At 69.0% G+C, this 54,357-nt stretch carries 54 protein-coding genes and 1 pseudogene (1 of these 55 only partly in view); 32 read left to right on the top strand and 23 right to left on the bottom strand.

Translation table 11 applies throughout. The features are described from left to right. On the bottom strand, positions 1–282 hold the 5' end (the start) of the coding sequence (locus QZH52_RS20375; RefSeq protein ID WP_301812428.1) for a tyrosine-type recombinase/integrase. Its footprint begins 867 nt before the window's first position; 282 of the gene's 1,149 nt are visible here — the first part of the coding sequence; it begins with the start codon at positions 280–282; the stop codon falls past the left edge of the window. Between the two features lie 547 nt (positions 283–829). Between QZH52_RS20375 and QZH52_RS20370 the strand changes: the two genes are divergently transcribed. From QZH52_RS20370 to QZH52_RS20360, 3 genes are all read left to right on the top strand, one after another. After that, on the top strand, positions 830–1,849 hold the full coding sequence (locus QZH52_RS20370) for a Rieske 2Fe-2S domain-containing protein (protein WP_301812427.1): 1,020 nt from the start codon (positions 830–832) through the stop codon (positions 1,847–1,849). Positions 1,850–1,910: 61 nt separating this feature from the next. Then, the gene (locus QZH52_RS20365) at positions 1,911–3,116 is read left to right on the top strand and encodes an ABC transporter substrate-binding protein (protein ID WP_436411611.1); all 1,206 of its coding nucleotides are present in this window, start codon (positions 1,911–1,913) and stop codon (positions 3,114–3,116) included. Continuing rightward, positions 3,113–4,183: a xylose isomerase gene (locus tag QZH52_RS20360; protein WP_301812426.1), complete on the top strand. Its 1,071-nt coding sequence runs from the start codon at positions 3,113–3,115 to the stop codon at positions 4,181–4,183. The genes QZH52_RS20365 and QZH52_RS20360 overlap by 4 nt, the downstream gene beginning before the upstream one ends. Here the strand turns inward: QZH52_RS20360 and QZH52_RS20355 are convergent, their stop codons facing one another. Genes QZH52_RS20355 through QZH52_RS20345 form a run of 3 tightly spaced genes read right to left on the bottom strand, consistent with a single transcriptional unit; the run spans position 4,184 to position 6,823 of the window. After that, a complete protein-coding gene (locus tag QZH52_RS20355) occupies positions 4,184–4,966 on the bottom strand; it encodes a TetR/AcrR family transcriptional regulator (protein WP_301812425.1) in 783 nt (260 codons plus the stop codon). Between the two features lie 16 nt (positions 4,967–4,982). Then, positions 4,983–5,465 carry a RidA family protein gene (locus QZH52_RS20350; protein WP_301812424.1) on the bottom strand — a complete coding sequence of 161 codons (483 nt, stop codon included), beginning with the start codon at positions 5,463–5,465 and terminating at the stop codon, positions 4,983–4,985. After that, the gene (locus tag QZH52_RS20345; RefSeq protein WP_301812423.1) at positions 5,465–6,823 is read right to left on the bottom strand and encodes an NAD(P)/FAD-dependent oxidoreductase; all 1,359 of its coding nucleotides are present in this window, start codon (positions 6,821–6,823) and stop codon (positions 5,465–5,467) included. Before QZH52_RS20345 ends, QZH52_RS20350 begins: the two co-directional genes overlap by 1 nt. Positions 6,824–6,983: 160 nt before the next feature. Between QZH52_RS20345 and egtB the strand changes: the two genes are divergently transcribed. The 5 genes from egtB (at position 6,984) to QZH52_RS20320 (ending at position 10,835) form a co-directional block, all read left to right on the top strand. Next, positions 6,984–8,231, top strand: coding sequence for an ergothioneine biosynthesis protein EgtB (gene egtB / locus QZH52_RS20340; protein ID WP_301812422.1), 1,248 nt, complete (start codon positions 6,984–6,986; stop codon positions 8,229–8,231). Continuing rightward, positions 8,231–9,220: an L-histidine N(alpha)-methyltransferase gene (egtD, locus tag QZH52_RS20335; protein ID WP_301812421.1), complete on the top strand. Its 990-nt coding sequence runs from the start codon at positions 8,231–8,233 to the stop codon at positions 9,218–9,220. Before egtB ends, egtD begins: the two co-directional genes overlap by 1 nt. 38 nt (positions 9,221–9,258) lie before the next feature. Beyond that, entirely contained in the window at positions 9,259–9,540 is a 282-nt protein-coding gene (locus tag QZH52_RS20330) for a DUF427 domain-containing protein (protein WP_286522852.1), read from the top strand. Further along, positions 9,537–10,277: a 2OG-Fe dioxygenase family protein gene (locus tag QZH52_RS20325; RefSeq protein WP_286536557.1), complete on the top strand. Its 741-nt coding sequence runs from the start codon at positions 9,537–9,539 to the stop codon at positions 10,275–10,277. The genes QZH52_RS20330 and QZH52_RS20325 overlap by 4 nt, the downstream gene beginning before the upstream one ends. Before the next feature lie 111 nt (positions 10,278–10,388). Then, entirely contained in the window at positions 10,389–10,835 is a 447-nt protein-coding gene (locus QZH52_RS20320) for a universal stress protein (RefSeq protein WP_286503925.1), read from the top strand. Positions 10,836–10,841: 6 nt separating this feature from the next. On the opposite strand, the gene QZH52_RS20315 is transcribed toward QZH52_RS20320, so the two are convergent. Then, positions 10,842–11,480 carry an RluA family pseudouridine synthase gene (locus QZH52_RS20315; protein WP_301812420.1) on the bottom strand — a complete coding sequence of 213 codons (639 nt, stop codon included), beginning with the start codon at positions 11,478–11,480 and terminating at the stop codon, positions 10,842–10,844. 131 nt (positions 11,481–11,611) lie between these two features. Between QZH52_RS20315 and QZH52_RS20310 the strand changes: the two genes are divergently transcribed. Next, positions 11,612–12,799 carry an MFS transporter gene (locus QZH52_RS20310; RefSeq protein ID WP_301812546.1) on the top strand — a complete coding sequence of 396 codons (1,188 nt, stop codon included), beginning with the start codon at positions 11,612–11,614 and terminating at the stop codon, positions 12,797–12,799. 3 nt (positions 12,800–12,802) lie between these two features. On the opposite strand, the gene QZH52_RS20305 is transcribed toward QZH52_RS20310, so the two are convergent. Genes QZH52_RS20305 through QZH52_RS20295 form a run of 3 tightly spaced genes read right to left on the bottom strand, consistent with a single transcriptional unit; the run spans position 12,803 to position 13,508 of the window. Continuing rightward, a complete protein-coding gene (locus tag QZH52_RS20305) occupies positions 12,803–13,084 on the bottom strand; it encodes a 2Fe-2S iron-sulfur cluster-binding protein (RefSeq protein WP_286536559.1) in 282 nt (93 codons plus the stop codon). Then, entirely contained in the window at positions 13,081–13,365 is a 285-nt protein-coding gene (locus QZH52_RS20300) for a VF530 family protein (protein ID WP_301812419.1), read from the bottom strand. Before QZH52_RS20300 ends, QZH52_RS20305 begins: the two co-directional genes overlap by 4 nt. Beyond that, positions 13,362–13,508, bottom strand: coding sequence for a hypothetical protein (locus QZH52_RS20295; RefSeq protein ID WP_286522844.1), 147 nt, complete (start codon positions 13,506–13,508; stop codon positions 13,362–13,364). The genes QZH52_RS20300 and QZH52_RS20295 overlap by 4 nt, the downstream gene beginning before the upstream one ends. 90 nt (positions 13,509–13,598) lie before the next feature. Here QZH52_RS20295 and QZH52_RS20290 point away from each other — a divergent pair, with 90 nt between their 5' ends. Both QZH52_RS20290 and QZH52_RS20285 read left to right on the top strand, forming a co-directional pair. After that, entirely contained in the window at positions 13,599–14,114 is a 516-nt protein-coding gene (locus QZH52_RS20290; protein ID WP_301812418.1) for a GNAT family N-acetyltransferase, read from the top strand. A 10-nt stretch (positions 14,115–14,124) separates the two neighbouring features. After that, positions 14,125–15,030, top strand: a complete 906-nt coding sequence (locus tag QZH52_RS20285) for a DUF808 domain-containing protein (RefSeq protein ID WP_301812417.1) — start codon at positions 14,125–14,127, stop codon at positions 15,028–15,030. Between the two features lie 24 nt (positions 15,031–15,054). On the opposite strand, the gene QZH52_RS20280 is transcribed toward QZH52_RS20285, so the two are convergent. Then, positions 15,055–15,276 (bottom strand): hypothetical protein, encoded by a 222-nt coding sequence (locus QZH52_RS20280; RefSeq protein ID WP_301812416.1) that lies wholly within the window; start codon positions 15,274–15,276, stop codon positions 15,055–15,057. Positions 15,277–15,542: 266 nt separating this feature from the next. Here QZH52_RS20280 and QZH52_RS20275 point away from each other — a divergent pair, with 266 nt between their 5' ends. From QZH52_RS20275 to QZH52_RS20265, 3 genes are all read left to right on the top strand, one after another. Then, a complete protein-coding gene (locus tag QZH52_RS20275; RefSeq protein WP_301812415.1) occupies positions 15,543–18,923 on the top strand; it encodes an autotransporter outer membrane beta-barrel domain-containing protein in 3,381 nt (1,126 codons plus the stop codon). A gap of 97 nt (positions 18,924–19,020) precedes the next feature. Beyond that, positions 19,021–19,437: a hypothetical protein gene (locus QZH52_RS20270; RefSeq protein ID WP_301812414.1), complete on the top strand. Its 417-nt coding sequence runs from the start codon at positions 19,021–19,023 to the stop codon at positions 19,435–19,437. Between the two features lie 19 nt (positions 19,438–19,456). Beyond that, positions 19,457–20,254 carry an enoyl-CoA hydratase/isomerase family protein gene (locus QZH52_RS20265; RefSeq protein ID WP_301812413.1) on the top strand — a complete coding sequence of 266 codons (798 nt, stop codon included), beginning with the start codon at positions 19,457–19,459 and terminating at the stop codon, positions 20,252–20,254. 12 nt (positions 20,255–20,266) lie between these two features. On the opposite strand, the gene QZH52_RS20260 is transcribed toward QZH52_RS20265, so the two are convergent. Both QZH52_RS20260 and QZH52_RS20255 read right to left on the bottom strand, forming a co-directional pair. Further along, positions 20,267–21,364 carry a M14 family metallopeptidase gene (locus QZH52_RS20260; protein WP_301812412.1) on the bottom strand — a complete coding sequence of 366 codons (1,098 nt, stop codon included), beginning with the start codon at positions 21,362–21,364 and terminating at the stop codon, positions 20,267–20,269. Between the two features lie 27 nt (positions 21,365–21,391). Beyond that, the gene (locus QZH52_RS20255; protein WP_301812411.1) at positions 21,392–22,705 is read right to left on the bottom strand and encodes an MFS transporter; all 1,314 of its coding nucleotides are present in this window, start codon (positions 22,703–22,705) and stop codon (positions 21,392–21,394) included. A gap of 98 nt (positions 22,706–22,803) precedes the next feature. On the opposite strand from QZH52_RS20255, the gene QZH52_RS20250 reads away from it, so the two are divergent. Then, complete coding sequence (locus QZH52_RS20250; protein ID WP_301812410.1) at positions 22,804–23,712, top strand: LysR substrate-binding domain-containing protein; 909 nt, start codon at positions 22,804–22,806, stop codon at positions 23,710–23,712. Here the strand turns inward: QZH52_RS20250 and QZH52_RS20245 are convergent. Further along, complete coding sequence (locus QZH52_RS20245) at positions 23,703–24,353, bottom strand: glutathione S-transferase (protein ID WP_301812409.1); 651 nt, start codon at positions 24,351–24,353, stop codon at positions 23,703–23,705. The genes QZH52_RS20250 and QZH52_RS20245 overlap by 10 nt on opposite strands. An 82-nt stretch (positions 24,354–24,435) precedes the next feature. On the opposite strand from QZH52_RS20245, the gene QZH52_RS20240 reads away from it, so the two are divergent. The 4 genes from QZH52_RS20240 (at position 24,436) to QZH52_RS20225 (ending at position 28,272) form a co-directional block, all read left to right on the top strand. Continuing rightward, complete coding sequence (locus QZH52_RS20240; RefSeq protein WP_301812408.1) at positions 24,436–25,098, top strand: alpha/beta hydrolase; 663 nt, start codon at positions 24,436–24,438, stop codon at positions 25,096–25,098. Between the two features lie 96 nt (positions 25,099–25,194). Further along, a complete protein-coding gene (gene gshA, locus QZH52_RS20235) occupies positions 25,195–26,772 on the top strand; it encodes a glutamate--cysteine ligase (RefSeq protein ID WP_301812406.1) in 1,578 nt (525 codons plus the stop codon). A 119-nt stretch (positions 26,773–26,891) separates the two neighbouring features. Then, positions 26,892–27,272, top strand: a complete 381-nt coding sequence (locus QZH52_RS20230; RefSeq protein ID WP_286522820.1) for a response regulator — start codon at positions 26,892–26,894, stop codon at positions 27,270–27,272. Between the two features lie 82 nt (positions 27,273–27,354). Beyond that, complete coding sequence (locus QZH52_RS20225; protein ID WP_301812400.1) at positions 27,355–28,272, top strand: SDR family NAD(P)-dependent oxidoreductase; 918 nt, start codon at positions 27,355–27,357, stop codon at positions 28,270–28,272. Positions 28,273–28,302: 30 nt separating this feature from the next. Here the strand turns inward: QZH52_RS20225 and QZH52_RS20220 are convergent, their stop codons facing one another. Further along, complete coding sequence (locus QZH52_RS20220) at positions 28,303–28,662, bottom strand: HPF/RaiA family ribosome-associated protein (protein ID WP_301812397.1); 360 nt, start codon at positions 28,660–28,662, stop codon at positions 28,303–28,305. 156 nt (positions 28,663–28,818) lie between these two features. Between QZH52_RS20220 and ylqF the strand changes: the two genes are divergently transcribed. Next, entirely contained in the window at positions 28,819–29,781 is a 963-nt protein-coding gene (ylqF, locus tag QZH52_RS20215; RefSeq protein ID WP_301812395.1) for a ribosome biogenesis GTPase YlqF, read from the top strand. Between the two features lie 12 nt (positions 29,782–29,793). Here the strand turns inward: ylqF and QZH52_RS20210 are convergent, their stop codons facing one another. Beyond that, complete coding sequence (locus QZH52_RS20210) at positions 29,794–30,642, bottom strand: RNA polymerase sigma factor (protein WP_301812545.1); 849 nt, start codon at positions 30,640–30,642, stop codon at positions 29,794–29,796. A 60-nt stretch (positions 30,643–30,702) separates the two neighbouring features. After that, complete coding sequence (locus QZH52_RS20205) at positions 30,703–31,008, bottom strand: hypothetical protein (protein WP_301812394.1); 306 nt, start codon at positions 31,006–31,008, stop codon at positions 30,703–30,705. Positions 31,009–31,153: 145 nt separating this feature from the next. Here QZH52_RS20205 and QZH52_RS20200 point away from each other — a divergent pair, with 145 nt between their 5' ends. From QZH52_RS20200 to QZH52_RS20165, 8 genes are all read left to right on the top strand, one after another. Next, positions 31,154–32,197 carry an aldo/keto reductase gene (locus tag QZH52_RS20200; protein ID WP_286536579.1) on the top strand — a complete coding sequence of 348 codons (1,044 nt, stop codon included), beginning with the start codon at positions 31,154–31,156 and terminating at the stop codon, positions 32,195–32,197. A 131-nt stretch (positions 32,198–32,328) separates the two neighbouring features. Beyond that, the gene (locus tag QZH52_RS20195) at positions 32,329–33,558 is read left to right on the top strand and encodes an ABC transporter substrate-binding protein (protein ID WP_301812391.1); all 1,230 of its coding nucleotides are present in this window, start codon (positions 32,329–32,331) and stop codon (positions 33,556–33,558) included. Positions 33,559–33,637: 79 nt separating this feature from the next. After that, positions 33,638–34,513 (top strand): branched-chain amino acid ABC transporter permease, encoded by an 876-nt coding sequence (locus QZH52_RS20190; RefSeq protein WP_286503956.1) that lies wholly within the window; start codon positions 33,638–33,640, stop codon positions 34,511–34,513. 7 nt (positions 34,514–34,520) lie between these two features. After that, positions 34,521–36,470 (top strand): branched-chain amino acid ABC transporter ATP-binding protein/permease, encoded by a 1,950-nt coding sequence (locus QZH52_RS20185; RefSeq protein WP_286536582.1) that lies wholly within the window; start codon positions 34,521–34,523, stop codon positions 36,468–36,470. Between the two features lie 14 nt (positions 36,471–36,484). Further along, positions 36,485–37,207: an ABC transporter ATP-binding protein gene (locus tag QZH52_RS20180; RefSeq protein ID WP_286503958.1), complete on the top strand. Its 723-nt coding sequence runs from the start codon at positions 36,485–36,487 to the stop codon at positions 37,205–37,207. 118 nt (positions 37,208–37,325) lie between these two features. Continuing rightward, positions 37,326–37,751: an ester cyclase gene (locus QZH52_RS20175; RefSeq protein WP_301812385.1), complete on the top strand. Its 426-nt coding sequence runs from the start codon at positions 37,326–37,328 to the stop codon at positions 37,749–37,751. Then, a complete protein-coding gene (locus QZH52_RS20170; RefSeq protein ID WP_301812383.1) occupies positions 37,748–38,365 on the top strand; it encodes a TetR/AcrR family transcriptional regulator in 618 nt (205 codons plus the stop codon). The genes QZH52_RS20175 and QZH52_RS20170 overlap by 4 nt, the downstream gene beginning before the upstream one ends. Before the next feature lie 74 nt (positions 38,366–38,439). After that, on the top strand, positions 38,440–39,375 hold the full coding sequence (locus QZH52_RS20165) for a M14 family metallopeptidase (RefSeq protein ID WP_301812381.1): 936 nt from the start codon (positions 38,440–38,442) through the stop codon (positions 39,373–39,375). 6 nt (positions 39,376–39,381) lie between these two features. Here the strand turns inward: QZH52_RS20165 and QZH52_RS20160 are convergent, their stop codons facing one another. Further along, a complete protein-coding gene (locus QZH52_RS20160) occupies positions 39,382–40,239 on the bottom strand; it encodes a M23 family metallopeptidase (protein WP_301812380.1) in 858 nt (285 codons plus the stop codon). An 8-nt stretch (positions 40,240–40,247) separates the two neighbouring features. Beyond that, positions 40,248–42,050 (bottom strand): glutamine--tRNA ligase/YqeY domain fusion protein, encoded by a 1,803-nt coding sequence (locus QZH52_RS20155; protein WP_301812379.1) that lies wholly within the window; start codon positions 42,048–42,050, stop codon positions 40,248–40,250. Positions 42,051–42,186: 136 nt separating this feature from the next. On the opposite strand from QZH52_RS20155, the gene QZH52_RS20150 reads away from it, so the two are divergent. Beyond that, positions 42,187–42,525, top strand: coding sequence for a hypothetical protein (locus QZH52_RS20150; protein ID WP_301812377.1), 339 nt, complete (start codon positions 42,187–42,189; stop codon positions 42,523–42,525). 77 nt (positions 42,526–42,602) lie between these two features. On the opposite strand, the gene QZH52_RS20145 is transcribed toward QZH52_RS20150, so the two are convergent. Genes QZH52_RS20145 through QZH52_RS20120 form a run of 6 tightly spaced genes read right to left on the bottom strand, consistent with a single transcriptional unit; the run spans position 42,603 to position 46,807 of the window. Beyond that, on the bottom strand, positions 42,603–43,424 hold the full coding sequence (locus QZH52_RS20145; RefSeq protein WP_301812375.1) for a LytR/AlgR family response regulator transcription factor: 822 nt from the start codon (positions 43,422–43,424) through the stop codon (positions 42,603–42,605). Between the two features lie 2 nt (positions 43,425–43,426). Beyond that, a complete protein-coding gene (locus QZH52_RS20140) occupies positions 43,427–44,485 on the bottom strand; it encodes a sensor histidine kinase (RefSeq protein WP_301812373.1) in 1,059 nt (352 codons plus the stop codon). Further along, complete coding sequence (locus tag QZH52_RS20135) at positions 44,482–45,519, bottom strand: alpha/beta hydrolase family protein (protein WP_301812372.1); 1,038 nt, start codon at positions 45,517–45,519, stop codon at positions 44,482–44,484. The genes QZH52_RS20140 and QZH52_RS20135 overlap by 4 nt, the downstream gene beginning before the upstream one ends. After that, positions 45,516–45,806, bottom strand: a complete 291-nt coding sequence (locus tag QZH52_RS20130; RefSeq protein WP_301812370.1) for a 2TM domain-containing protein — start codon at positions 45,804–45,806, stop codon at positions 45,516–45,518. Before QZH52_RS20130 ends, QZH52_RS20135 begins: the two co-directional genes overlap by 4 nt. A 24-nt stretch (positions 45,807–45,830) precedes the next feature. Then, positions 45,831–46,352: a DUF6622 family protein gene (locus QZH52_RS20125; protein ID WP_301812369.1), complete on the bottom strand. Its 522-nt coding sequence runs from the start codon at positions 46,350–46,352 to the stop codon at positions 45,831–45,833. Between the two features lie 41 nt (positions 46,353–46,393). Further along, positions 46,394–46,807, bottom strand: coding sequence for a DUF2306 domain-containing protein (locus QZH52_RS20120; protein ID WP_301812368.1), 414 nt, complete (start codon positions 46,805–46,807; stop codon positions 46,394–46,396). Between the two features lie 217 nt (positions 46,808–47,024). Here QZH52_RS20120 and QZH52_RS20115 point away from each other — a divergent pair, with 217 nt between their 5' ends. From QZH52_RS20115 to QZH52_RS20105, 3 genes and pseudogenes are all read left to right on the top strand, one after another. Beyond that, the gene (locus QZH52_RS20115; RefSeq protein WP_301812365.1) at positions 47,025–48,317 is read left to right on the top strand and encodes an efflux RND transporter periplasmic adaptor subunit; all 1,293 of its coding nucleotides are present in this window, start codon (positions 47,025–47,027) and stop codon (positions 48,315–48,317) included. Between the two features lie 10 nt (positions 48,318–48,327). Then, positions 48,328–51,441: an efflux RND transporter permease subunit gene (locus QZH52_RS20110; protein ID WP_301812544.1), complete on the top strand. Its 3,114-nt coding sequence runs from the start codon at positions 48,328–48,330 to the stop codon at positions 51,439–51,441. A 370-nt stretch (positions 51,442–51,811) separates the two neighbouring features. Beyond that, positions 51,812–54,149 (top strand): annotated as a pseudogene (locus QZH52_RS20105) (efflux RND transporter permease subunit); the annotation flags it as partial. Between the last annotated feature and the right edge of the window lie 208 nt (positions 54,150–54,357).

Here is a 54,357-nt window from a genome sequence, read left to right as displayed (position 1 = left end):
CGCAACCTCGGTGCGGCCGCCATCGCCCAGGTGATCGAACCATTCACCAGCGGCTTTGCTGGCCGCATCAAAACGCTCGTTGTCGCTGAGGTCGGGAAAGTCCCCGAGCGCCTTGTATGCCTGCTTGCCCTCGTCGGTGCGATGCCGCGCGATCCAAGTTCCGCTCGCGCCTTCCAGGCGTCGGTAGCCGAGGAAGTCGCCAGCGCGAATCTTGAGCCAGTAGGGCTCTCGCCGGGGCTTGAGCCGGCTGCGTCCGGCAACGGTGTTGATGATGGTGGCCAAGGTAGGAATCTCCGTACGAACGACGTACGGAAATCTCTAGCGAATCCGTACGAACAATGACGGCCTCGATCCTATAGCTAACAGAGGAAAAAGTCCTCCGTTTGTGTTCGCTTGGATGCTCAATTTCTGCCCAAGAGCGGCAGCGGCAAGGTGATGTGGCGGCTGCTGCAGGAAGCAGAGAGCGGCTCGAACTAGCGGCACTGACGCCGGTTCTTCTTTAGCCAGGGCGCGCGCTCGGCGCGCGGGTGTTCGGGGGGACGTGCGGGGCGCGCGACGAGGCCACCGGGTGGCCCCCTCCGCGAATGTCCCCCGGCTTCGCCTCCTCCTTTATTTTCCTGCGGGAGCACCCGGTCGCCTCGTCACGGGGGAGGCCGCGCGCGGTTCCGGCCGAGGCGAAGACGCCCGTGACCGGTGCAAACCCGGTGGCTTTTCGCACCAAAATTAAGTATGTTCTCCATTCAAATGGAGAAGTTACTTACTTAATGCTGGCACGGTTTCTGCGTATTTCCCTCCAGACAACCTGTTGGCACCCCTGCGAGGACCGTTCATGACTGCTTACGCCTACAACGCCTGGTATCCGCTCGCCTGGTCGAGGGACATCGGGCGCGCCATCGTCACCCGGCGCGTGCTCGAGGAGGACCTCGCGGTCTACCGCACCGAGGAGGGCAGCGTCGCCGTGCTGGAAGACGCCTGCCCGCACCGGTTGGCGCCCCTGTCGATCGGTCGGCTGCAGGGCGATGCCATCCAGTGCGGCTATCACGGTCTGACCTTCGATTGCAGCGGCCGTTGCGTCATCGCCCCTGGCATGGCGCGCCCGCCCGAGAGCTTCCGCGTACGCAGCTACCCGACGGCCGAGAGCATGGGAATGGCTTGGGTGTGGATGGGCGATCCGGCGCGGGCCGATCGGAGCCAGGTGTTCCGCCTGCCCGAGTACGACGATGCGCGTTACAGCGTGGTCGAGGGCGATGCGCTGCTGGTGCAGTCGAACTACCTGAGTCTGGCGGACAACCTGTGCGATCCGACGCACGTCGTCTATGTGCACCAGACCACGCTCGCCAGCGCGGGCCGCGAGGAGACGCGGGTGCAGCACGAGCGCCAGGGCAACAAGGTCGTGACCTGGCGCTGGGTCATCGACGGGCCACTGATCCCGATCTTCGAAGGCCTCAAGGACTTCGGGGGCAATGTGGACCGCTGGCATTACTACCACTATCACGCGCCGAGCATCGCGGTCATCGACTTCGGTTCGGCTCGCACGGGCACCGGCGCGCCGGAGGGGAATCGCGAGGACTGCATCCAGATGTACGCCTGCCACTTCATCACGCCGATCGACCGGCGCAGCTGCGTGCAGCACTGGCTCTGCATCAAGAACTCGCCCGCCGATCCGGCGATCGACGAGCGCCTGCGCAGCAACCTTCGCCTGGCGTTCAATGAAGACAAGCGCGTGCTCGAGGCGATACAGCGCAACGAGGACAAGCCGCGCCAGTGGCATCGCATCCACCTCGGACTCGACGGCTCATCGATCAAGATGCGGCGCATCGTCGAGGAGATGGCCGCCGACGAGCACTGAATCGCGCCGCGACGCTTCCACGCCCCGAATCCCAGCTCCCGCCAGAAAGGAAATCCCCGCCATGAAGACCGCGCTTTCCGCATCCGCCCGCATGCTGGCGGCCTCTCTCTGCATCGCCGGCGGCAGCGCCGTCGCGCAGGCGCCGATCAAGATCGGCGAGATCAACAGCTACAAGGCCCTGCCGCAGAACCTGGTGCCCTACAAGCAGGGCTGGCTGCTGGCCCAGGAGGAAGTGAACGCCGCGGGCGGCGTGCTCGGCAGGAAGCTCGAAACGGTGTTTCGCGACGACAACGGCAATCCCGGCGATGCCGTGCGCATGGCGGAAGAGCTGCTGTCGCGCGAGAACGTCGACATCCTGGCCGGCGTCACGCTGTCCCACGTCGGGCTGGCGCTGGCCGACTTCGCCAAGCAGAAGAAGGTCTTTTTCCTGGCCTCGGGCCCCCTGAGCGACAAAGTCGTGTGGGACAACGGCAACCGCTACACGTACCGGCTGCGCTCGGGCACCTATGCGCTGGCCTCGTCGGTGATCGGCGAGGCCGCCAAGCTCGGCAAGAAGCGCTGGGCGGTGGTCTACCCCAACTACGAGTATGGGCAGGCGGCCGTGGCCGCCTTCAAGGAGGGCATGAAGAAGGCGCAGCCGGACATCGAGTTCGTGGCCGAGCAGGCGCCCCCGCTCGGCAAGATCGACGCCGGCGCGGTGGTGCAGGCCCTGGCCGACGCCAAGCCGGACGCGATCTTCAACGTGATGTTCGGCAGCGACCTCACCAAGCTCGCGCGTGAAGGCAAGACCCGCGGCCTGTTCGAAGGCCGGGAGGTCGTGAGCCTGCTGACCGGCGAGCCCGAGTACCTCGACCCGCTCAAGGGCGATTCCCCCGTCAACTGGATCGTCACGGGCTATCCCTACGCCAACATCGATACGCCGGAGCACAAGGCCTTCCTGGCCGCCTACCAGAAGAAGTACAACGACTATCCGCGCCTCAACTCGATCGTCGGCTACGCCACGGTGAAGGCCATCGCCGCCGGCATCCAGAAGGCCGGCTCGACCGATACCGAAAAGCTCATCGCCGCCTTCAAGGGGCTGCAGTTCGACTCCCCCTTCGGCCCGGTGGTGTTCCGGCCGCAGGACAACCAGTCGACGCTGGGCATCTTCGTCGGACGCACGGCGGTGCAGGACGGCAAGGGCGTGATGCCTTCGGGCAGCTATATCGACGGCGCGAAACTGCAGCCGCCCGAGGAGCAGATCCGCAAGCTGCGCAGCGCGCCATGAGTGCAGCCGCACGGACCCTGCCGCCGATCGGCTGCAATGGCCGGGGCGCGCAGGCCTCGTCGCTGGCGGCGGCGGTGTCGCTGGTCGAGCCGCCGATCGAGGCGCAGTTCAGCCTGGTGCGGGAGGCCGGCGTTTTCGACTTCTTCGATCGCCTGCCGCTGCCGGACCAGGTCGACGCCTACCTGCGCTGCATCGAGCGCTTCGGGCTTCCGGTGCACACCGCGAGCTGGTTCTATGCGCTGGGCCGCGACGAGCCCCTGCTGGCCGAGAAGCTTCGCCTGGCCTCGGCGATCGGTGCGGCGACACACAACATCATGCTGTACTGGCACGACGCGAGCGGCCGTCCGATCACCGACGACGAGGTGGTGGACTTCTACCTGCGCGCCTACGACCAGGGCATGGCGCTCGGCGTCGAACCGGCCTTCGAGCTGCACGTCAACATGTGGAGCGAGGACCCGCGCCGCATTGCTCCGGTGGCGCAGGCGGTGCAGCGCCGGGGCATTCCGTTCCACTTCACGCTCGACTACAGCCACGCGATCTTCAAGATCGGCAATCCGCGCGAGCTCGCGATCTGCGGGCTGACGCAGGATGTCGCCGACGGCCGTGCCGTGCTGGACCCTTTCCAGCGCGGCAACTTCGTCGACCAGTGGCTCGAAATGGGCATCGTGCGCTGGCTGCAGGTGCGCAGCGTGGCGCCGAACGGGCCGCGCAATCTCTGGTCGATCAACGACCCGGGGAACTCGGTCGCGGCCGTGCCCGTGCATTCGATCTTTCCTTACGCTGCCGGCGAACCGGGTCGCGGCATCCTCTACCCGTTCGCCGAGCCGGCGGCCGGCGAATGGCACTCGGACTGGCAGCCGGAGGCGCTGGCATGCACGCGCGAGGTGGTTCGCAAGGTGCTCGACCACCACCGCGCCCACGCTGATTCGCCGTTGCGCTGGATCACGACGGAGATGATCAACCTGCCCGACTACGCGCACAACGCGCGCTTCTCGCTGATCGGCCAGAACGCGGCCATCGCAGGCTTCGTTCGCGACACCTGGGCGGCGTCGGCGCCGGGCTGCTGATCACTTCTTGTCGGCTGCGGCGGGCTTGCGCCGGGTCTTGGGCGCTGCAGTCGCCGGCAGTGGGGCGTCGCGCTTCGCGAGCATGCTGAGCACCACGTCACAGATGTGCTTGCGCCATGCTGCGCGCCGCGGCCGGCTCATCAGGTCGGCGCCGATCCAGCTCGAGCAGGTGTACTGGTTCGACACGTAGAAGAAACCGAGCGACATGATGGTCATGAGCACGTGCTCGGACGACACGTCGTGCCTGAACACGCCCTGGGCCTGGCCGCTCCTGAGCAGCGTCTCGACCATCTCCACGAGCGGGAGCGTGGTGCGCTCCAGGTGCGCCGACTGGCGGATGTGCCTGCCGTGCAGCAGGTTCTCATTCATGAGGAGGCGCACCAGGTGGGGGTGGGACTGGTAGTGGTCCCAGGAATGCATCACCAGCTGTCGCATGCCTTCGACCGGATCGTCCGGCGTCACGAACTCGCGTTGGGCAGCGATCATGTCTTCGTAGATCTTCGCCAGCACGGCCTGGTAGAGCCTTTCCTTGTTGCCGTAGTAGTAGTACAACATCCGGTCGACGGTTCCGGCTGCGGCGCTGACGCGCTCGATGCGAGCGCCGGCGAAGCCGTGTTCGGAAAACTCCTCGATCGCGGCCGCGAGGATGCGGGTCTCGAGCAGATCCGAGTGCTCGCGCCGAGCGCGCCGGCGCGTCGGGCCGCCTTCGGCCGGTGTCGGCGGGTCGTCCGCCGGTGCCGCGGACCGGGCGTTGCGGGCGGTGGAAGAAGATCGTTCTGGCACGTGGAAGACGCTCCGTTTATTCGAAATCGACCTCGGCCTCGATCTCGACCGGGATGTCGAAAGGCAGTTCGGCCAGGCCGACCGCGCTGCGGGCGTGGGCCCCGGCCTCGGGGCCGTAGAGATCGAGGATCAGGTCCGAGAAGCCGTTGATCACGGCCGGCATGCGGTTGAAGCCGGCCGCGGCGTTGACCATGCCGAACACCCGCACCCAGGCGGTGACGCGGTCGAGGTCGCCCAGGGCGCGCTGCAGGCTGGCAAGGATGCCGAGCCCTGTCAGGCGTGCCGCTTCATAGCCCTGCTCGACGCTCAGTTCGCGCCCGACCTTGCCCAGCGGCAGGGCCAGTCCGCCGTCGCTGGCGGTCGGGCCGTGGCCCGATATCAGCGCCCGCCGGCCGACCAGCCGGACCCACGGGAAGGGCAGCACCATCCCGGGCGGCAGCCGGGCGGGCGGCGGCAGCGACAGGCCGAGGTCCTGGAGTTTCTGCTCGATGCGTGCCATCAGTCTTTCCCCTTGGCGCGGACGTCCGCCACGACCCGCGCATAGCGCTGGAAGCTCCAGTAGGCGCTGGCCCAGTCCATCAGCACCACGAAGCGGTTGCGGAAACCGATCAGGAAGTAGATGTGCGCGAACAGCCAGAACAGCCACGCCAGCTTGCCCGAAAAGCGCAGCGGCCCGAACGGGCTGCCGAGGTCGACCACGGCCGAGTTGCGGCCGATGGTGGCGAGATTGCCGTAGTCGCTGTATCGGAAGGGCTCGGTCGGCTGGCCTGCGATCCGGCGCAGGATGTTCGAGGCCGCGGCGCGTCCCATCTGCTTGGCGCCGGGCGAGACGCCGGGCACGGGCGTCGGCTCTTTGCCGGGCTGGTGGCTCATCGCGGCCGCCAAGTCGCCGACCACGCTGATGTCGGGCCGGCCCGGCAGGCTCAGGTCGGGCAGGACCTTGACCCGGCCGGCGCGGTCGGTCTCGGCGCCAGTGGCCGCGGCCAGCATCCGGCCGAGCGGCGAGGCGGCGACGCCGGCGGCCCAGATCACGCAGCCGCAGTCGATGCGGTGGCTGCCGAGGCCGGCGCCGCCATCGCTGAACGGGGAGGCGATCTGCAGCCCGGTGCCGTCGATCGCGGTGACGCGGGCGTTGAGGCGGACCTGGACGCCGAGCTTCTGTAGCTGTTCCAGCGCGCGCTGGCTCAGCGACTCGGGCATCGCCTGCAGCACCCGCGCGCCACCCTCGATCAGCAGCACCTCGGCGCTGCTCGGGTCGATGTGGCGGAACTCGCCTTCGAGGGTATGGCGGGCGATCTCGGCCAGCGTGCCGGCCATCTCGACGCCGGTCGGGCCGGCGCCGATGACCGCGAAGGTCAGCAGCGCGCGCCGCCGCACCGGATCGGTCTCGACCTCGGCCGCCTCGAAGCTCACCAGCACGCGGCGGCGGATCTCGAAGGCGTCGGCCAGGGTCTTGAGGCCCGGTGCCATCGGTTCCCAGGCGTCGTTGCCGAAGTAGCTGTGGGTGGATCCGGCGGCAACGATCAGGTGGTTCCAGCCCAGCTGGCTGCCGTCGGCCAGTTGCACCTTGCGGGCCGCGGGATCGATCTGCGTCACCTCGCCGAGCAGCGTCGTCACGTTGGAATGGCCGCGAAACAGCACCCGGATCGGTGCCGCGATGGACGGCGCCGCCAGGCCCGCGGTGGCCACCTGGTAGAGCAGCGGCTGGAACAGATGGTGGTTGGTCTTGTCGACGATCGTGATGTCGACGTCGGCCTTCTGCAGCTTGCGCGCCGCCTCGAGGCCGCCGAAGCCGCAACCGACGATGAGGACATGGGGGCGACCGGAAGCCGGGGCCGTCGGCAGGGGGATGCTCATCCACCGGATGATACGCAGGGACCGGGTCGGAACCGGGCTGGCAGGCGGGAGCGAGTTGTGCCAAAGTGGCGCGTTCCGGTCAGCGCGCAGGCGCGACCTCGTCCTACGGCGTCTCCCCGCCTGCATCGGCTAGAAACACCCAAGTCAAACTGGAGACCCCATGAACCTGATCCGGCCCAAGCTGCCGGCGGCAGAGGCGTTGCGCGAACTTTTCGAGGCCGTGCGCGCGCACAGCCTCGAACTGGCCGCCCCCCTGTCGGCCGAGGACCAGTGCATCCAGTCGATGCCCGATGCCAGCCCGACCAAGTGGCACCTGGCACACACCACCTGGTTCTTCGAGACCGTCCTGCTGCAGCCGCACGCGAGCGGCTACCAGGCGTTCGACCCGCGTTTCCACTATCTGTTCAATTCCTACTACGAGGCGCTGGGACCGCGCCACCCCCGGCCCCAGCGCGGCCTCCTGACGCGGCCCTCGCTCGACGAGGTGCATGCGTACCGGCGCCACGTCGACCGCGCGGTGCTGGCCCTGCTCGCGCACGCCGGGGAAGCCGACTGGGCGACCATCGAGCCGATCCTCACGCTCGGCCTGCACCACGAGCAGCAGCACCAGGAACTGATCCTCACCGACATCCTCCATGCGCTGTGGTGCAACCCGCTGCTGCCGGCCTACCGCGCGCCGGGCGGACCGGGGCTGCGGCTGGCATCGTCCCCGCCGCCGCTGAACTGGCTGGCGCGCCCCGGCGGCGTCGCCGAGGTCGGCCACGTCCAGGGCGGCTTTGCCTTCGACAACGAGATGCCGCGCCACCAGGTCCTGCTGCGCCCCCATGCGATCGCCGACCGGCTGGTGAACTGCGGCGAGTTCGCACAGTTCGTCGCCGACGGCGGCTACCAGCGGCCCGAGCTCTGGCTGTCCGACGGCTGGGCCGCGGTGCAGGCACAAGGCTGGCGCGCACCGGCCTACTGGCTGGCGGCCGACGACCCGCGGCTGGCGCACGAAGGCGTGCCGGGCGGCTGGCAGGTGTTCGGCCTGCACGGGGTGCGGCCGCTGGAACCCGAGGCGCCGGTGGCGCAACTGAGCTTCTTCGAGGCCGCGGCCTACGCCGAATGGGCTGGCGCGCGGCTGCCCACCGAGTTCGAATGGGAAGCCGCGCACGACGCGCCCGACATCACGCAGATGAGCGGCCAGGTCTGGCAATGGACCCGTTCTTCGTACGATCCCTACCCGGGCTTCCGGCCGCTCGCAGGCGTCGCGGCCGAATACAACGGCAAGTTCATGGTCGGCCAGCTGGTGCTTCGCGGCGGCAGCGTCGCGACACCCCCGGGGCACACGCGGCCCAGCTACCGCAACTTCTTCCCGCCGGCCGCACGCTGGCAGTTCTCAGGGCTGCGGCTCGCGAAAGACCTCTGATGGGCACTCCGGCATTCAACCTTCATGCGTTCCGCGCCGCGCAACGCGCCGCGCCCCTGTCCGACTTCGCGCGCGAGCTGTTCGCCGGCCTGAGCCTCGACGCCCGCAGCATCTCGCCGAAGTTCTTCTACGACGTCGCGGGCTCGGCCCTGTTCGATCGCATCTGCGAACTGCCCGAGTATTACCCGACGCGCACCGAGCTGCGCATCCTCACCGAATGCGCCTCGGAGATCGCCGCCCAGATCGGTCCCGATGCCGAGATCATCGAGTTCGGCGCCGGGTCGCTGACCAAGGTGCGGCTGCTGCTCGACGCGCTCGAGTCGCCGCGGCGCTATGTGCCGATCGACATCTCGGGTGCCCATCTCGAGGCCGCGGCCGAGCGGCTGCGCACCGACTATCCGCGGCTGGCGGTGCAGCCGGTGGTGGCCGACTACACCATGCCGCTGGTGCTGCCGCCGGGGCGCGGTAATGGCGCCGGCCAGCGCGTCGGTTTCTTCCCGGGCTCGACGCTGGGCAATTTCTCGCCCGACGAGGCGCTGGCCTTCCTGCAGCTCGCGCACCGGCTGCTGCGCGGCGGCGGCCTGCTGCTGGGCGTCGACCTGGTCAAGGATCCGGCGCTGCTGCACGCCGCCTACAACGACGCCCAGGGCGTCACGGCGGCCTTCAACCTCAACCTGCTGCGGCGCGCCAACACCGAGCTCGGCTGCGACTTCGATCTCGACGGCTTCACGCATGCGGCCTTCTACAACTCGCCGCTGCGGCGCGTCGAGATGCACCTGGTGAGCCGCCGGGCGCAGGCGGTGATGCTCGACGGCCAGCGATTCCAGTTCGACGAGGGCCAGACGCTGCACACCGAGAACTCGCACAAGTTCACCGTCGAGGGCCTGCGCGCGCTGGCCGTCAAGGCGGGCTTCCGGCCGGCGGCGGTGTGGACCGATCCCGAGCGGCTGTTCAGCGTCCACTGGTTGCAGGCGCCCGCGGCACAATAGGGCGCTGCCCCCGTTGTGGCGGGCACCGGAGAAACTTGATGAAAGCAGTTTGGAACGGCGTCACCGTGGCGCAGAGCGACGACACGGTGCTGGTCGAAGGCAATCACTACTTCCCCATGGATTCGCTCAACCGCGACCATGTGACCTTCAGCAATCACAAGACCACCTGCGCCTGGAAGGGCACGGCGAGCTATTTCTCGCTGCTGGTCAACGGCGAGCTGCATGCCGATGCGGCCTGGTACTACGCAGATCCCAAGCCCGAGGCCGAAATGGTCAAGAACCGCGTCGCCTTCTGGAAGGACGTGAAGGTGACGGAGTGAGCCTTGCGTTCAGTCCCCCCTTCACACCGCCCGACCGACTCGTTCCCACCCTGCGCCAGGACGGCTATGCGGTGCTGAGCCCGCAGGGCGTCGCCGACTGGCTGGGTACGCCGCTGGCACAGCTCGAAGCCCTGCACGACGACTGGTCCCATCTGCCGCCTGACGACTACCTGAAGGACGGCGGCCGCTATCGCACGCGCCGCCATGCCTGCTTCACGGTCGACGGCGCGACGCTCGAGCAGGCGCCCCACCGCGCCCACTGGCAACCAGTCGAATACAACGCCTTGCACGGCGGCATGCAGCGCTGGTTCGCGCCGATGGAGGCCGCGACCGTGGCGCAGCCGGCCTGGCAGCAGCTGATGCGCAGCCTCGGCGAGGTGGCCAGCGGCGTGCGCGGCACGCAGCGCTGGTATGTCGAGGCGCACCAGTTTCGCATCGATACCGCCGACGGCATCGGCCGCCCGACGCCCGAGGGCGCCCACCGCGACGGCGTCGACCTGGTGGCGGTGGCGCTGGTCGGGCGCCACAACATCAAGGGCGGCGAGACCCGCGTGTTCGAGGCCAGCGGGCGGCGCGGCGAACGCTTCACGCTGACCGAGCCGTGGACGCTGCTGCTGCTCGACGATGCCCGGGTGATCCACGAGTCGACGCCGATCCAGCCCTTGATCGAGGGCGAGGCCGGCTGGCGCGACACGCTGGTCGTCACCTGTCGCAGCGGCGGTTTCCAGGGCGATTGACGCCAGCGTTCCCGCTCCGCAGTCGTCCTACAACCGATGGCCGTGCCTTGGATGTAAATTCGAGGCCCGGTTCGAGCGAACGAGCCCTGTAGAGAACCAAAGAGGTCCGCCATGTTCAATCACATCCTGGTCCCGATCGACGGGTCCGACACCTCCATGCTCGCGGTCAGCAAGGCCAGCGGGCTGGCGCTGGCGTTCGGCAGTCGCATCACGCTCATCCATGTGGTGGACAACTACCCCTTCATCGGCGTCGGCGCGGACTATGCGCTGGGCCAGAACGAATACCTCGCGGCCGCCACCAGCAGCGCCAACGCGGCGCTGGCACGCGGCGTCGCGGCGCTGGCCGCCGAAGGCCTGCACAGCGACCAGCGCGTAATCGACGGCCATGTGGTGCACGAAGGCATCGTCGACACCGCGATCGCGATCGGTGCCGACCTGATCGTCATGGGTTCGCATGGGCGCACGGGCATCGAGAAGCTCCTGCTGGGCAGCGTCACGCAGCGCGTGCTGCAAGACGCCAAGTGCCCCGTGCTGGTGGTCCGCGGCGACCTCCACTGAAGGCCCTCAGGCGAACGGCAACGGACTTTCGAATCGGAGCGCCCGGCCGTCGGCCGGGTGGTGCAGCGCGAGCGTGGCCGCGTGCAGCAGCAGGCGGGGCGCGCGCTGCCGGATCTCCTCGCTGCCGTAGAGCGCGTCGCCCAGGATCGGGTGCCCGATCGACAGCAGGTGCACACGCAACTGGTGACTGCGCCCGGTCAGGGGCTCCAGCCACAGGTGGCTGGCCCGGCGTTCGGGAAGCAGCCGCTTCACGCGCCAGCGCGTCTGGCTCGGCTTGCCCGACGGATCGATCTTCTGCAGCGGCCGGCGCGGCCAATCGGCCGCCAGCGGCGCGTCGATCAGCGACCATTCCGGCGACGCCGGCAGCAGGCCGTCGACGATCGCTTCATAGCCCTTGCGCACCTGCCGGGCCGCGAACGCATCGCCGAGCAGGCGCTGCATCTGCGCACTGCGCGCCATCAGCACCAGGCCGCTGGTCGCCATGTCGAGCCGGTGAACCACCCGCGCGTCGGGCCATTGGCGCTGGGCCCGGGCACTGAGGCAGTCCTGCTTGTCCTCGCCGCGGCCGGGCACGCACAGCAGTCCGGCGGGCTTGTCGAGCACCAGCAGGTGCGGGTCTTCGTGGATCGGCTGCAGTTCGGTCATCGGGAGGCCGAGTCTAGGCTCGGCGACGAGGAGGCCGAGTCTAGGCTCGGATATCCTCGACCCCGATGTCCGCCGCCTCCGAACCCGTCCTCCGACCGAGCTTTTCCGACCTGACGAGCGAGCGGCCCTTCATGCGGCTGTGGTCGGCGCGGCTGTTCGGCACGGCCGCCAGCCAGATGCTGCTGGTGGCGATCGGCTGGCACATGTACGACCTCACCGGCAGTGCCTGGGATCTGGGGTTGGTCGGTCTCTACCAGTTCGTGCCGGCCCTGCTGCTGGCGCTGCTCGCCGGCCATGTGGTCGACCGGCACCATCGCGGCCGCATCGTGGCCGCCTGCTTCGGGGTCCAGGGCGCGGTGGCGCTGGTGCTGCTGCTCGCGGTGCAGGCCCGGCACGACACGCGCGGCCTGCTGCTCGCCCTGTCGCTCGTGCTCGGCGCCGTCCGTGCCTTCCAGATGCCGGCGCAGCAGGCGCTGACGCCGCTGCTGGTGTCACCCATGATGCTGCCGCGCGCGATGGCCTTCAGCTCGGCCGGCATGCAGGGCGCCATCATCGGCGGGCCGGCGCTGGGCGGGCTGCTGTTCGTGGCCGGCATGGGCGTCGTCTACGGGGTCGCTGTGGCCTTCTTCGTGGTGGCGGCCGCGCTGGTGCTGCGGCTGCGCTATGCCCACCTGCCACCGGCGCGCGAGCCCGTCACCCTGCGCACCGTGCTGGCCGGCGTCGACTTCATCTGGAAGCGCAAGCCGGTGCTGGGCGCGGTCTCGCTCGACCTGTTCGCGGTGCTGCTCGGCGGCGCGGTCGCGCTGCTGCCGATCTATGCCAAGGACATCCTTCACACCGGGCCGTGGGGCCTCGGGCTGCTGCGCGGTGCGCCGGCGGTGGGTGCGCTGGCCATGTCGATCCTGCTGACGCGGCGGCCGGTCGAGCGGCACGTGGGCCGCACGCTGCTGCTGGCGGTGGGGCTGTTCGGCGTCTGCATGGTGGTGTTCGGCCTCTCGCGCAGCTTCACCGTGTCGCTGGTCGCGCTGGCGGTCTCCGGCGGCGCCGACATGGTCAATGTCGTGATCCGGCAGACCCTGGTGCAGCTCGAGACGCCCGATGCCATGCGTGGCCGCGTCAGCGCGGTCAACTCGATCTTCATCGGCGCCAGCAACCAGCTCGGCGAGTTCGAATCGGGCGCCACCGCGGCCTTGCTGGGGCCCGTGGGCTCGGTGGTGGCGGGCGGCGTCGGCACCGTGCTGGTGGCGCTGGCCTGGTTCAGGCTCTTTCCGTCGCTGGCGCAGCGCGACCGGATCGTCCGTCAGTCGGGGGCGGCGTGAAGCTTAGAAGACGGAGAACGCGTACGGCACGTCGAGCACGACATTCCCCACCGGCTCAGCCACGCACGGCAGGATCCAGCCCTCGGCCTTCTCGTCGACGCTGACGCCGGGCCACTCGATGCGATAGCGGATCTCGCCGCTCACGAGCCGGCACAGGCAGGTGCGGCAGGTGCCGTTGCGGCACGAACTCGGCAATTCGATGCCGGCGGCATCGGCGGCCTGCAGCAGCGTCTGGCCGGCGTCGCAGTCGAAGCTGAAGCCGCCAGGCTGGATCTCGGCCTTCATTCGGGCCGCTGCGCCGCCGACTGCTGGCGGCGCTGGTCGCGCAGCATGAAGAGGTACAGGCTCTCGACCTTCTCGCGCGCCCAAGGCGTCTTGCGCAGGAACTTCAGGCTCGAGGCCACGCTCGGGTCGCTGGTGAAGCAGCGCAGCGGAATGCGCTCGCCCAGGCCGGCCCAGCCGTAGTGCGCCGCCAGCGCGGTCACGATGGCTTCCAGCGTGAGGCCGTGCAGGGGATTGCGCGGCTGCTTCGACGCGGCCGCGCCCGGAGCGGGCGCCTGGCTCACTTGTTCTTGAGCTTGCCGCGCGGAATCACGGCCGTGGTGATGGTGCGCACCGGCTCGATGGCGGCGCCCGGCGGCTTCGGCGGCGAAGTGTCCTTCTTCGGTTTCTTGGCTTCCTTGGTGCTGCGCTGCTGACTCTTTGCCATGGTTTTCTCTCCGGAATAGATGCGAATTGCGTCGGTCAGTTTAGCGGGGCGGCGACAATAGGCTGCTTCACCGTTCCGTTTCCCGCATTCATGTCCGACTACGAAGTTCGCCCCGCCACCCTGCGCGATGCCAAAGCCATCGCCGAAGTCCACGCCGCCGCCGCCCGGGCCGCCTATGAAGGCATCCTGCCCGAGGACGAATTGCGCGCGCTGGCGCCTGCCACCCGCGAAGCCAAGTGGCGCGAGGCCATCGAATTCAGCGAGCCGCAGGTGCAGGTCGCGGTGCTCGATGGCGAAGTGGTCGGCTTCGTCGGCTTCGACCGCTCGCGCGATGCCAAGACGCCTTCGACCACCGGCGAGATCTGGGCCATCTACGTCCTGCCCGAGCACTGGGACAAGGGCGTCGGCGTCGCCCTCTGGGACGCCGCGCGCGACGGCCTCGAGGAAGAGGGCTGCACCGTGGTCACGGTCTGGGTGCCGCTGCGCAACGATCGCGCGATGCGTTTCCACGAACTGGCCGGCTTCAAGCGCGAGATGAAGACCGCCAAGACCACGGCCATCGGGAGCGTGAAGATCGAGGAGATCCGCCTCAAGCGCAACGTCTAGCGCCCGCGCGATGGCCTCCAGCCTGCTGCTGCTGCTCGACGACATCGCGACGGTGCTCGACGATGTCTCGGTCCTGACCAAAGTCGCTGCCAAGAAGACCGCCGGCGTGCTCGGCGACGACCTGGCGCTCAATGCGCAGCAGGTATCGGGCGTCAAGGCCAACCGGGAACTGCCCGTGGTCTGGGCGGTCTGCAAGGGATCCTTCGTCAACAAGGCGATCCTGGTGCCGGCGGCCCTGGCCATCGGCAGCTGGCTGCCATGGCTGGTGACGCCGTTGCTGATGGTCGGCGGCGCCTTCCTGTGCTTCGAGGGTTGCGAGAAGCTCGCCCACAAGTTCCTGCACAAGGATGAGCACGCGCAGGACACGGCACGGCACGAGCGGGCCGTGGCCGACGAGAGCGTCGACATCGCCGCGGTCGAGAAGCAGAAGGTCAAGGGCGCGGTGCGCACCGATTTCATTCTTTCGGCCGAGATCATCGCGATCACGCTGGGGACGGTGCAGGGTCAGCCCTTCCTGACCCAGCTCACGGTGCTGGTCGGCATCGCGCTGATCATGACCGTCGGGGTCTACGGGCTGGTCGCCGGCATCGTCAAGCTCGACGATGCCGGCCTGTACCTGAGCCAGCGCCAGGGCGCGGGCTCGCGCGCCATCGGCCGCGCCATCCTGGCTGCGGCCCCCTGGCTCATGAAAGGGCTATCGATCGCCGGCACCGCGGCGATGTTCCTGGTCGGCGGAGGCATCCTGGTGCACGGCGTGCCGGCGCTGGGCCATGCGCTCGAGGCCTGGGCGGTGCAGTTCGGCGGCTTGCTGGGCGGCCTGGCCTCGATGGGCGCCAATGCCGCGGTCGGAATCGTCGCCGGCAGCATCGTGCTGGCCGGGGTCGAAGGGGTGAAGAGGGTGCGCCGGACCCGCTGAGCCAGGCCGCCCGCGAGCTTTCTTTCAGCGGTCCTGGCCCCGGGCCCGCTGCACCAGGGCCACAACCACCAGCGCGACGCCTAGCACCAGCGCGAACCAGCCCACCACAGAGGCCCCGCCGACCGTCTCGCGCCAGCCGGGCGAACTCAGGAAGTGGGGCGCGATCAGCACCGCGGCGCCAATGAGGATGCACAGCACGCCGCGCTCGATCATGCGCGGGTTGCGGGAGGGTCGTCTGGAAGCCATCGTACAAGTGTAGGCCGCCGGCGGGCTGTCACGGCGATGTGACAGCGGCCGGCCCAGCGCCGGCGCAGCCCCGATTCAGTGCCAGTTCGCTGTTAGGCACGGTGAATGCTGGGATCACTGCTATCTGAACCATAGCGTTGTTAATCGAAAGTGCACCATTTGTGCGCAATCCGTGAACTTGTTCCGACGAAAAAGAGTACCTAACTACTACAGTCGTAAGTATTAGTTTTGGCCTTCGGGTCTCTCATTTTCGGAAGAGCAACCGCATGAACCGCGTTTTCAGTGTCGTCTGGAATTCCTCCCTTCAGGTCTGGGCCGTGGCCTCCGAACTGGCACCGCGTGCCGGCAAGACGACGACGCGCAGCGTTGCGGTGGGCGGGATCGCCGCCGCGCTGCTGAGCTTCGGCGGGGCCGCGGCGGCCGCCTGCACGACCAGCGGCAACGTGATCACCTGCGACACCGGCAGCACGCAGGCCGCGACAGTGGGCACGGGGCCCGGCATGCCGCCGAACATCTCGGTGATCGTGAACGCCAACGCCCAGGTCAGCACCGGCAACCATGCCGCCATCAGCATCGGCGACAGCTCCAGCATCGTGATCCATGACAAGGCCACGGTCGAAAACGTGGCGCTGAGCGGTACCGACGGCTTCTTTGGCGCTTTCACGGGGGCCAATACGATCGAGCTGGGCTCGAACAACACGCTCACCATCGCCCAGGGCGCCAGGGTGCTGTCGAGCGGCTCATCGACCACGGCCGAGGCGATCAATCTGTTCGGCAGCGGCAACCTGATCACCAACAACGGCGAGATCCGCTCGAGCGCGGGCGGCGCCGCCATCTGGTTCCAGGCGAACACGGGCCAGAACACCGTCGTCAATGGCGCCACCGGCATCATCGCTTTCGCCGGCGGCTCGGACAACATCATGGGCGTGTCCGGCACGATGGCGATAGATTTCACCAACAAGGGCCAGGTGCTGGGCTCGCTGACCTTCGCCGACGGCGACGACCGGCTGACCATCCACGACGGCTCGACAATCACCGGCAGCATCGACGGCGGCGGGGGCAGCAACACGCTGGCCCTCGGCGGCACCGGGGTCGGCACCTTCGACAAGGCGTTCTCCAACTTCCAGACCCTGGTCAAGGAAGACAGCGGCACCTGGACCTACCAGAACGTGCTGCCGGGTTCGGGCGTCACCAGTACGCGCGTGGCGGGCGGCACTCTGGTGCTTGGTTCCGATTCTGACGCCAGCCACTACACCGGCAGCATGACGGTCGACGGCGCGGGCACGCTCGAGACCCCCGCCGCCCTCGCGCCCCTGGCGATCACCGACAACGGCCTGGTGCGCTTCGCGCAGCCGACCAATGCCAGCTATACCGGCCTGCTGAGCGGATCGGGCGGCATCGAGAAGACCGGCGCCGGCACGCTGACCTTGACCCGCGACCAGGCCATCACCGGGACCACCACGATCAGCGCCGGCACCTTGAAGCTGGGCACGGGCGGCCCAGGCGGCAAGGTCGACGGGCCGATCGTCGACAACGGCGCCCTGGTGATCCACCGGTCGGACGCCGTCACCTTCGGCGCGCCGATCAGCGGCAGCGGCAGCGTGACCCAGCTCGGCGGCGGCGTCACCACCTTCACGGCCGACAACAGCTACCTGGGCGGCACCACCATCGCGGCCGGCACGCTGCAGCTCGGCAACGGCGGCTTCACCGGCGGCGTGGTCGGCGCGATCGTCAACGACGCGGCCCTGGTCATCAACCGTTCGAATGCCCTGACCCTGGCCGGCCCGATCAGCGGCAGCGGCCGCGTGACGCAGCTCGGCACCGGCAGCACGACCTTCACCGCCGACAACAGCTACACCGGCGGCACGACCATCGTTGCCGGCGCGCTGCACCTCGGCGACGGCGGCACCACCGGCAGCGTGGCGGGCAACATCCGGAACGACTCGATGCTGGTCCTGAACCGCTCGAACACGCTGCCGCTGGCGGGCGCGATCAGCGGCAGCGGCGACTTGCTGCAGATGGGCGGCGGCGCCTCGGTGCTGTCGGGCGCCAACAACTACAGCGGCGCGACCACGGTCGCCGCGGGTACGCTGAAGGCCGGTGCGGCCGGTGCCTTGAGCGCCGCGTCGGCTCACACGTTGGCGGCGGGCGCGACGCTCGACACCGGCGGCTTCGACCAGCGCGTCGCGTCGCTTCGCAACGCCGGCACGGTCAGCCTGCTCGGCGCCGCCGCGGGCAGCAGCCTGACGGTGAACGGCGCCTACATCGGCAGCGGCGGCGTGCTGAGCCTCGGCACCGTGCTGGGCGGCAGCGGCAGCCTCAGCGACCGCCTGGTGCTCGATGGCGCCGGCGCCAGCGCCAGCGGCAAGACCACGGTGCGCATCACCAACCTCGGCGGCCTCGGCGGCCTGACCGCCGGCAACGGCATCGAGGTGGTGAGCGCCGTCGGTGGCGCCACCACCACGGCGCAGACCACGCGCGACGCCTTCGCCCTGGCCAATGGCCATGTCGACGCGGGTGCCTTCGAATACCGCCTCTATGCGGCCGACGTCTCGGGGGCGGGGGAGAACTGGTATTTGCGCTCGACGACGACGGTGTCGCCGACGCCGCCGACGATCCCGCCGGTGCTCGAGAACACCAACACGGGCAAGACCGGGTCGCCGGCCATCAGCGTGCCGACCTACCGCGCCGAGGTGCCGTTGTTCGCCGCGCTGCCGGCCCAGCTGCGCCAGTCCGACCTGGCGATGCTGGGCAACCTGCATCGGCGCGTGGGCGATGAACTGGCGCCGGCGGCCGGTGCGGCGGCCGGCGACCCGTCCGGCGGCCGACAGGCCTGGGCGCGCGCGGTCTACAGCGACCTCGACATCCGGCAGGAAAGCCCCGCATCGGCCCAGAGCCAGGGCCACGTGAGCGGCATCCAGGCCGGCACCGATCTGCTGGCCAGCGGCGCCTGGCGTGCCGGCATCTACGTCGGCACGCTCGACGGCAATGCCAATGTGATCGGCAATGCGCGCGGGCTGATCGCCTCGGTCGGGAGCAACGATCTGAAGTCGCGCTTTCTCGGCGGCTATGCGACCTGGATGGACGGCGACGGCCTCTACGCCGACGCGGTGCTGCAGGGCGGGCGCCACAGCTACACCGTGCAGCCCTACGGCAACCTGAACATCGACGGCAAGGCGAGCAGCCTCACGGCCTCGATCGAGACCGGCAAGGCCTTCGCCTTGGGCGAGGGCTGGACGATCGAGCCGCAGGCCCAGCTGATCCACCAGAGCATGCGCTTCGACAATGTGCTGATCGGCGGCGCGCTGGTGGCGCAGGATGCCGGCGGCGGCTGGATCGGCCGCCTGGGCGTGCGCGTCAAGGGCGACGTCATGACCGCGGCCGGCCGGCTCCAGCCCTATGGCCGCCTCAACGTCTACCGTGCCGGTTCGGGGACCGACGTCGCGACCTTCATCGGGCCGGCGGCGAGCACCCCGATCGCCAGCCCGGTCGGCTATACCTCGACCGAAGTGGCCGCCGGCATGACGCTGGCGCTGACGTCCACCACCACGCTCTACGGCGAAGTCGGGCAGATCTACAGCGCCGGCGGCGCCGCCAAGGTGCAGTCGACGCTGCAGGGCTCGATCGGCATGCGGCTGCGCTGGTAGGCGGGCGGTCCGGAGGGCCGGGTTTGGGTTCAAATACGCTTCCAGCGGCCGCCCCCGTGCCGGGCGACCACCCGAAGCCTTCGCCAGACCGGAATCCATGGACCTTTCTCGTACCCGACTTCCCGCTTCCCTCGGGCGCATCGTTGCGCCGCTGCTGCTCGCCTTCGCCGCCTCGGGCGCGCCCGCGCAGCAGGACGCCGACCGCTTTCCCGCCGCGGCGATGAGCTTCCTGGGCGGCGAGCTGCCGGCCATGGAAGCCGCCATCACTGCGCGCGACCGCGACTATTTCGAGGACGCGATGGGCCGGATGCTCGACTTCTCCGACAGCTGGGGCTTCAAGACGCGCGACAACCCGGCGCTGGCGCGCTTTCCGATGTGCACCGACGCGGTGTCGGATTTCCTGGTGGTCGGCATGTGCCGCATCATGACCACCAATTCGGCCTGCGAGCCCGGCATGGCAGCCAAGTTCAACAGCAACCTGCAGAAGTGCCGCGAGCTCGCGGCCAAGCTCTGACGACCCGAGGGACTGCACCATGGACTACGGCCACTACCGCACCCTGTCGATCACCCGCCGCGGCGACGCCGGCGCTGTGCTCGACATCCAGATGCGCGCCGCCAACGGCAAACTGCCCACGGCCGGGCCTGACGGCCACCGCGAGCTGGCCGAGATCTGGCGCGACGTAGCGGCCGACGACAGCGTGCGCTGCGCCGTGCTGCGCGGCGAGGGCATGGGCTTCTCGGGCGGCGGCGACCTGGCCATGGTCGAGCAGATGTCGGTCGACGACGCGGTCCGCACCCGGGTCTGGAAAGAGGCGCGCGACCTGGTCTACAACCTCATCAACTGCGACAAGCCGATCGTCAGCGCGATGCATGGACCGGCGGTCGGCGCCGGGCTGGTGGCCGGGCTGCTGGCCGACATCTCGATCGCCAGCAAGACCGCGAAGATCGTCGACGGCCACACCCGCCTGGGCGTCGCGGCGGGCGACCATGCGGCGATCGTCTGGCCGCTGCTGTGCGGCATGGCCAAGGCCAAGTACCACCTGCTGCTGTGCGAGCCGGTGAGCGGCGAGGAAGCCGAGCGCATCGGCCTGGTCTCGCTGGCGGTCGACGAGCCCGATCTGCTGCCGCGCGCCTACGAACTGGCCGACCAGCTGACGGCCGGCAGCCAGAGCGCGATCCGCTTCACCAAGTACGCGCTCAACAACTGGCTGCGCCAGGCCGGGCCGACATTCGACGCCTCGCTGGCGCTCGAGTTCATGGGCTTCGCCGGGCCCGACGTGCGCGAAGGCGTGGCCTCGCTGCGCGAGCGGCGGGCGCCGAAGTTCGGCTGACCGGTCGGCCGTTCAAGCGGCCTTCAGACCTTGCAGGGTCTGCAGCAGCACCACGCGGGTCTGCCCGAGCACCATGCCCTTCCATTCGTCGTTGTCGCAGTAGAAGGCGTCGCGCAGGTCCTGGCGGATCGCGCGTTGCTGGGCTGCCGGCGCTTCCGGATGGCGGCGCAGCCAGGTGTCGGCGCGCAGCCGGTTCAGCACCTCAAGGTCGGGCAGGGTGCCGAACTCGAGGCCCATCAACGAGGCCCGGGCCCGCGGGCACTCGTCGTACACCGTCGACACCACGGGACCCGAGACGTCGGCCGAGGCCGAATTGCCCTCGAAGGGCGCGAACACGTCGGCGCCCCACCAGGCGCGCGCGCGGGCCAGGTCGGCCGCCGCGTCGCGGCCTGGGTAGATCTTCTCGCCGTGGCCGTAGGGACCGAGGCCGGTGTGGATGTCGATCCAGGCGATGTCGGTGGCGTTCGCCGCGTACTTGCGCAGGATCCCACGCACCGTCCGGTTGCTCCACGAGGGCCCGGTGCCGCCGTAGAACACGCCGTCGGGCGAGGCGTACTGGCCAGCGGTCACCGCGGCGCGGTAGGCGCGCAGGCCGTGCTGCGCGATGTAGGCGGCCATCGCGGCCTCGTCGGCGGCGCCCGGCGGCCAGCTGGCCGGCAGCACGAAAGGCTCGACCTCGGCGTAGGCCGCGTTGACCGGCAGCGGCGCATCGAAGGAGATGTGGTTGCGGTTGAGGTCGATGTTGTCCTCGTTGGTCCGATGCAGGTGCGAGAAGCCGTGCGGGTTCACCGCGTGCACCAGCAGCAGCGCGACGCCCGCCTGCGCCAGCCGGGCCAGCAGGTCGGCATCGTGCAGTGTCGCCACCTGGCAGCCGGACCCGCTGAACCCCTCGGGGCCATGGGTGCCGGAGCTCACGATCAGCAGCCTGGCGGCGCCGGGCGCGCCGAGCAGCGCAACGTCGGTGGCCAGCGTCTCGCCGAGTGCGCCGCGATGGGCCTCGAGCACGAAGGATTCGACCGTGGCGCCGCTTGCGGCGGCGGCGTCGAGGAACTTGCGCCGGGCCTCGGCGTAGGTGCCTGAAAAATGGCGGGTGGCTGCGGAAGTGTGCATCGTGGGTCCTTGGGATGTCATTCGGGTTCAGGCGGGCTGATGGGCGCCCGCCGCGTCGATGTCCTTGCCGGTGAAGTCCTTGAGCCACAGAAGGCCCAGCAGCGACACCAGTGTCATGGCAAGAAGGTACCAGGCCGGCGCCAGCCGGTTGCCGGTGACGGCGAGCAGCCAGGTGCTGATGAAGGGCGAGAAGCCGCCGAACAGCGCCACGCCGACGCTGTAGACCAGCGACATGCCGCTGGCGCGCACATGCTTCGGGAACATCTCGGGCAGCATCGTGATCCCCGGCACGGTCTGGATCACCAGTGTGATGCTGAGCAGGCCGACCACGGTGAACAGCACCGCCGGCGTTGGCGACTGGTTGAGCCAGAGAAAGCCCGGATAGATCATCAGCACCAGCGCGATCCGGCTCCAGACGATCAGCGGCTTGCGCCCGATCCGGTCCGACCAGCGGCCGATGAAGGGCGCCAGGCCGAAGGACAGCAGCCCCGTGAGCGCAGCGCCGAACAGCGCCACCGTGGGCGGCAGGCCGAGTTCGCGGACCGCGTAGGTCGGCATGTAGAAGGTCACGACGTAGGCCGCCGCGGTGCCGCCGACGATGCTCAGGATGGCCGCCAGCACGGTGCGGCCGTGTTCGGAGCAAACCTCCGACAGGCTGCTGCGGCGTGCCTTCGCCCGTGCCGCCGGCGTCTCGACGTCCAGCGATTCTTCGAGGTGCCGGCGGATGTACATGCCGACCGGCGCGATCAGCATGCCGAGGAAGAAGGGCACCCGCCAGCCCCAGCTTTCGAGTGCGGCCGGCGAGAGGGTGGCCGTGAGCAGGCCGACCGCCACGGCGCCGAGCAGGATGCCCAGGCCCTGGCTGGCGAACTGCCAGCTGGCCATGTAGCCGCGATCGGCCGGCGTGGCGTGCTCGACCAGCAGGGTGGTCGAGGCACCGACCTCGCCCCCGGCCGAGAAGCCCTGGATCAGCCGCGCCAGCACGATCAGCATCGGCGCGGCGACGCCGATCCGCGCATAGGTGGGCGCCAGCGCGATCATCGCGCAGCCCAGCGCCATCAGGAAGATGGTCAGGGTCATCGCCTTCTTGCGGCCGGCCCGGTCGGCATAGGCGCCGATCACGATGCCGCCGAGCGGCCGCATGATGAAGCCGACGCCGAAGGTGGCGGCGGTCAGCAGCAGCTGGCCGTAGGCGGTCGAGGTCGGGAAGAAGAGCTTGCCGATCAGGAGCGCCATGAAACCGTAGACCGTGAAGTCGAAGAACTCCAGCGCATTGCCGATGGTGGTGGCGACGATGGTCTTGCGCCGTGTCATCGGGCGGTTGAGAGCGGGAGTTTTCATCTGAACATGTTTCGTGATGTTGTCGCGGGCGGATGCTAGGCAAACATGGTGCTCATGAAAAGACAATAATTGGTCTTCGTCGATAACTTTTGGTTTTCATGAAGCCCAACCAGCTGCTGGCTTTCGTCGCCGTGGCGGAACAGATGAGCATCCGGGGCGCGGCGCGGACGCTCGGGCTTTCGCAGCCCGCGGTCACCAAGATCGTGCGCGAGCTCGAGCGCGAGGTCGGCGCGCCGCTGGTCGAGCGCAGCGTCAAGGGCGTGAGCTTGACCCCCTACGGCGAGGCCTTCGCGCCGCGCGCGCGGCTCCTGCTGGCCGACATGCGCCGGGCCCGCGACGAGATCGCGCAGATCCGCGACGGCGCCACCGGCAAGGTCGCGGTCGCGGTCAGCACATCGGTGGCGCTCACGATCCTGCCCGCCGCCTTCAAGGCCTACCACGCGCGCCTGCCCGCGGTCGATGTCCACTTCAGCGAGGCGGTGCTGCCCTGGATGCTGGCGCGGCTGCGCGACGGCCAGCTCGACCTCGCGGTGGCCCACGTCATTCCCGGCACCCTCGATGCCGAGTTCGAGACCATCGACCTGTTCCCGGTCCATCTGGCCGTCGGCGTGCGCGACGGCCATCCGCTCGGCGGCGCGAAGTCATTGCGGGAGCTGCATGCGGCCGAATGGGTGCTGCCCGGCGACGGCGAACTGGGCCGCGAGGTGGTGGCGCCGCTGTTCTCCCCGATCGGCCTGACCGCGCCCCCCCGCGTGATCCTCGGCGCGTCGGTCACGGTGGCGCTCGGGCTGGTGGGCCACATGGACCTGGTCGGCCTGTTCGTCGAGCCGTTGGTCGAGCTCGCCTTCAGGCACCACAGCATCCGGCGCGTCGCCATCAGGGAGCAGTTGCCGCCGCTGCACGTCTGCGTGGTCAAGCTGCGCAGCCACCGGCTGACCCCGGCCGCCCAGCACTTCGTCGAGTGCGTGCAGCTGGCTGCGAGGGCAAAAGCAGCTTCTCAGGCGTAGCGCGCCAGCATGGCGTCGGTGTTGGTCTTGCGGTCGGCGTTGACCGTGGCCACGTGCGGCCGCTGGCCCATGCGCTTGAGGTAGTCGCGCGAGGCCGGCAGCAGCTCGGCCAGCAGGTCGCGCCCGTAGATCAGCCGGGTCGCACCGGCGACCAGCGGCAGGTGCGTGATCGCGGCGCAGTCGGCCAGGGTGAACCGGTCACCGGCGATGAAGGGCGTGTCGAAGCGCGCCAGCTTGCCGAAGGCCGGGATGTTCTTTTCGAGCTGCTGGCCGATCTTCTGCTTGAGGCCGTCGCTGACCTTGCCGCCGAAGAAGGCCTCGGGGTAGAGGTTGCGGGCCACCAGTTCGAGGTGCAGCTCGAGGTAGAGATTCAGCTCGCGCACCTTGGCGGCGGCGTAGGGGTCCGCCGGCAGCAGCGGAATGTCGGGGTAGGCGGCCTCGATGTACTCGTTGATCGCGGCCGACTCGCACAGCATGCCCTGGTCGGTCCGCAGGTAAGGCACCTTGCCGAGCGGCGAGGCCGTGAGGTCGGTTTCGCCGATCCAGGCCAGCTCTTCGTCGAAGCGAACGTTCTTCTCGAGCAGCGCCAGCTTGACCTTGTTGTAGTAGTTGCTGGCGGCGAAGCCGATGAGTGTCAGCATGGGATGTCTCCTTGGTTGGTTCGGCCGCCATTCTTGCCGGCTTGCCGGAACCCGGGCCGATTTCTGCGGTAACTTCGGTGCCATGTCAAATCCGCCCATCGAAATCGAAACCGGCCCGAACCCCACGGCCACCGTCCTCCTCATGCACGGCCTCGGCGCCGACGGCAACGACTTCGTGCCGATCGCCAACGAACTGGACCTGTCGTCGGTCGGGCCGGTGCGTTTCGTGTTCCCGAACGCGCCGGTGATCCCGGTCACCATCAATGGCGGCTATCGCATGCCGGCCTGGTATGACATCCTGGGCGCCGACCTCGCCAAGCGCGAGGACGAGGCCGGCCTGCGCCGCTCGCAAGAGACCCTCGAGGTGCTGATCGCCAACGAGAAGGCCCGCGGCATCCCGGCCTCCCGGATCGTGATCGCCGGTTTCTCCCAGGGTTGCGCGATGGCCTTCATGACCGGCCTGCGCCATCCGGAGCGGCTGGCCGGCATCGTCGGCCTGTCCGGCTACCTGCCGCTGGCCGACCTGACGGCGGCCGAGCGCCACCCGGCCAACCAGCAGACGCCGATCTTCCAGGCCCACGGCCAGCGCGACGGCGTGGTGGTGATCGCCCGGGCGATCCAGGGCCGCGACACCCTGAAGGCGCTGGGCTACGACCTCGAGTGGCACGAGTACCCCATGGAGCACTCGGTCTGCATGGAGGAAATCGCCGACCTGAACCGTTTCCTGGTCCGGGTGCTGGGCTGAAAAAGGGGGCGCCGGCGGCGGATTTCAGTCCGCCTGCGCGCCTTTTCCGGTCATGCTACCTTCCGTCCCCACGAAAGAACGATGGGTGATAACTAAATGAGTAACTTCAAGGAGCGCCTGGACGCGCTCTCGCCCGCGCGGCTCCGGGGGGTGCGGCGCGGGATCGAGAAGGAAAGCCTGCGGGCGCAACCCGATGGCAAGCTGGCCCTGACGCCGCATCCCGCGGCGCTGGGCTCGGCGCTCACGCACCCCCACATCACGACCGATTTCAGCGAATCCCAGTTGGAGTTGATCACCGGCGCCCATGCGGACGTCGATACGGCATTGGACGAACTGGTGCGCGTGCACCAGTTCACCTACCGCGTGCTCGACGAAGCCGGCGACGAGCGCCTGTGGGTGTCGAGCATGCCCTGCGGCCTGCCGACCGACGAAACCATCCCGATCGGGCGCTACGGGTCGTCCAATGTCGGCCGCGCCAAGAGCGTCTACCGCATGGGCCTGAGCCATCGCTACGGGCGGCGCATGCAGACCATCTCGGGCATCCACTACAACTGGTCGCTGCCGGACGTGTCGAGCGAGCAGTACTTTGCGCTGATCCGCAACTTCCGCCGCCACGCCTTCCTGCTGCTGTATCTGTTCGGCGCCTCGCCGGCACTGTGTTCGAGCTTCGTCGACGGCCGGCCGCACGAGTTGCAGCCGCTGGGCGAGGGCAGCATGCACATGCCGCACGGCACCTCGCTGCGGATGGGCCGCCTGGGCTACCAGAGCGACGCGCAAGCCTCGCTGGCGGTGAGCTACAACAGCCTCGACGGCTACGGCGCCTCGCTGCAAGATGCGCTGACCCGGCCCTGGCCGGCCTACGAGGCGATCGGCATCCGCAACCTGGGCGGCGACTACAACCAGCTCGCCACCAGCCTGCTGCAGATCGAGAACGAGTTCTACGGCACGATCCGCCCGAAGCGCGTGATCTACCCGGGCGAGCGCCCGCTGCACGCACTGCGCGAACGCGGCGTCGAGTACGTCGAGGTCCGCCTGATGGACCTCGACCCCTTCGAGCCGGTCGGCATCAATGCCCAGACCATGCGCTTCCTCGATGTCTTCCTGCTGCACTGCCTGCTGTCCGACAGTCCGCCGGACACGCGCGAGGAGATTGCCGACCTGGCGCACAACCAGCACCTGACCGCCGCCCGCGGGCGCGAGCCCGGCCTGCGGCTGCGGCGCGGCGGCCGCGAGGCCGGCCTGACCGAGTGGGGTGCCGAGCTGCTGGAGCAGTTCGGCCCGATCGCCGCCGCGCTCGACGCTGCGCACGGCGGAACGCTGCATGCCGATGCGGTGCGTGCGGCCGGCGTGGCGCTCGGCGACCCGGCCGTGCTGCCGTCGGCCCGCGTGCTCGAGGCCACGAAGGCCCACGGCGACTCCTTTGTCGGCTTCGTGCGTGCCCGTTCCGAGGCCACCCGCGAGGCGCTGCTCGCGCTGCCGTTCGCGGACGACCAGCGGACCCTCTTCGAGCGCATGACGCAGACCTCGATCGAGGCCCAGAAGCGGATCGAGGCCAGCGACAGCATGCCCTTCGAAATCTACCGCGAGCAGTACGTGTCGCCGGCGCGGCTCGGCTTCAAGAACCACTGGGCCGAGACGCCTGCCGAACCCGTGAGCCAGCGCGCCGCCCTCTGAGCGGGGGCATGGGGTAGGCGGCTGCCTACCCGCATTGGCCGCCATGGCCCACCCGCGGGAGCGCGGCGATGGGGATGATGGCAATAGAGACACATACCGTCCTTTGTTGACATCCCACCATGACTTTCAAGACCTACCTGGTCGAAGACAACCCCGTCATCCGCGAGAACCTGGTCGGCTTTCTCGAAGAGATCGTCGACGCCACCGTGGTCGCGCACGCCAGCGGCGAAGACGAGGCCGTGGCTTGGCTGCGCCAGCACGGCGAGAGCTGGGACGTGGCCATCGTCGATCTCTTCCTCGACCAGGGCAACGGGCTCGGCGTGGTCGACGCCTGCCGCCAGCGGGCCGCCCACCAGAAGGTGCTGGTGGTCAGCAACTACGCCACTCCGGACGTGCGCGCCCGCTCCAAGGCGCTGGGTGCCGACGCCTTCTTCGACAAGTCGGGCGAAATCGACCTGCTGCTCGACTACTGCGAGCGCCTGAGTCGCCAAAACGACTGATCTTCCCGCTTCGCCGGCCGGACGGCCCGCTTTCTGGGGTAAAACGCGTCGCGTCAACGACTCCTACGAAAGCACTGAAAGCATGAGCAGCATCGATTTCAAGGGCCGCGTGGCCATCGTCACCGGCGCCGGCGGCGGGTTGGGCCGCCAGCACGCGCTGGCATTGGCGGCGCGCGGCGCCAAGGTGTTGGTCAACGACCTCGGCGGTGCCCGCGACGGCTCCGGCGGCTCGGTCAGCGCCGCCCAGGCGGTGGTCGACGAGATCCTGGCCGCCGGCGGCGAAGCGATCGCCAATGGCGCCTCGGTGACCGATTTCGAGGCCGTGCAGGCGATGGTCGCGCAGGCGGTGGCCACCTGGGGCCGGGTCGACATCCTGGTCAACAACGCCGGCATCCTGCGCGACAAGAGCTTCGCCAAGATGGACCTGGCCGACTTCCGGCTGGTGATGGACGTTCACCTGATGGGCGCCGTGCATTGCACCAAGGCGGTCTGGGCGCTCATGAACGAGCAGAAATACGGCCGCATCGTGATGACCACCTCGTCCTCGGGCCTGTACGGCAACTTCGGCCAGAGCAACTACGGCGCCGCCAAGCTGGCGCTGGTGGGCCTGATGCAGACGCTGTCGATCGAGGGCGCGAAGAACGACATCCGCGTCAACTGCCTGGCGCCGACCGCCGCCACCCGGATGACCGAGGACCTGATGCCAGAAGCCGTGCTCGAGGCCTTGAAGCCCGAGGCCGTGGTGCCGGCGATGCTGGTGCTGGCCGGCCAGGAGGCGCCGAACCGCACCATCCTGTGCGCCGGCGCGGGCAGTTTCGAGGCGGCCCACATCACCTTGACGAACGGCGCCTGGATTGGCCTCGGCGGCGATGCACCGGAGCGGCTCGCCGACCGGCTGGCCGAAGTGACCGACCGCAGCGGCGAGATCGTCCCGCAGAGCGGCGCCGCGCAGGGCAGCAACGAGGTCGGCAAGGCGATGGCGAACGCCGGCCGGCACTGATGATGCGGCCCGGGCACGCGCGGGCCCTCCTTATTCGACCACCGCGTCGCCGTCCTTGCGGATCGAGTCGCGGTCGCGGCGGCCATAGAGCCGGCCCAGGGTGCTGTCGAGGGCGCGCTTGAGCTTTTCGGCGGCGCCGCGGAAGGCCTCGTCGAGGCCGGCCGCGTGGTGGCTCACGGCGAGCGGCTGATGGCCCGCGATGCGGGCCTCCATCGCGCAGCGCTTGTCCGCACCGCCGCTGGCGGTGTGGTTCTCGTCGCTCAGGTGGATCTCGACGCGCGTGACCTCGGCCGCGAAGCGGGCCAGGGTCTGGCGCATCTCGGTGTCGGCCCAGCGCTCCAGGGCTTCCTTGTTCTCGATGCCGTTGCTGGTGTTGATCTGGATCTGCATGGTGAGCGGTCCTTTCCTCGCAAAACCCTACTGTGCCCTGATCGGCGCGCGCAAGACGTAAGCATTTCGGCAACGTGGTCGAGGTCGGAACGACCACCTGCGCGGCGCGGCGACAATGGCGGGCCCGCATCCCGCAGACAGAGAAAGAATTCCCCGATGGCCATCCAGTGGTTCCCCGGTCACATGCACCTGACCCAGAAGGCCATTGCCGAACGGATCAAGGACATCGACGTCGTCATCGAGCTGCTCGACGCCCGCCTGCCCGGATCGAGCGCCAACCCGATGCTGGCCGAGCTCACCGGCCACAAGCCGGGACTCAAGGTGCTCAACAAGCAGGACCTGGCCGACCCGGCCTGCACCGCGCTCTGGCTGGCCCACTACAACGCGCTGCCCGAGACCCGCGCGATCGGCCTCGACGCCAGCCAGACCACGCCGGCGCGCCAGCTGATCGATGCCTGCCATGCGCTCTCGCCGGCCCGCGGCGGCATGGCCAAGCCGATGCGGGTGCTGATCTGCGGCATTCCCAATGTCGGCAAGTCGACACTGATCAACACCCTCACCGGCAGCCGCAAGGCCAAGACCGGCGACGAGGCCGGCATCACCAAGCTGGAGCAGCGCATCACGCTGGCCGACGACTTCTACCTGTGGGACACCCCGGGCATGCTGTGGCCGCGCATCATCGTCGCCAAGAGCGGCTACAACCTGGCGGCCAGCGGCGCCATCGGGCGCAACGCCTTCGACGAGGAAGAGGTGGCGCTCGAACTGCTCGACTACCTCAAGGGCCACTACGCGGGCCTGGTCGAGGCCCGTTTCAAGATCGATCCGATCGGCGCGCTGAGCGACGAAGAGGTGCTCGAGGCGATCGGCCGCAAGCGCGGCGCGCTGCTCGGCAAGGGCCGGGTCAACCTGCAGAAGGCGGCCGAGATCGTGATGAATGAATTCCGCAGCGGCAACATCGGCCGCATCACGCTGGAGACGCCCGAGGAGTTCGCGCAGTGGCTGGCGGCCGGACAGCTGCTCGATGCCGAGCGCGCCGCGAAGAAAGCGGCCCGGGGGCGCAAGAAGGGTTCGGGCCGGCGCGAAGACGCGCAGCCGGACCCGGCGGACGATCCGGCCTGAGCACCGCCCATCTCAGGGCGCGAGCACGAGATCGGCGTCGCGCGCGATGTAGGGCACGTGGCGGAAGTCGCGGATCAGGCGGAGTCGCCCGTCGCGCCACTGCAGCTCGATGAAGTAGCCGGGCGGACCGTCGCCGCGGCCCGGCAGCACGGCCAGCACCGCGCGGCCGTCCAGCCATGCGGGCACGAGCCGCCAGTCGTCGAGGCGCTCGTAGTTCGAGAAGTACACGCCGACCTCGCGCCGCCCCGCGGCCTTGCGGCGCGACACCAGGTCCAGCCGCACGTCGTCGGCCAGCAGGGCGCGCACGCCGTCCCAGTCGCGGGCGTTGAACAGGCGGGCGTAGCGCAGCAGCTCGGGGGTCGGGGCGCGCGCCGGCGCCGTGTCCGGCGTGGTGGCCGGCGACTGCCGCAGCAGGCCGCGTCCGCGATGCAGCGCCGCCTTCACGGCTGGCACGCTGAGCTCGAGTTCGGCGGCGATCTCTTCGAGCGAATGGTCGAGCACGTCCTTCAGGATGACGCATCCGCGCTGCGCCGGCGCCAGCTGCAGGAAGCTGCGCAGCGCTGCCCGCACGGCCTGCTCTCGCGCCAGCGCATGGTCGGGCTCGAGCGCCGCATCGTCGGCGAGCTCGAGCGCCGTTTCGAGCGGCTCGGCCCGCCGATGCGCCTCGCGCCGCCAATGGTCGATCGCGCGGTTGTGGGCGATCCGAAACAGCCAGGGCCGCAGCGGCGGCATCGCCTTGTGCTGGGCGAGCTCGAAGCAGGCCCGCGCCAGCGTGTCCTGCACCACGTCCTCGCCATCGGCGACCGATCCGGTCATGCGCGTGGCGTAGCGGTGCAGGTCGGGCCGGATGTCGTCGACCAGCGCGAGGAACTGGCGCCGCGCCTCTTCGAGGTGGCGATCAGCGCCTCGGGCGCCTCAGCCTCAGGACCCGAAGAAGCCATAGGAGCCGATTTCGCTGATCCCGACCGTGACGGGCGGCTCTTCGCAGCGCTCGCGCACGCCCGCCACGAAGGCCTTGAAGGCGGGCAGGGCGGTCAGCAGGTTGCTGCCGTCCGGCGCCTCGTGCGAGGCGATGTGGACGAAGCTCACGCCGTCCTCGAGCTTGAAGGTGGCGTAGCGCAGGCCGGTCGGCCTGCGCTCGGCGAGTTCTTCGTACACCGCCCGGGCCAGGCGCTCGTTCTCGTCGACCCGATCGGCCTTGAGCTTGTAGCGGACCATGTGTTTCATGATGGAGCCTTTCACCGGCGAGGCCGGCCTCATTGTTCACCAGGCAAAGACGTTCCGGGCTGCCCGAAGGATGCGGTGCAGGGCCGCCAGCACGATCGGCCGGACGCGCCTATGCTCTGCCGCTTCGACACAAGGAGTGTTTTCGATGCGCAACCATCCCCTGGGCCGCACCGGCCTTTTCGTCTCCGAACTCTGCCTCGGCACCATGACCTTCGGCGGCAGCGAGGGCATCTGGAGCCAGATCGGCGACCTGCAGCAGGCCGACGCCGAGCGCTTGGTCGGCCAGGCGCTCGACGCCGGCATCAACTTCATCGACACCGCCGACGTCTATTCGGGCGGGCTGTCCGAGCAGATCACCGGCCAGGCCCTCAAGAACCTCCAGGTACCGCGCGACAGCGTCGTGGTTGCCACCAAGGTCTTCGGCGAGACCGGCCCCGGGCCGAACGCCCGAGGCGCCTCGCGCAGCCACATCATGGATGGCCTCAAGGCCAGCCTGAAGCGGCTGCAGCTCGACCACGTCGACCTCTACCAGATCCACGGTTTCGACCCCGCCACGCCGATCGAGGAGACCGTTCGGGCCCTCGACCAGCTGGTGCGCCAGGGCCATGTGCGCTACGTGGGCGTCTCCAACTGGGCCGCCTGGCAGATCGTCAAGGCGCTCGGCATCGCCGAGCGCTGGGGACTGGCGCGCTTCGAATCGCTGCAGGCCTACTACACCGTGGCCGGCCGCGACCTCGAGCGCGAACTGGTGCCGATGCTGCAGAGCGAAGGCGTCGGGCTGATGGTCTGGAGCCCGCTGGCCGGCGGCCTGCTGAGCGGCAAGTACGGGCGCGAGCAGCAGGCCGAGCAGGGCAGCCGGCGCGTGAGCTTCGACTTTCCGCCGGTCGACAAAGACCGGGCCTGGGACTGCGTCGATGCGATGCGCCCGATCGCCGCGGCGCACGGCGTCTCGGTGGCCCAGGTGGCGCTGGCCTGGCTGCTGCACCAGCCCCAGGTCACCAGCGTGATCGTCGGCGCCCGCCGTGCCGAACAGCTGGCCGACAACCTGGCGGCGACCCAGGTGGCGCTGAGCGCGTCCGAGCTGGCGCAGCTCGACCAGGTCAGCCGGCTGCCGGCCGAATACCCCGGCTGGATGTTCGCGCGGCAGGGCGAGAACCGCCGCAAGCAACTGGCCGGCGAGCCGCGCTGAGGCGCTCTCCGGCAGGTCCGGAGAAAGATATTTCCTATAGCGTTTTTAGGGTTGTCACTCTCTCTGAAGAACGCGTGTAACGGTATGTTCTACGGACGACTTTTTCTCGACCCCTTTTGGAGACTTTCCTGATGCTGTTTCGATTCAAGCTTCTGGCCGTGGCGGGCGCCGTGGCCTTCTCTGCTGGCGCGTTCGCGGCCGACCCGATCAAGATCGGCGTCGACGGTCCGTTCACCGGCGGCTCTTCTTCGATGGGCGTCAGCATGCGCGACGGCGTGCGCCTGGCCACCGAGGAAATCAACAAGAGCGGCGGTGTCCTGGGTCGCCAGATCCAGCTGGTCGAACGCGACGACGAGGCCAAGAACGAGCGCGGCGTGCAGATCGCCCAGGAGTTCATCAACAAGGAAAAGGTCGTGGCCGTGGTCGGCTACATCAACACCGGCGTGGCCCTGGCGTCGCAGCGCTTCTTCCAGGAAGCCAAGATCCCGGTGCTGAACAACGTCGCGACCGGCTCGATCATCACGCACCAGTTCGACAAGGAGCCCGAGAACTACGTGTTCCGCAATGCGGCGCACGACAGCATCCAGGCGCCGATGATCGTCGAAGAAGCGGTCACCCGCCGCGGCTTCAAGAAGGTCGCGATCCTGGCCGACTCCACCAACTACGGCCAGCTGGGCCGCGAAGACCTCGAGAAGGCGCTCAAGGCCAAGGGCATCACGCCGGTGGCGGTCGAGAAGTTCAACATCAAGGACGTCGACATGACGGCCCAGCTGCTGAAGGCCAAGGAAGCCGGCGCCGAGGCGGTGCTGACCTACGGCATCGGCCCCGAGCTGGCGCAGATCGCCAACGGCATGACCAAGCTGGGCTGGAAGGTTCCGATGGTCGGCAGCTGGACCCTGTCGATGGCCAACTTCATCGACAACGCAGGCCCGGGCGGCGACGGCGCGCGCATGCCGCAGACCTTCATCCAGGAGCCGACCACGCCCAAGCGCAAGGCCTTCATCACCAGCTACCTGGGCACCTTCAAGCCGAAGAACAACCGCATCGATTCGCCGGTCTCGGCCGCCCAGGGCTACGACTCGATCTACCTGCTGGCCGCCGCCATCAAGCAGGCCAACAGCACCGAGGGCCCGAAGATCCTGGCCGCACTGGAAGATCTGAAGACGCCGGTCGAGGGCGTGGTGACCACCTACACCAAGCCATTCGCCAAGGGCGACCACGACGCCATCACCGCCAACATCCCGGTGTTCGGCGAGGTCAAGGGCGGCCGCGTCAACTACGCCAACGCCGACGACATGAAGAAGGCGGCCATGGTTCAGCTGAAAAACAACGCGGCCAACGACGCCCTGCTGAAGCCCTGATCCGCGCCTGCCTGACGGCGCCGCCCCGGGTCGCTCCCGCGGCGGCGCCTTTTTGTGCCAACGCCTCCCGAAAGCCGTCATGCAAATCCTGACCCAACTCATCTTCAGCGGCATCGCGCTGGGCATGATCTATGCCGTCATCGCCTTCGGCTACCAGCTCACCTTCGCCACCTCGGACACCCTCAACTTCGGCCAGGGCGACGCGCTGATGCTCGGCGCCCTGGTGGGCCTCACCCTGGTCACCCTGGGCGTCAACTATTGGCTCATGATCCCGCTGGTGTGCCTGTTCGGCGCGGTGCAGGGCGCCGTGGTCGAACGCATCGGCGTGCGGCCGGCGATCAAGATCAAGTCGGAATTCGGCTGGATCATGTCGACCATCGCGCTCGGCATCATCTTCAAGAACGTGGCCGAGAACGTCTGGGGCCGCGACGACCTCAAGTTCCCGTCGCCGCTGCCCGAGGCGCCGATCAAGTTCCTCAACGCCAACGTGCTGCCGATGGAGATCCTGGTGGTGGTGGGCGCCATCCTCATGATGCTGGCGGTCGAGCTGTTCAACCGCCGCTCGATCTACGGCAAGGCGGTGGTCGCGACCTTCAACGACCGCGATGCAGCCAAGCTGATGGGCATCAACACCGGCCTGGTCATCACTTTCTCGTATGCGCTGTCGTCGCTGACCGCGGCCTTCGCGGGCGTGCTGATCGCGCCGCTGACCTTGACCGGCGCCACCATGGGCGCGGTGCTGGGCCTGAAGGCCTTCGCGGTGGCGATCATCGGCGGGCTGACCAGTGGCATGGGCATCATCCTCGGCGGCATCATCCTGGGCATCGCCGAGACCACCACCGGCTTCTACCTGAGCACCGGCTACAAGGACGTTCCGGGCCTGGTGCTGCTGCTGATCGTGCTGGCGGTGCGCCCGGCCGGCCTGTTCGGCAAGACCGCGATCAAGAAGGTCTGACGCTCACATGAATACCAAAATCGGACGCTTCCTCCTCGCTCTCGTCGGCTTCGCGGCGCTGCTGCTGTTCCCGATCGGCATCGACAACCCGTACTACATCCACCTGCTCGAGACCATCATGATCTACGCGATCCTGCTGTTCGGGCTGGACATCGTGGTCGGCTACACCGGCCAGGTCTCGCTGGGCCATGCGGGCCTGTTCGGGCTCGGCGCCTACACGGCGGGCGTGCTGGTCTACAAGCTCGGCGCACCGCTGATGGTGGCGCTGATCGCCTCGATCGGCGTCACGGCGCTGTTCGGTGCGCTGCTGGCATTGCCGGCCCTGCGTGTCACGGGGCCGTACCTGGCAATGGTTACGCTGGCCTTTGGCACCATCATCCAGATCCTCATCAACGAGATGAGCTTCATCACCGAAGGGCCGATGGGCATCAAGCTCACCAAGCCGCCGCTGTTCGGCCACAAGCTCGACGAGCGCGAGTTCTACTGGCTGGTGGTCGTGATGCTGGTGCTGTCGCTGGTCGTGGTTCATCGCATCCTGCGCTCGCATCTCGGGCGCGCCTTCGAGGCGCTGCGCGGCAGCCCGGTGGCGTCGGACTGCATGGGCGTGTCGGTGTACCGCTACAAGGTCTATGCCTTCGTGATCAGCGCCGGCTTCGCCGGACTGGCCGGCAGCCTGTATGCGTATTCGGAGCAGTACATCTCGCCGAACACCTACAACTTCGAGCTCACCGTGCTGTTCCTGCTGGCCGTGATCATGGGCGGGCGCAAGAGCCGCATCGGTGCCATGCTGGGCGCGACCATCATCGTGCTGCTGCCCAAGCTGCTCGACGACGTGGAGTTGTTCCGCTACGTGTCGGTGGCGCTGGCGGTGCTGGTCATGGTGGTGGCGGTGGTGGGCGTGCAGATGAAGCGCGTCACGCCCAAGCAGATGGCCATTCCGGTGGTCGGCAGCATCGCGCTCGCGGGCCTGTCGTTCTGGCTCCAGACCATGACCGACTGGCGGCTCTCGATCTTCGGCGTGATCATGCTGTTCGTCGTCTACTACCTGCAGGACGGCATCGTGGGCTTCGTGCGCAACGCGCTGAACCTGCGCCGGCCCAAGGCCCGGCTCGAGGTCGAGGGCGCCGGCATCGCGCCGGCCGATGCCGTGGCGACCGCCGCCATGGCCGGCGGCCAGCCCGAGGTGCTGCAGGCGTCGGGCGTGCTGATGCAGTTCGGCGGCCTGAAGGCGCTCAACAATGTCGACCTGACTGTCAGGCGCGGCACCATCCACGGCCTGATCGGGCCCAACGGATCCGGCAAGAGCACGATGATGAACGTGCTGACCGGCATCTACGTGCCGACCGCCGGCGCGATCAGCTTCGGCGGGCGTTCGCTGGTCGGTCGCACATCGTCCGACATCGCGCTGTCGGGCATCGCGCGCACCTTCCAGAACGTGCAGCTGTTCGGCGAGATGACGGCGCAGCAGAACGTGCAGGTCGGGCTGCATCACACCTTCCGCAGCAACCTGTTCGACGTCGCGGTCCACACGCCGCGCTACAAGCGCGAGAGTGCGGCGGCGGCCAACCGGGCGCTGGGCCTGCTCAAGTTCGTCGGCCTCGAGGCCTTCGCCGCCGAGGAGGCGCGCAACCTGCCGTACGGCAAGCAGCGGCTGCTCGAGATCGCCCGCGCGCTGGCGCTCGACCCGCAGCTGCTGCTGCTCGACGAACCGGCCGCCGGCCTGACGGCGCCGGACATCAAGGAGCTGATCGCCATCATCCGCAAGATCCGCGAGCACGGCGTGACCGTGATCCTGATCGAGCACCACATGGACGTCGTGATGAGCATGTGCGACACGGTCTCGGTGCTCGACTTCGGACAGAAGATCGCCGAAGGCGAGCCTGCCGCGGTGCAGGCCGACGCCAAGGTGATCGAAGCCTATCTGGGCGGCCAGGAAGCCGAGCCGCAGCCTGCGTAAGGAAACGGGACCCAATGCTCACCATCCAGAATCTATCGGCCGGCTACGGCAAGGTGCAGGTGCTGCACGGCGTCTCGATCGAGGTGCCCAAGGGCAAGGTCGTGACCCTGATCGGCTCCAACGGCGCCGGCAAGACCACGACCATGCGCGCCGTCTCCGGAATGATCCAGCCGACAGCCGGCGAGATCACGCTCAACGGCAAGCGCATCGACGGCCTCGAGTCCTACCACATCGCCAAGCTCGGGCTCGCGCATTCGCCCGAAGGCCGGCGCGTGTTCGCCACCATGACCGTGACCGACAACCTCACGCTGGGTGCCTTCCCCCGGCTCACGGGCAGTCGGCCGCGCGGCGATGTCGCGGGCGACCTCGAGCGCGCGCTCGACCTGTTCCCGCGGCTCAAGGAGCGGCGCACCCAGCTGGCCGGCACCTTGTCGGGGGGCGAGCAGCAGATGCTCGCGATGGCCCGCGCGGTCATGCTGAATCCCGAGGTGGTGCTGCTCGACGAGCCCTCGATGGGCCTGGCGCCGATCCTGGTGGCCGAGGTGTTCCGCATCATCGAGCGGCTCAAGCAGGAAGGCGTGACCATGCTGCTGGTCGAGCAGTTCGCGGCCGCCGCGCTCGGCGTGGCCGACTACGGCTACGTGCTCGAGAACGGCCGGATCTCGTTGCACGGGCCGGCCGAGAAACTGCGCAACGATCCGGGGGTGAAGGCGGCGTACCTGGGCAGCGGACACTAGGTTTGCGGCCATAGATTCCGTCAATGAACGGGGCCGGCTCATTCGAGACTAATTTCTTGTAATGAGATTATTGTCTCATTAGAGTTGGCGGGAACCCCATCCCCTGGAGGACCCGGACATGGCGCTCACCCGAACCGAGATGGACCGCAGGATCGACCAGCATTTCCGCTTCGAGGCCACGGACGACGTCGAAGGCGTGCTGGCGACGCTGTCGCCCGACGTCGAGCACGACATCGTCGGCGCGCCCTCCGGGCCGACGCGGGGGCGCGACGGCGCGCGGCCTTTCTACGAGGCGCTGTTCAGCGATCTGTCCGACAGCCGCGTCGAATCCCAGCGGCGGCTCTACGGTGCCGATTTCCTGGTCGACGAATCGATCTGGCGGGGCAAGGCACCCGGGCGTCCCTTCGGCCTGGAGGGCCGTGGCAGGCCGCTGGAGTTCAGGCTGCTCCATGTGGTCGAGTTCACCGACGCCGGGGATATCCGGCGCGAGAACGTGTGGCTCGATCTCGCGGCCATCATCCAGCAGCTGCCACAGGATTCATGAGCGGAGCCTGCAGCGAGAAAGCCGGCCGTCCCAACCAGCGCCGGCGCACGCGCAAGGACCTGCTGCAGGCGGCTGCGCGGCTCATGCAGGAGGGTCGCCAGCCCAGCCTCGAGGAGGTCGCCGAGGCGGCGGCCGTGTCGCGGGCCACTGCCTACCGCTACTTTCCGAGCATCGAGGCGCTGCACCGCGAGGCCTCGCTCGACATCGCGGTTCCCGAGGCCGCCGCGGTGCTCGGCGACACCCGCTCGCATGACCCGGTGCAGCGGTTGGAGCTGGTCGATGCTGCGCTGAGCGGAATGATCGCCGCCAACGAGGCGTCGCTGCGCATGCTGCTGGCGCAGTCGATGGAGCGCGTGGTCCGGGGCGGGCACGACGCCAAAGTGCCGGCGCGCCAGAACCGGCGCAGTCCGCTGATCGAGGCCGCGCTGGCGCCGGCCCGCAGCCAGTTCAGGCCGGCGGCTGTGAAGACACTCGAGCAGGCGCTGGCGCTGGTGATCGGCACCGAATCGATGGTGGTCTGCAAGGATGTGCTGCAACTCGACGACGCGCAGGCGTCGAAGGTCCGGCGCTGGGCGATCCGGGCGCTGGTGGCGGCGGCGAGGAAGCCCGACTGACGCTCACCTGCCGTGCCGGGTCAGCGCGCTTGTAGCAAACTGCTGGAATTCCGTCCCCCACCGAACAATCCCCCATGACCGACACCCAACCCGCCCTCGAAGTCCTGCCGCGCGACATTTCCGCCTACCGCGAGGGCAACACGGGCGTCGACTACGTGCATCGATTCGAATCCGGCAAGCCCGGCCCGCACGTGCTGATCAACGCGCTGACCCACGGCAACGAGATCTGCGGCATGGTGGCCGCGACCCATCTGCTGGACAGCGGCGTGCGGCCCAAGCTCGGCACGCTGACTGTCAGCTTCGCCCATGTCGAGGCCTACAACGCCTTCGATCCGGCCAAGCCTTTCGAAAACCGGCAGATCGTCCACAACCTCAATCGCGTCTGGTCCGATGAATGGCTAGACGGCCCCGAGGACAGCCCCGAACTGCGGCGCGCCCGCGCGCTGCGGCCGGTGGTGGCTGCCGCCGACCACATCCTCGACATCCATTCGACCAGCCAGGACGTGGTGCCGTTCTGGGTCTACCCGGACTTCGAGCGCAATGCGAGGGTGGCGACCGCGATCGGCCTGCCGCCGGTGCACCTGGTGATGCCGAGCGGCCTGGGTTCGGGCACGCCGCTGATCCAGCACGGCCTGCATGCCGGCGCCGATGCGCCGGGCGCCGCGATGGTGGTCGAGTGCGGCCAGCACTTCAAGCAGAGCGCGGCCGATCTCGCGACCGAGGTGACGCTGCGCTTCCTGGCGCACTTCGGATTGATCGACAGGGAAGGGGCGACGCCCGAGGTCGCAGCGCAGCGCCGCTTCGAACTGCTGCAGACGCACCTGATCAAGTCGGAGGATTTCCGCTTCGTGCGGCCGCTGATCGGCTTCGAGACCTTTGCCGAGGGCGAACTGATCGCCACGCAGGGGACTGACGAGATCCGCGCGCCCTGCGACGACTGCACGGTGTTCATGCCGGCGCAGCGGGTGATCGTGGGACGCGAGGCGGTGTATCTGACGAAGCCGCTGTAGGCTGCCTCAAGCCGCCATGAACAGCGCCGGATCCACCATCGTCCGGTTCAGCATCACCCCCCAGTGCAGGTGCGGCCCGGTCACGCGGCCGGTGGCGCCCACGGCGGCCAGTCGCTCGCCGCTCTGCAGCGCGTCGCCGGTCTTCACGTCGATGCGGCTCAGGTGGCAGTACATCGTGAGCAGGCCGCCGCCGTGGTCGAGCCAGACGGTGCCGCCGTTGAAGAAGTAGTCGCCGGTGTCGATCACCCGGCCCGGCAGCGGCGCCAGCACCGGCGTGCCGGTGGCGGCTGCGATGTCCATGCCGCTGTGCGGATTGCGCGACTGGCCGTTGAAGACGCGGCGCAGGCCGAAGGAACTCGAGCGTCGGCCCGGCACCGGCACCCGCATCTGCAGCTCGTGCGGCGCGGGTTCGCTGAAGGTGGCCATCACCGTCGCCTGGTGATCGCGCTCGCGCTCGTAGCGGGCCTGGTCGGCAGCCGACAGGTCGACCGTGCCCGGTGCCACCTTCAGGCGCTGTTCGCTGTATTGCTTGGGCGCGATCGTGTAGGCGATCGGACGCTCGGCGCCATCCCCCGTGCGCACCATGATGCGGGCCTTGCCCGGGGCTGTCGCGAGGGGAATACCGACCAGCGCGGTCCATTCGATCGGGTCACCCAGCACCAGCAGCGGGATGCCGCCCTCGGTGCGCGCCTCCGGCCGCGCCGCGGCAGGACCGAGCGACAGGCGCGCCACGCCGCCCGGGACCTGGGCGCCATGCGGCCAGAGCGCAGGGGCGGGCGTGGCCGGCGAGGGCGTTGCAGCGGCCTGCGCGGCCGGCAGCGACAACAGGCCCATCGATGCAAGCAGGAGCGAGCGGCGCTGCATGGCGTGCCTCACTTGCCCCAGCTGTCGCGCATGCCCGCTGCGCGGTTGAACACGCGCTGGCCGGCGGCCGCCGCCTTGGCATCGACCACGAAGTAGCCGTGGCGTTCGAACTGGAATCCGGCTCCGCCCTCGGCGGCGCCGGCGAGCGAGGGCTCGACGAAGGCCTGGCAGGTGACCAGGCTGTCGCGATTCAGTTCTTCCAGCAATTCGCCGCTGCCCGGCTGGGCCGCCGCGAACAGGCGTTCGTACAGGCGCACCTCGGCCTGCAGCGCATCCGCCGCCGCCACCCAGGTGATGTTGCCCTTGACCTTGATCGCGTCCGCACCCGGCGTGCCGCTCTTGGTGTCGGGCACCAGCGTGGCCTGCACCTCCTGCAGCTTGCCCGTGGCGTCGCGGGTGCCGCCCGTGCAGACGATCGTGTGGCCGTACTTCAGCCGCACCTTGTTGCCCGGGAACAGGCGGAAGAAGCCCTTGGGCTGCACGTCCTCGTAGTCGGTGCGCTCGATCCAGACCTCGCGGCCGATCTTGAAGCTGCGCTGGCCGCGCTCGGGGTGGTGCGGGTGCACCGGCGCCGTGCAGTCGTCGAGGAAGCCGGCGCCCATCAATTCGTCCCAGTTGGTGATCACCAGCTTGACCGGGTCGAGCACTGCCATCGCGCGCGGCGCGATCGGGTCGAGTGTGTCGCGCAGCGCGGCCTCGAGGCTCGCGTAGTCGATCCAGCCGCCGGACTTGGTGACGCCCGAGCGCTCGCAGAACAGCTTCAGCGCCTCGGGCGTGTAGCCGCGGCGCCGCAGGCCGGCCAGGGTCGGCATGCGCGGATCGTCCCAGCCGTCGACGTGGTTCTCCTCGACCAGCTGGCGCAGGCGGCGCTTGCTGGTGATGACGTGGGTCACGTTGAGCCGCGCGAACTCGTACTGGCGCGGATGCGGGCTGGCGATCAGGCCGCCTTCGGCCAGCCGGTCGAGCAGCCAGTCGTAGAAGGGCCGCTGGTCTTCGAACTCGAGCGTGCAGAAGCTGTGGGTGATCTGCTCCAGCGCGTCCTCGATCGGATGCGCGAAGGTGTACATCGGATAGATGCACCACTTGTCGCCGGTGTTGTGGTGGGTGGCGCGGCGGATCCGGTACAGCGCCGGGTCGCGCATGTTGATGTTGGGGCTCGCCATGTCGATGCGGGCCCGCAGCACGGCGGCGCCATCTTCCAGCTGGCCGTCGCGCATGGCGCGGAAGCGCGCCAGGTTTTCCTCGGGCGTGCGGCCGCGGAACGGGCTGTCGGTGCCGGGCGTGTTGAAGTCGCCTCGGTTGGCGCGGATCTGCTCGGCGCTTTGCTCGTCGACATAGGCCAGGCCGGCGCCGATCAGGTATTCCGCGGCCTGGTACATGAAATCGAAGTAGTTACTCGCGAAGTACACATGGTCGTTGGCCTCGCCCGACTTGGCAGGGTTGTCGGCCAGATGGGTGTCGTAACCCAGCCATTGCACGGCGTCGCGGATGGCGTCGACGTATTCCTGCTCTTCCTTTTCGGGATTGGTGTCGTCGAAGCGCAAATGGCAGACGCCGCCGTATTCCTTCGCCAGCTCGAAGTTGAGCCAGATGCTCTTGGCGTGGCCGATGTGCAGGTAGCCGTTGGGCTCCGGCGGAAAGCGCATGCGAACCTTGGCCGGATCCTGCATGCCCCCGGCGTGATGGGCCGCGTCGCCCGGGGATCCGCCCCACTTGCGGGTGGAATAATTGCCCTGTTCGAGGTCGCTTTCGATCACGTGGCGCAGGAAATTGCTCGGCTTGGTGCTGTCGTTGTCTGCAGGGGAAGTCATCCATCCATTCTAGGTGGCCCCTCAGGCGCGTTACCTTTGGCAACGATCTTCACGCAAGGCCGTGCACCAGGTTCACACCTCGCGCGTTCAATACATGACATGGGCGGCCAATACCCGCCTTCACAGGAGTTTCACGATGAGCCTTACCCGCACCACCTTTTTCAAATGGGCTGCCGCCGGCGTCGTTGCCGCCGGAGCCTTGTTCGCCACGGCATCGGCCAGCGCGGCCGTCGGCTGGTCGGTGGGCGTCAACGTGCCCGGCGTGGCGATCGGTGTCGCCACTCCGCAGCCCTACTACGCACCCGCCCCGGTGTACGTTGCGCCGGCGCCGGTCTATTACCCGCCGCCTCCGGTCTACTACCGCCCGGCACCGGTGTACTACGCGCCGCCTGCCGCCTACTACCGGCCGGCTCCCGGCTACTACCGTCCGGGCCCGGGCTACTACCGCCATCACGGACACGGGTACTACCGCTGAGCGGCCGATAGCCTCTTTGTTTTGCTGTCACCATGGAAAACCGGCCCCGTCGAACGGGCCGGTTTTTTCATGTCGGTTCACATGGCACGGAACAGGTGCGCGTAGAGCCGGCTGACCGGTATCCGGTCGTCCCGGCCCCGCAGGCTCAGGTGCTGGCGGCCGGTCTCGTCGCGGTGCACCGCCTCGATCGCGCTGCTGCGCACGACCACCGCGCGATGCACCTGCCAGAAGATGTCGGGGTCCAGCTGCGGCAGCAGCTGCTTCAGCGGCGTGCGGATCAGGTATTCGTGGCCGGCGGTCAGGACGCGGACGTACTTGTCGGCCGCCTCGAAATACAGCACCTCGTCGACCGGGACCATGCGCACCGTGGCGCCGCCGGCCTCGCTGGCGGCGATGAACCTGAGCGGCCCGCCGTTGGGGGCCGGCGCCGCCGCGGCACCGGCCAGCAACTGGCGCCACTGGGCCAGCGTCCGCTCCAGCGCGGCGGGCTCGGCGGCCGCCGCGGGCGCCTGGGCCGCCAGCGCCTGCTGGAGGCGCGCGACCGTCTTGCGCAGCCGTTCGGGCTGGACCGGCTTGAGGACGTAGTCGATCGCCTGGGTCTCGAAGGCGCGCGCCGCGTATTCGTCGTAGGCGGTGACGAACACCAACTGCGGCATCGGCGCCTCGTCGGCCGGCCAGGTGTCGGCCAGTTCGGCGGCCGCGCCCAGGCCGTCCTGGCCTGGCATCCGGACGTCGAGGAACAGCACCTGCGGCAGCCGTTGCAAGGCCTCCCGCACGGCGCTGGCACCGTCGCCGACGCAAGCGACGACCTCCAGGTCGGGCCAGGCGGCGGCCAGTTCGGCGCGCAATGCCTGCGCCAGCAGCGGTTCGTCTTCGGCGATGAGGGCGGTGGCTTTCATGATCAGGTGGGAAAGACGACAGTTGCGAGGGTTCCGCCCGCGGCCGTGGCCTCGAGGTTCAGGCTGCCGCGCGCGCCGTAGACCGTGGCGAGGCGCTCGCGCACCTGCGTGACGCCGAAACCGCCGCCGTCGGACGGCGGCGCGGCGCCGAGCCCGACACCGGTGTCGAGGATCTCGATGCGGATCTGCGGCAGACCGTCGGCGGCGCGGTTCTCGCGCAGCGCCCGAATGCGGATCTCGCCGCCCTCGACCTTCGGCTCGAGCCCGTGGCGGATGCTGTTCTCCACCAGGGGCTGCAGCAGCAGCGGCGGCACCGGCAGGTCACGCAGGGCGTCGGGCAGGTCGAGCGCGAAGCGCAGGCGCGGACCCATGCGCACCGACATCAATTCGAGGTAGTCGCGCAGGCGTTCGAATTCGCGGGCCAGCGGATGCGCCGTGACGCGCGAGGCGGCGAGCGTGACGCGCAGGTAGCTGTTGAGGTGGTCGAGCATCTCGACCGCCCGCGGCGGATCGACCGTGATCAGCGCCCGCAGGTTGGCCAGCGTGTTGAACAGCATGTGCGGCTCGAGCTGGGTCTCGAGCAGCTTGAGCTTGGCTTCGCCGGCATCGCGTTCAGCGGTCGCGATCTTGGCGGTCAGCGCCGCAGCCTTGCCGCGCGCATGGAAGTAGAAGATGGCAGCAGCACTGGCGACGACGGTGATGACCAGGCTGATGGTGTTGTCGCGCGGTGTGGAGACATTGGTGTAGCCGAACAGGCGGTCGCCCACGCGGTCCCCCACCAGGAAGCCGCAGCCGATGCCCACGACCGCCAACAGCAGCCCGCGCCAGCCCTTCGGCCAGCCATGGCCGCCGGTGCTGTCGGTATGGCAATGGCGCTCGTCGACGAGGTGGCGCCCGAATTCGATCACGGCCCAGACGACGAGGCCCACCGACAAGGCATAGCTGACCTGCATCAGATAGCCCTTGCTCGGCCAGATTGCGGTGGTCAGCACCGCCACCACGCAGCAGAACGCCAGGACTTGCAGGAAATGCCGGCCAACACTGAGCCAGTGAATCTTCATGGCGCCAGATTCTGGATGAAGAAGCGGGTGATGGCGTCGTAGACGCCGGCGAGGCTCGCCCGGTCGAAGCCCGGCGGGTCGTTCAAGAGCCGGGCCGCGCGGTCCGGCAGGTCCGGCACCTGCGGCGACAGGATCGAGCCGTGGCCCGCGGTGGGCATGTCGGCGACCAGTGTGCAGCGGGCACCGCAGGCGGCGCGCACCGCGTCGATGTGCCATTGCGGGGCGAGCCACTCGTCGTGGCCCGCGCGCACGAGTCCGAGGGGAATGCGGGGATTCGCGAGCGAGCTCATCTCGATGGTGGCGGCCATGGGCACCGCCGCTACCGCCGCAGTGACCCTTGGGTCTGTCCAGGATTCGAGCGCGGTCTGGCTGCCCAGCTTCCAATCGATCACCCGGCGGGAAGCCGCGAGGCGCAAGCCATCCAGCATGCCGCCCGTGAGCGAAGTCGCAAGGCCCACGCAGGCCGGGAAGTCCTGCGCCAGATGCGCCTGGCAATGCGCGTTCAGCAGGGCGGGCGACCAGCGCGCGCCGGCCAGGGTCAAGGCAGTCAGGCCGCCGGCGGACATGCCGTAGACGCCGACGTGGCTGAAGTCGAGCAGCGGCGCGAAACGCGCGTCGGCGGCCATCGCATCGATGGCTTGGGACACCTCCCTGGGGCGATGGCGCCAGGTGGGCGGACCGACGTCGCGCATGTCGCGGTAGTTGTCGCCGGCGTGCTCGGGCATGGCGACCGTGAAGCCGGCATCGACCAGCGCGATCGCCAGGTCGGCCTGCGGCCAGGGGGAGCCGCCCGAGCCGTGCGACATGACGACCAGGTGCCCGTTGCCGCGCAGCGGCGCCGCGTCGGACGCCAGCTCGAACGCGAACGGGCCGCGGACGAAGCGGGTGGCCGGCGCGGCGGTCGGGAAGAACACAGTGACCGGACCGGTCTCGGGCGGTGCCGGCAGCACGGCGACACCGGTGGCGGCCGACGCCGCGTGGCCCAGGGCGCCGAGCAGCGCCAGCGCCAGCAGGCGCCGCAGGCCCGCCGTCACCACGGGTCCCCCTTGGCGTCGGCGGCCAGCCTGGCGCGCTCGCGCTCGACCATGCGGCCGAGCAGGGCGCCGCCCGGCGGCAGCATCCAGACCGACAGGCCGTGGGCCAGCAAGCCGACGCCCCAGCCGAGCAGCGGGTAGATGGCCCAACTGCGGCCGCTGGCCAGCGACAGGGCGACCAGCCCGAGGTTGACGAGGGCGTAGACCGCCGCATGGGCGAACCAGCCCAGCTTGGCCTTGGCCCGCCGCAGGGCGAGTTTCTCGATGCGCGCTTGATCGATGGACATGAGGGACTCCCGGGTCGAATGGAATCAGGCGCCGCCGACGTTGTACAGCGCGCGATCCTCGCGCAGCGCCAGCTTCCAGAGCCGGAGCGCGCGACCGGCGAAGACGCCGCTGAAGAAGCCGTACGTCAGGGGCACCGCGAGCGCGAAGGTGGCTTCGTGGCGGATATCAGGATGCATCGCGAGCGTCGCCCCCACAGCGTACTTGGTGAAGAAGATGCCCATCATCAGCGCCAGCGGCACCGCGCTGCCGGCCAGGTGGAAGGTGCGCGACGCCGGTGCATAGCGCGTGCTGGCCGGCAGCCCGCGCTGGAGCACCAGCGTCAGGGCCACCAGGGCGGTGGCGGCCCAGGCCAGCAGGGCGGTCGGCGAATCGCCGAAAGCCGAGGTCACGCCGAAGATCGACAGGCCGGTCATCGCGATCGGCATGACCGTCACACGGCCCAGTCCGACGCTGTTCGCGAACAGCTGCTTGGCGCCGAGCCACACCAGGGCCGCGAACAGGACGAACACCCACTTGGGCGTGTGCAGGAAGATCTGGGTCAGCATGGCTGATTCTCCGTGAGAGGCTGAGGAAGGAGGGTTCTGGTTCAGGCCACGCCGAGCCATTGGCCCCAGAGGATCTGGCCGAGGTAGCGGCTCGGCAGCAGGGTGAAGGCGCCGGCGACGATGCAGGCGCTGATGTAGGTCGCCTGCATGGCGATGCGGTGGCCGCGGATGTCGCCCTTGGCGAGCTTCCAGAAGGCGCGCGACAGGCCGAAGAAGGTGGTCGGCACCAGCAGGTGCACCAGCGTGTAGCCGCCGATGTTGGGCAGCCTGAAATCGCGGATGAAGAGCGCCGACAGCGCGGCCATGACGATCAGCGTGACCCAGGCGTAGCCCAGTGCGCGGTGCAGGCGAGGCCGCTGGGTCCGGCTCTGTCGGGCCCAGAGCACCACTGGCCCGAGGGCCAGGGCGGAGGCGGCGGCGGCGAGGTGGACGGCGATCACGGGGGACATCTGCATGGTGGGCTCCTGAAGACGATGGGGGGGACTGTGCCGAGGCTCCCGGGCGCCCGCCACGGCCATGCGACGAACTGCAGCCGGGCGGCGCCAGTTGCATTCGGTGATCGCCGGACGCACGCGGTCAACGCCGGCTTTACCGAGGCTTTACGGTTCGTAAGGGCTGGGCGCTACGATTCAGCGATCCACTACGGGCTGCCGATTCCACGCCCACTCACCGATGTCGTCCCCCATTCCCGAGCCCGCCACCGACCACCTTCCCGCGATCCGCCCTGTTCCTTCACGACGGCGGCGCTGGCTCGGCAGCCTGGTGGCGCTGGCCTTGGTGCTGGGCCTGGCCGTGGGCGGCTGGTACCTGATCAAGCGCTCCGGCGAGCCGGCCGGCGGCCGGCCGAACTTCGGCGGCGCCAGTTCCACGGTCGGCCACGCGGCCGCCAGGCGCATGCAGATGCCGATCGTGATCGACGCCCTCGGCACCGTGACGCCGCTGGCCACCATCACACTCAAGCCGCAGGTCGGAGGCGTGCTGACCGAGGTGCTCTACACCGAGGGCCAGTCGGTCGCAAAGGGCCAGTTGCTGGCCCGCATCGACCCGCGTCCCTATGAGCAGGCCTTGATGCAGGCCCAGGGCACCCGGGTGCGCGACGAGGCCCAGCTCGAGGCCGCGCGCGTGACGCTGTCGCGCTACCGCACGCTGCTGACCCAGGACTCGATCGCCCGCCAGGACGTCGACACCCAGGCGGCGCTGGTCAAGCAGCTCGAAGGCGCCGTGATCACCGACCGCGCCGCCGAGGCGGCCGCCAAGCTCAACCTCGACTACACCCGGATCACCGCGCCGGTGGCCGGACGCATCGGATTGCGCACGGTCGATCCGGGCAACAACGTGGCGGCCAACGCCAGCACCGGCATCGCGGTGATCACCCAGATGAACCCGATCGACGTCCAGTTCGCGGTGCCGCAGGACCGTGTGCCCGACATCCAGGCCCAGCTCGCCAAGGGCGAGGCGCTGCAGGTCAAGGCGCTCGACCGGGTGCGCAGTGCGGTGCTCGACACCGGCGTCTTCTCGACCCTCGACAACGTGGTCGACACCAGCACCGGCACGGTGCGGGCCAAGGCGCGCTTCGCCAACAACGGCACGCCGCTGTTCCCGAACCAGTTCGTCAACGTTCAGATGGTGCTGCGCACCGTCGATGCGCTGGTGGTGCCGGTCACCGCGGTGCGCATCGGGCCCAACGGCAACTTCGTCTACGTGGTCAACGAGGACCGGACGGTGTCGGTGCGCAACGTCAAGCGCGGCGACGCCACGGTCGACGTGGTGGCGATCCTCGACGGGCTGACGGCCGGCGAGGATGTCGTCACCGAAGGCGGCGACCGCCTGAAGGACGGCGCCCGCGTGGCGCTGCAGGGCGACAAGCCGGCGACGGCGCCGCGGCCGGGCGCGTCCGGTCCGCGCGGCCCGCGTGCGCCCGGCAGTCCGGGCGGCGAGGGCAGGCGCCAGCGGCCGCCGCAGTGAGGCAGACGTGCTGAGTCCTTCACGTCCCTTCATCGAGCGGCCGGTCGCGACTGCGCTGCTCATGGTCGCGATCGTGCTCGCGGGCCTGGTCGGTTTCCGATTTCTTCCGCTGGCGGCGCTGCCGCAGGTCGACTATCCGACGATCCAGGTGCAGACGCTCTACCCGGGCGCCAGCCCCGAGGTCATGAGCCGCACCGTGACCGCGCCGCTGGAGCGCCAGTTCGGCCAGATGGCCGGCCTCGACCGCATGAGCTCGACCAGCGCCACCGGCGTCTCGATCGTCACCTTGCAGTTTGCGCTCGACCAGACCCTGGACGTCGCCGAGCAGCAGGTGCAGGCGGCCATCAACGCCGGCGGCTCGCTGCTGCCGGCCGACCTGCCGGCGCCGCCGGTGTACGCCAAGGTCAACCCGGCCGATGCGCCGATCCTGACCCTGGCCGTGAGCTCCGAGACCATGCCGCTGACCGAGGTGCAGAACCTGGTCAACACGCGGCTGGCGCAGAAGATCAGCCAGGTCGGCGGTGTCGGGCTGGTGTCGCTGTCGGGCGGCCAGCGCCCGGCGGTGCGCATCCAGGCCAACACCAACGCGCTGGCCGCGGTCGGCATCGGCCTGGACACCCTGCGCACCGCGATCGCGGCGGCCAACGCCAACAGCGCCAAGGGCGGCTTCGACGGCCCGAAGCGGGCCTACACGATCAATGCCAACGACCAGCTGGTCACCGCGGCCGACTACAAGAACCTGATCGTCGCCTGGAAGAACGGCGCGCCGGTGCGCATGACCGATGTGGCCCGCGTCATCGACGGCGCCGAAAACACCCAGCTCGGCGCCTGGGCCGGCTCGGATTCGAGCGCCGCGCCGGGCGCGCAGGACGGCAAGCTCTATCCCGCGATCATCCTCAACGTGCAGCGCCAGCCCGGCGCCAACGTGATCGGCACTGTCGACGGCGTCAAGAAGCTGCTGCCCGAGCTCGAAGCCTCGCTGCCCGGCGCGCTGAAGGTCGAGGTTCTGAGCGACCGCACCACCGGCATCCGCGCCTCGGTGCGCCACGTGCAGCTCGAGCTCGCGCTGGCGGTGGTGATGGTGGTGCTGGTGATCTTCTTCTTCCTGCACAGCCTGCGCGCCACCGTGATCGCCAGCATCGCGGTGCCGATCTCGCTGATCGGCACCTGCGGCCTGATGTACCTGCTGGGCTACAGCCTCAACAACCTGAGCCTGATGGCGCTGACCATCGCGACCGGCTTCGTGGTCGATGACGCGATCGTGATGATCGAGAACATCGCGCGCTACCTCGAAGAGGGCGAGCCGCCGTTCCAGGCCGCGCTCAAGGGCGCGACCCAGATCGGCTTCACCATCATCTCGCTGACGGTGTCGCTGGTCGCGGTGCTGATCCCGTTGTTGTTCATGGGCGACGTGGTGGGGCGGCTGTTCCGCGAGTTCGCGGTGACCCTGGCGATCACGATCCTGATCTCGGCCGTGGTCTCTCTGACCCTGGTGCCGATGATGTCGGCGCGCTGGCTCAAGCCGCAGGCCGAGGAGGGCGGGCGCTTCGGGGCCGCGGTGCAGCGCTTTTTCGATCGCGTCATCGCGCGCTACGACACCTGGCTGCAATGGGTGTTCCGCCACCAGCCGCTGACCTTGCTGGTGGCGCTGCTGACGCTGGCGCTGACGGTGGCGCTGTACGTGCTGATTCCCAAGGGCCTGTTTCCGACCCAGGACACCGGGCAGCTCAAGGCGCGGGTTCTGGCCGCGCAGGAAGTGTCCTATGCGCGGATGGCCGAACTGCAGCAGTCGGCGGCCAACATCGTGCTGGCGGACCCGGACGTGCAGAGCCTGAGTTCGGTGGTCGGCGTCGATGCCGCCAACAACATGGCGCTCAACACCGGCAGCATGCTGATCAACCTGCGCTCCGGCCATGACAGCCAGGCCGTCGTGATGCAGCGGCTGCGCGACCGGGTGCGCGAAGGCGTGGCCGGCGTGTCGCTCTACTTGCAGCCGACCCAGGACCTGACCATCGACGCCGAGACCGGGCCGACCGAGTTCCGGGTCTCGCTCGAAGGCGCCGACACGGCGACGGTGAACACCTGGGCGCAGAAGCTGGTCGAGCGCCTGCGCAGCGTGCCGCAGGTGCGCAACCCGACCACCGACGCCGGCGGCCAGGGCCTGTCGGCCTACGTCGACATCGACCGCAACACGGCGTCGCGGCTGTCGGTGACGGCCAGCTCGGTCGACGATGCGCTCTACAGCGCCTTCGGCCAGCGGATCGTCTCCACCATCTTCACCGAGACCAACCAATACCGGGTGATCCTCGAGGCCGATCGCGAGTCGCTGTCCTCGCCGGAGGGCCTGGGCACGCTGCAGCTGCGCACCGGCGCCGGCACGGCGACGCCGCTGTCGGCGCTGGCGACGGTGCGCGAGCAGTTCGCGCCGCTTCAGGTGACGCGGGTGGCCCAGTATCCGGCCGCCACCATCGGCTTCGACACGCCGCCGAACGTGGCGCTGGGCAAGTCGGTGGCGGCGATCCGCGCCGCGGCCAAGGACATCGCGCTGCCGCCGAGCGTGACCATGACCTTCCTCGGCGCCGCCGGGGCCTACGAGAAGTCGCTCACCAACCAGCTGTGGCTGATCCTGGCGGCGGTGGTCTGCGTCTACATCGTGCTGGGGGTGCTCTACGAGAGCTACATCCACCCGCTGACCATCCTGTCGACCTTGCCGTCGGCCGGCGTCGGCGCGCTGCTGGCGCTGATGGTGACCGGCAACGACCTCGGGGTGATCGGCATCATCGGCATCATCCTGCTGATCGGCATCGTCAAGAAGAACGCGATCATGATGATCGACTTCGCGATCGACGCCGAGCGCAACCAGGGCAAGGGGCCGCTGGAGGCGATCCACCAGGCGGCGCTGCTGCGCTTCCGTCCGATCCTGATGACCACGCTGGCGGCGCTGTTCGCGGCACTGCCGCTGATGCTGGGCTGGGGCGAGGGCGCCGAGCTGCGGCGTCCGCTGGGTCTGGCGATTTTTGGCGGGCTGGTGGTGAGCCAGGTGCTGACCTTGTTCACCACGCCGGTGATCTACCTGGGCTTCGATCGGCTGGGGCGGCGGTTCGGGGCGAGGGCGGTGGGATGAGCTTCCTTGCTGTTTTCGTTGCACGGGCGCCCGGCATGCCGTGTGGGCCGAGCGACCCCACTGCGCCGGCCCTTCGGGCCGGGCTTGGGGGTGATCAAAGATCCGTGTCGTCTCCAACGTCGATGCAACCCCAACGTCTCAGCGGTGGCGGGCGGTATGCCCTGGGCCGGCCGTTGAGGCACCGCCGAGCAGCGGAGCGGCAGGCGGATCAGGGCCGCGCGTGTTTGAGTGGAGCGCAGCGGAGCGAGTTTGCGCGGACCCCGCCTGTCGCGAGCAGCGCAGGGAAGCCCGAAGGGCCGGTGACGTCGGCCGGCCCAGGGCATACCGCCCGCCATCGCCGCCCCGAATCGACGACGTGCGGAGAGGAAATATGAACCTCTCCAAGCCCTTCGTAGAGCGCCCCATCGCCACGATGCTCCTGACCATAGGCATCGCCCTGGCAGGCATCGTCGCCTTCTTCGTGCTGCCGGTCTCGCCGCTGCCGCAGGTCGACTACCCGACCATCTCGGTGCAGGCCAGCCTGGCGGGCGCCAGTCCGAGCACCATGGCCTCGAGCGTCGCCACGCCGCTGGAGCGAAGGCTCGGCATCATCCCGGGCGTCAACGAGCTGACCTCGACCAGTTCCAATGGCTCGGCCCGCGTCACGCTGCAGTTCGACCTGAGCCGCAACATCGACAGCGCCGCGCGCGAGGTGCAGGCCGCGATCAACGCCGCCCGCGCCGACTTGCCGGCCACGCTGCGCAGCAACCCGACCTACCGCAAGCGCAACCCGACCGCGGCCCCGGTCGTGATCCTGGCGCTGACCTCGAAGACCCGCACGCCGGGCCAGATCTACGAGGCGGTCTCGAACATCGTGAGCCAGCGGCTGTCGCAGGTCGAGGGCGTCGGCGAGGTCGAGATCGGCGGCGGTTCGCTGCCTGCGGTGCGGGTCGAGCTCGAGCCCTTTGCACTGAACCGCTTCGGCATCAGCACAGAGGACGTGCGCGCCGCGATCCAGGCCAACAACGCCAACCGGCCGAAGGGCGCGATCGAGACCGCCGACCGCCGGCTCCAGATCTACACGCCGGCACCGGGGCGCTATGCCGCCGAGTATCGCGACATGGTGATCGCCTGGCGCAACAACGCCGCGGTGCGACTGGGCGACGTCGCTCGCGTGATCGACAGCGTCGAGAACACGCGCACGCTGGGCTTGTTCAACGGCGAACCCGCGGTGATCGTGCTGGTGACGCAGTCGCCCGGCGCCAACATCATCGAGACCGTCGATGGCGTGCGCGAACTGCTGCCCGAACTGCGCGCGCAGCTGCCGCAGGACATCGACGTCCAGGTGGCGTCCGACCGCACCAACACCATCCGCGCCTCGCTGCGCGAGATCGAGATCACGCTGATGATCTCGGTGGTGCTGGTCGTGCTGGTGGTGGGCTTGTTCCTGCGCAAGGCGCGCGCCACCATCGTGCCGGCGGTGGCGACCGTGGTCTCGCTGCTCGGCACCTTCGGCATCATGTACCTGCTGGGCTACAGCCTCAACAACCTGAGCCTGATGGCGCTCACCGTCGCCACCGGCTTCGTCGTCGACGACGCGATCGTGGTGCTCGAGAACACCACCCGCCACGTCGAGGCCGGCATGAACCGCGTCGAGGCCGCGCTGCGCGGCGCCCGCGAGGTCGGCTTCACGGTGCTGTCGATCAGCCTGTCGCTGGTGGCGGTGTTCATCCCGCTGCTGTTCATGGGCGGGCAGGTCGGCCGGCTGTTTCGCGAATTCGCGGTCACGCTGTCGGCCTCGGTGCTGATCTCGCTGGTGATCTCGCTCACCACCACGCCGATGCTGTGCGCCATGCTGCTGCGCAGCGAGGCCGATGAAGCCAAGGGCAAGCCGCCCGGGCGCCTGCGCGCCTGGTTCGGCCGTGTCGGCGAGCGGGCCTGGAACGGCACGCTGCGCACCTACGCCCACAGCCTCGACTGGGCCCTGGCCAGCAAGGGCGTGGTCGTGGTGGTGCTGCTGGCGGTGATCGGCCTCAACGTCTATCTGTTCAACGCCATCCCCAAGGGCTACTTCCCGCAGCAGGACAACGGCCAGCTCAATGCCGGGCTGCGCGCCGACCAGAGCATCTCGTCGGCGGCCATCGCCGACAAGCTGCGCCAGGCGGTGGACATCATCCGCAAGGACCCGGCGGTCGACACGGTGGTCGGATTCTCGGGCGGGGGACGCTCGGGCGGCGGCTTCATGTTCGTCAACCTCAAGCCGGTGTCGCAGCGCACCGACAAGACCCAGGCGGTGATCGACCGCCTGCGCCCCCAGCTCAACCAGCTGACCGGCCTGCGCGTTTTCCTGAGCCCGGTGCAGGACCTGCGCATGGGCGGGCGCTCGAGCAACTCGAGCTACCAGTACACGCTCAAGAGCGACAACCTGGGCGACCTGCGCGCCTGGTCGACCAAGCTCGCCAACCGGCTGCGCGAGGAGACCGCGCTGACCGACGTCGACAGCGACGATGCGGACAACGGCGTCGAGACCTTCGTCGACGTCGACCGCGATGCCGCGGCCCGGCTCGGCGTGAGTTCGTCGGCGGTCGACAGCGCGCTCTACAACGCCTTCGGCCAGCGCTCGGTGGCGACCATCTACGACGAGCTCAACCAGTACTCGGTGGTGATGGAATGGGCGCCGCGCTTCCAGCGCTCGCCGATCGTGCTGAAGGACCTGTACGTGCCGTCGACCTTGCAGACCAGCACCGACGCCAACGGCCAGTCGATCACCAGTTCGATCAAGAACACGACCGACGCCAACACCGGCACTTCGACCACGGTGTCGGCGGCGGATTCAACCGGTCGTCGCAACACCGGGTTGTCGAACGGATTTTAGATACTCGTTCAAGGTCTCAGCCGGTGTCTTCCAGCCCAGTGTTTTGCGCGGCCTGTTGTTCA

Source organism: Variovorax ginsengisoli (assembly GCF_030486595.1).
In the GTDB taxonomy this organism is placed as follows: Bacteria; Pseudomonadota; Gammaproteobacteria; order Burkholderiales; family Burkholderiaceae_C; genus Variovorax; species Variovorax ginsengisoli_B.
Note: the sequence above shows the minus strand (reverse complement) of the source record. Positions and strands in the feature narration are given on the sequence as shown.

What these genes read in the sequence shown, in the direction of transcription:
- QZH52_RS20370 (WP_301812427.1), top strand. Translation starts at nt 830, where the DNA reads ATGACTGCTTACGCCTACAACGCCTGGTATCCGCTCGCCTGGTCGAGG.
- QZH52_RS20365 (WP_436411611.1), top strand. Translation starts at nt 1,911, where the DNA reads ATGAAGACCGCGCTTTCCGCATCCGCCCGCATGCTGGCGGCCTCTCTC.
- QZH52_RS20360 (WP_301812426.1), top strand. Translation starts at nt 3,113, where the DNA reads ATGAGTGCAGCCGCACGGACCCTGCCGCCGATCGGCTGCAATGGCCGG.
- QZH52_RS20350 (WP_301812424.1), bottom strand. Translation starts at nt 5,465, where the DNA reads ATGGCACGCATCGAGCAGAAACTCCAGGACCTCGGCCTGTCGCTGCCG.
- QZH52_RS20345 (WP_301812423.1), bottom strand. Translation starts at nt 6,823, where the DNA reads ATGAGCATCCCCCTGCCGACGGCCCCGGCTTCCGGTCGCCCCCATGTC.
- egtB (WP_301812422.1), top strand. Translation starts at nt 6,984, where the DNA reads ATGAACCTGATCCGGCCCAAGCTGCCGGCGGCAGAGGCGTTGCGCGAA.
- egtD (WP_301812421.1), top strand. Translation starts at nt 8,231, where the DNA reads ATGGGCACTCCGGCATTCAACCTTCATGCGTTCCGCGCCGCGCAACGC.
- QZH52_RS20330 (WP_286522852.1), top strand. Translation starts at nt 9,259, where the DNA reads ATGAAAGCAGTTTGGAACGGCGTCACCGTGGCGCAGAGCGACGACACG.
- QZH52_RS20320 (WP_286503925.1), top strand. Translation starts at nt 10,389, where the DNA reads ATGTTCAATCACATCCTGGTCCCGATCGACGGGTCCGACACCTCCATG.
- QZH52_RS20315 (WP_301812420.1), bottom strand. Translation starts at nt 11,480, where the DNA reads ATGACCGAACTGCAGCCGATCCACGAAGACCCGCACCTGCTGGTGCTC.
- QZH52_RS20310 (WP_301812546.1), top strand. Translation starts at nt 11,612, where the DNA reads ATGCGGCTGTGGTCGGCGCGGCTGTTCGGCACGGCCGCCAGCCAGATG.
- QZH52_RS20305 (WP_286536559.1), bottom strand. Translation starts at nt 13,084, where the DNA reads ATGAAGGCCGAGATCCAGCCTGGCGGCTTCAGCTTCGACTGCGACGCC.
- QZH52_RS20295 (WP_286522844.1), bottom strand. Translation starts at nt 13,508, where the DNA reads ATGGCAAAGAGTCAGCAGCGCAGCACCAAGGAAGCCAAGAAACCGAAG.
- QZH52_RS20290 (WP_301812418.1), top strand. Translation starts at nt 13,599, where the DNA reads ATGTCCGACTACGAAGTTCGCCCCGCCACCCTGCGCGATGCCAAAGCC.
- QZH52_RS20285 (WP_301812417.1), top strand. Translation starts at nt 14,125, where the DNA reads ATGGCCTCCAGCCTGCTGCTGCTGCTCGACGACATCGCGACGGTGCTC.
- QZH52_RS20280 (WP_301812416.1), bottom strand. Translation starts at nt 15,276, where the DNA reads ATGGCTTCCAGACGACCCTCCCGCAACCCGCGCATGATCGAGCGCGGC.
- QZH52_RS20275 (WP_301812415.1), top strand. Translation starts at nt 15,543, where the DNA reads ATGAACCGCGTTTTCAGTGTCGTCTGGAATTCCTCCCTTCAGGTCTGG.
- QZH52_RS20270 (WP_301812414.1), top strand. Translation starts at nt 19,021, where the DNA reads ATGGACCTTTCTCGTACCCGACTTCCCGCTTCCCTCGGGCGCATCGTT.
- QZH52_RS20265 (WP_301812413.1), top strand. Translation starts at nt 19,457, where the DNA reads ATGGACTACGGCCACTACCGCACCCTGTCGATCACCCGCCGCGGCGAC.
- QZH52_RS20260 (WP_301812412.1), bottom strand. Translation starts at nt 21,364, where the DNA reads ATGCACACTTCCGCAGCCACCCGCCATTTTTCAGGCACCTACGCCGAG.
- QZH52_RS20255 (WP_301812411.1), bottom strand. Translation starts at nt 22,705, where the DNA reads ATGAAAACTCCCGCTCTCAACCGCCCGATGACACGGCGCAAGACCATC.
- QZH52_RS20250 (WP_301812410.1), top strand. Translation starts at nt 22,804, where the DNA reads ATGAAGCCCAACCAGCTGCTGGCTTTCGTCGCCGTGGCGGAACAGATG.
- QZH52_RS20245 (WP_301812409.1), bottom strand. Translation starts at nt 24,353, where the DNA reads ATGCTGACACTCATCGGCTTCGCCGCCAGCAACTACTACAACAAGGTC.
- QZH52_RS20240 (WP_301812408.1), top strand. Translation starts at nt 24,436, where the DNA reads ATGTCAAATCCGCCCATCGAAATCGAAACCGGCCCGAACCCCACGGCC.
- gshA (WP_301812406.1), top strand. Translation starts at nt 25,195, where the DNA reads ATGAGTAACTTCAAGGAGCGCCTGGACGCGCTCTCGCCCGCGCGGCTC.
- QZH52_RS20230 (WP_286522820.1), top strand. Translation starts at nt 26,892, where the DNA reads ATGACTTTCAAGACCTACCTGGTCGAAGACAACCCCGTCATCCGCGAG.
- QZH52_RS20225 (WP_301812400.1), top strand. Translation starts at nt 27,355, where the DNA reads ATGAGCAGCATCGATTTCAAGGGCCGCGTGGCCATCGTCACCGGCGCC.
- QZH52_RS20220 (WP_301812397.1), bottom strand. Translation starts at nt 28,662, where the DNA reads ATGCAGATCCAGATCAACACCAGCAACGGCATCGAGAACAAGGAAGCC.
- ylqF (WP_301812395.1), top strand. Translation starts at nt 28,819, where the DNA reads ATGGCCATCCAGTGGTTCCCCGGTCACATGCACCTGACCCAGAAGGCC.
- QZH52_RS20205 (WP_301812394.1), bottom strand. Translation starts at nt 31,008, where the DNA reads ATGAAACACATGGTCCGCTACAAGCTCAAGGCCGATCGGGTCGACGAG.
- QZH52_RS20200 (WP_286536579.1), top strand. Translation starts at nt 31,154, where the DNA reads ATGCGCAACCATCCCCTGGGCCGCACCGGCCTTTTCGTCTCCGAACTC.
- QZH52_RS20195 (WP_301812391.1), top strand. Translation starts at nt 32,329, where the DNA reads ATGCTGTTTCGATTCAAGCTTCTGGCCGTGGCGGGCGCCGTGGCCTTC.
- QZH52_RS20190 (WP_286503956.1), top strand. Translation starts at nt 33,638, where the DNA reads ATGCAAATCCTGACCCAACTCATCTTCAGCGGCATCGCGCTGGGCATG.
- QZH52_RS20185 (WP_286536582.1), top strand. Translation starts at nt 34,521, where the DNA reads ATGAATACCAAAATCGGACGCTTCCTCCTCGCTCTCGTCGGCTTCGCG.
- QZH52_RS20180 (WP_286503958.1), top strand. Translation starts at nt 36,485, where the DNA reads ATGCTCACCATCCAGAATCTATCGGCCGGCTACGGCAAGGTGCAGGTG.
- QZH52_RS20175 (WP_301812385.1), top strand. Translation starts at nt 37,326, where the DNA reads ATGGCGCTCACCCGAACCGAGATGGACCGCAGGATCGACCAGCATTTC.
- QZH52_RS20170 (WP_301812383.1), top strand. Translation starts at nt 37,748, where the DNA reads ATGAGCGGAGCCTGCAGCGAGAAAGCCGGCCGTCCCAACCAGCGCCGG.
- QZH52_RS20165 (WP_301812381.1), top strand. Translation starts at nt 38,440, where the DNA reads ATGACCGACACCCAACCCGCCCTCGAAGTCCTGCCGCGCGACATTTCC.
- QZH52_RS20160 (WP_301812380.1), bottom strand. Translation starts at nt 40,239, where the DNA reads ATGCAGCGCCGCTCGCTCCTGCTTGCATCGATGGGCCTGTTGTCGCTG.
- QZH52_RS20155 (WP_301812379.1), bottom strand. Translation starts at nt 42,050, where the DNA reads ATGACTTCCCCTGCAGACAACGACAGCACCAAGCCGAGCAATTTCCTG.
- QZH52_RS20150 (WP_301812377.1), top strand. Translation starts at nt 42,187, where the DNA reads ATGAGCCTTACCCGCACCACCTTTTTCAAATGGGCTGCCGCCGGCGTC.
- QZH52_RS20145 (WP_301812375.1), bottom strand. Translation starts at nt 43,424, where the DNA reads ATGAAAGCCACCGCCCTCATCGCCGAAGACGAACCGCTGCTGGCGCAG.
- QZH52_RS20140 (WP_301812373.1), bottom strand. Translation starts at nt 44,485, where the DNA reads ATGAAGATTCACTGGCTCAGTGTTGGCCGGCATTTCCTGCAAGTCCTG.
- QZH52_RS20130 (WP_301812370.1), bottom strand. Translation starts at nt 45,806, where the DNA reads ATGTCCATCGATCAAGCGCGCATCGAGAAACTCGCCCTGCGGCGGGCC.
- QZH52_RS20125 (WP_301812369.1), bottom strand. Translation starts at nt 46,352, where the DNA reads ATGCTGACCCAGATCTTCCTGCACACGCCCAAGTGGGTGTTCGTCCTG.
- QZH52_RS20120 (WP_301812368.1), bottom strand. Translation starts at nt 46,807, where the DNA reads ATGCAGATGTCCCCCGTGATCGCCGTCCACCTCGCCGCCGCCGCCTCC.
- QZH52_RS20115 (WP_301812365.1), top strand. Translation starts at nt 47,025, where the DNA reads ATGTCGTCCCCCATTCCCGAGCCCGCCACCGACCACCTTCCCGCGATC.